Raw genomic sequence first — 57,671 nt, forward strand, 5'->3', positions numbered from 1 at the left:
GTACGGCGTGCACGCCATCTGGACCCTTCTGGTCCGCATCGCCGAGGCGGGCGTGCCCTGCCTCTCCATCATGAACATGCCGCCGCTGGCCTACCTGAAGCGCATCCCCGGCCTGGACAGCACCAAGCTGGAGCGCAGCTTCACCACGCCGCGCGTCTGGGACCGCTTCGATCCGGAGCTCATGACGCTGTGCAGCCCGGACCCGCAGGCCTTTCGCCCGCCCGAGGAGAAGCCCAACGTGCTGCACGTCGGCCTGCCGACCAACTTCAAGGCAGCGGCCTTTGACGATCCCAAGCACAACGCCCTGCTGAAGCAGCTGGAGGCGGACATCGCCGCCGTGCGCCTGGACGGTAAGGACGTGCCGGTGAAGCTGCGCGTCTTCGACTCGCTCTTCGTGCCCCTGGCCAAGTGGTCGATGCTGCTGACCGGCAACTACCGCTGCATCACCGCCGGCGAGCCGCGTCCGATCCGCGAGGCCGTGCACAGCGACCTGGAACTGTCGCGCAGCATCTACGCCCACGTCGATGCCATCGCCCGCAAGCTCGGCGCCGACCCGGCCGACCAAGTGCCCTTCGAGAAATACGCCAAGGCGGCCGAGAACCTGCTGAAGCCGTCCTCGGCCGCCCGCGCGGTGGCCGCCGGCGCGCCGGCCATCGAGCGCGTCGACATGCTGGTGCAGCTGATCGGCAAGTCCCTGGGCATGGAAAATCCCGCCATCGACGCGGTCGTCGCGACCGTCGATGCCAAGCTTTCGGAGAATCAGCGTCTCTCTGCCTGAGCCTGTCCCGGCTCGACACCGGGCAAACTGAAACGGCCGCGGCGACCCCTGGAGGTCTCCGCGGCCGAATTGTTTTCCGGCTTGAGGCCGGAAGTCCTCATCCATCCCTCGGGCAGGGGAGAGGCTTAGAGCGAGCCCTTCAGCGTCTGGCCCGGCTTGAAGCGGACCGACTTGGAGGCCTTGATCTTGATCGGCGCGCCGGTCTGCGGGTTGATGCCCTTGCGCGCCGCGCGCTTGGTGACCATGAAGGTGCCGAAGCCCGGGAGCTGGACCTTCTGGTTCTTCTTCAGCGAGGCGGAGATCGTGCCGAGCATCGCGGTCACGGTGTCGCGCGCCGCGGCGTTGGTGCAGCCGGTGCCGGCCTTGATGACCTCGACCAGCTTCTCGCGGTCGCTGGAGCCGGCCGGGGTGGCGGTGACTTTCACTGCTTTCTTGGCAGCGGGCTTCTTCGCCGCGGACTTCTTCGCGGCTTTTTTCGCGGGCTTTTTGGCCATCTCAAGGGTTCCTTTTGCGGGGTGCCGATGTGTCCGCCTGATACGCCAGGCCCGGCGAAAAGGTCAACGTCTGCCGATTCCCTGGAATAAAGGGCTTGCGGTTTCAGGCCCCTTGCAGCAGCCCGACCACCGCGGCGCGGAAACCCCTAGTTTATAGGGCTTCCGCTGTCGGATGCTTGTTTATCATATTGATTTATAGAGATGATTCTGTCTCAGGAGGCGTGCTCGCGCGGAGCCGGGCTGCTTTGCTTTGGTTGCCTGCTGCGCTTGGCATGCCGCGTCATTTTCCCTACTGCGAGACGGCCACAGTTACGCCGGAATCCACTCTGGAGGCGGAGTTTCGGGACGAATCGGTCACCGCGACTCGAGTCGCGGGAGCCCTTCTGGTGCGCCGAAGAGGAGCAGGAGGGCGAAACTTCAGGATGCTTTCCCCCTTACCAGCCAGTTGACCGTACGGCTCCAGACACCCGTTCCCTTCGTCGTCGTTTGCTGCGGGACCTCAAGCATTAAGAAGTTGCGAAGGCTGTAGAAGCCTTTGCCCTTCTGCCACTCGAGCCTCGCGTAAGCCTCGGCTCCAGCGGCCCAGGTGTCATTGTCCAACAGGGCCTCGATGACCGTCTCACCGTTTCCGACGTCGCAGAAGAAGGTGCGGATCCAGTGCAGGCCCGGGGCCAGGGCTTCTTTCTCCGCAGCGTGCTGGACGACCTCGAAGGCGTTGTTGGGGTACTCGACGTCCGGGTCGCTGGAAACGCGATGCACGAAGGCTCCTATGTAGGCTTTCCATGTTGCCGAGCCGCTTTGCCACTCCTCGACGTCCACCTGCTCCCCATCCAGCCTGTCCCAGAGCACCGCCAGAAGCACATGAAGGGAGCTCATGGAGAAATTGCGCAGGGCATCGTGCAATCCCTCGCTGCCTTCGCCGACGCCGGCAAAGCACTCTTCGATGACGCGCCCGTCCTGCAAGGCGACCTGGATGTCCAAGCGGCCGGTGTCATTGGGGTGGGGATACCAAGCCGCGCGCAGTGCTGGATAACCGTCGCCGCTCCGCAGCCACCCGTCCCGGAGGGTGAGCTCGACACCGTGCGCCTTCAAAAGGTTCTGCAGACCTGTGTCGAGGTCTTCGGGCGTCATTGCAATCCTCATCATCCTGCAGCAGCGGTGCGGTCGAAGGCTTCCTGCACCACTACCACAGGACGATTATAGGGGATTACGTTTCAATCTCGCTAGGGAGGTGTTGGCTTCTTCGCGGCGGAGCCTCAGTCAGTAAAGCTCCAGGTACTCGTCGCGCTCCCAGTCGGTGACGTGGCTGCGGAAGCGGTCGAGCTCGGCCTGCTTCACGGTGGTGAAGAGCTTCACGAAGTCCTCGCCCAGCATCTCCTGCATGGCCTTGTCCTTCTTCAGGGCGGCCAGGGATTCCTCCAGGCTGCCGGCCAGCTTCTTGTGCCGGGGGTCTTCCTCGGAGGGGCCTTCGGAGGGCTTCGGCAGTTCGTCCTTGTCCTGGATGCCCAGCAGGCCGGCGGCGATCACCGCGGCGATGGAGAGGTAGGGGTTGGAGAGGCCGGAGGCGGCCCGCATCTCGATGTGGCAGTTCTCCTCCCCGGCGTCCTTGATGCGCACCATGGCCGTGCGGTCCTCGATGCCCCAGGAGATGTTGGAGGGCGCGAAGGTGTGCGGCTTGAGGCGGTGATAACAGTTGGGCGTCGGGTTGATCAGCGGCTGCATGGCCTTGGCGTGGGCCAGCAGGCCGGCGGCGAACTTGCGGATCAGCGGGTTCATGCCGTCCTTGGCGCCCTTGGTGTAGAAGGCGTTCTTGCCGGTCTTCTTGTCCAGCAGGCTGATGTGCAGGTGGCAGCCGCAGCCGGCCATGTCGGTCGCTGGCTTGGACATGAAGGTCGCTAGGTAGCCGCTGCGGTGGGCCAGCTCCTTGATCGCGTTCTTGAAGGTGAAGGCCTTGTCGGCGCCTTCCAGGCCGACGCCGGGGCCGAAGTTGATCTCGAACTGCGAGGGCGAGTATTCGCAGTTGTGGGTGATCACGTCGATGCCGGCTTCGTGGAGCACGTCCAGCAGGACGTCCAGGAAGGGGACGTACTGGTTACGCACGGCGTTGAAGATGTGGACGCCGCCGAAGAGTGGCTCCTTGGTGTCCGGTTCCAGGAGATAGAACTCGAACTCGTGGCCCATCATCACCTTGTAGCCCGCCTTGTCGGCCAGCTTCAGCATGTTGGCCAGCACGGTGCGCGGGGTGCCGCCGACCGGCACGCCGGGCTCCCAGTAGGCGTCACAGATCACCTTGGCGGTGTCCTCCAGCCAGGGCACGATGCGCAGGGTCGAAGCGTCGGGGATCAGCATCTGGTCGCGATAGCTGACCTCCTCGTGGACGCCGCTGCCGCCGATGACGTTGGAGGCGGTGTCGAGGCCGATAGTGCCGCCGTAGAAGTTCAGGCCCTTGCGCGCGTAGCTCTCGGCCTTGCCCACGGGAATCACCTTGGTGCGGCTGGTCCCGTGCAGATCCGGCAGTTCGAAGCGGACGTAGCGCGCGCCCATCTTCTTCAGCGCCGCCATCATCTCCTTCACCTCATCCCCCGCCATTTTTGCCTCCTTGATGAATCACATGCCGTTTGTTGGTTGGTACCTGCCAACATTATGTTGCAGTTGCCAAGTGGTGCAAGCTACCTTCGCCGGAAAGAGGGTATCGGGCCTCTCGGCAAAAGCCCACCCGGACCCTGGCACCTGGAGGGGGACTTCGATGAGCGCAGGGCGCATGGCGGGCAAACACGCGGTGATCACCGGCGGAGGCGCCGGCATCGGCCGGGAGGCGGCGCTGCTTTTCGCCCGCGAAGGCGCGGCGGTGGCGGTGGCCGACGTTGATGCCGGGACCGCCGAGTCCACGGCCGGCGAGATCGTCGCGGCCGGCGGCACGGCGACCGCCATCACGGTGGACGTGGCCGACCCCGACTCGGTGGCCGCGATGATCGCCGCGGCCGAGGAGCGCCTGGGCGCGGTTGACACCCTGTTCAACAACGCCGGGGTGATGCTGAACGGCGACAACGGGCCGGAGGACACCGCGCAGTCGGTCTGGGACCGCACCATCGCCATCAATCTGACCGGCGTCTTCCACTGCTGCCGCTTCGGCCTGCCGGCATTGCAGCGGGCCGGCGGCGGGGCCATCCTCAACATGTCCTCCCTGGTGGCGGTCATGGGCGCGGCGGTACCGCAGCTGGCCTACACCGCCTCCAAGGGCGGCGTCCTCGCCATGACCCGGGAGATCGCCGTGCAGTACGGCCGCCGCAACATCCGCGCCAACGCCCTGCTGCCGGGGCCGATCGGCACACCGCTGACCGCCCAGCTCTTCGACACCGAGGAGAAGCTGGAGCGCCGCCGTGTCCACATGCCCATGGGGCGTTTCGGCAAAGCGGTCGAGGTGGCGGAGGTCGCGCTCTTCCTCTGCTCGGACGCCGCCAGCTACGTGACGGGCGCCGGCTACCTGGTCGACGGCGGCATTCATGCCGCTTACGTCACGCCCCTGGACGAGGCGGCGGGAGGCGGCCCCCTATGACCGTCCTTCTCGGCGTCGACCTTGGTGCGGGCAGCCTCAAGGCGACCCTGATCGACGACGCGGGCGCGACCCTGGCCGAGGCCGCGGCGCCCATCACCACCGCGAACCCCAAGCCCGGCTGGTCCGAGCAGGATCCGGCGGAATGGTGGCAGGCGCTCTGCACGGTGGTGCCCCAGGTGCTGGAGAAGGCGGGCCTGCCGGCCGCCGACATTGCCGCCGTCGGCATCTCGGCGGGCGCCCACATCGCGGTGCTGGAGGACGCCGAGGGGGAGGTGATCCGCCCGGCCATCATGTGGAACGACCAGCGCAGCACCGCCGAGGCGGCCGAGTTGCACGCGCGCGCCGGCGAGATGATCATCGCCACGGGCCTGAACCGCGCCAACCCGACCTGGAGCCTCTGCCAGCTCGCCTGGCTGCAGAAGCACGAGCCGGAGGCGGTGGCCCGCACCCGGCGCCTCTACATCGCCAAGGACTGGCTGCGCGGCCGCCTGACCGGCGACTGGGCGACCGACTATTCCGACGTCCTGGGCGCGCTGATGTCGGACGTCGAGACCCGCGGCTGGTCGCCGGACATCTGCGGGCTGATCGGCTGGGACATGGCGACCCTGCCGCCGGTCGACGCGCCGGAGGCCATCGCCGGAGAGGTTAGCGAGGCGGCGGCCCGGGCGACGGGCCTGGCCCCCGGCACGCCGGTGGTGATCGGCTCCAACGACACCACGGTGGAGCTCTACGGCGCCGGCGCCATCGAGGCGGGGAAGGGGGCCATCAAGCTGGCCACGGCCGGCGTGGTCTTCCTGGCCTGCGACCGGCCGGAGGTGCACCCGCCGGTCTCCTGCTATCCGCACATCCTGCCGGGGCTCTGGTACATGGCCTCCGGCATCAACGCCTGCGCCACGGCCCACCGCTGGGTGCGCGACACCTTCTTCGCCGATCTGCCCCAGGACACGGCCTTCGCCGAGATGGACCGCCTGGCCGGCGGCATCGCGCCGGGCTCGGACGGCCTGATCTTCCATCCCTACCTGATGGGCGAGCGGGCGCCGCACTGGGACCCCAAGCTGCGCGGCGACTTCATAGGGCTCACCCTGGGCCATACGCGCGCCCACTTTGCGCGGGCCTGCTACGAGGGCATCGCCTTCGCGCTCAACGACGTGCTGCTGGCGGCCAAGGAGCTGTCGGGGGCGACCTTCGGCGACATGCGCCTGCTGGGCGGCGGCGCGCGCAGCGCCACCTGGCGCCAGATCATCGCCGACGTCACCGGGCTGACCATCAAGGTGCCGGCCAACGGCGACGCCTCCTTCGGGGCGGCGCTGGTCGCCGGGGTCGGCGGCGGCGTCTTCGCCACGCCGGAGGAGGCGGTGCGCCGCTGCGCCAAGATTATCGAGGAGAACCGCCCGGACGCCGGCCGCCACGCGGCCTACGGCCGGCTTTTCGGGCTCTACGACGAGGCGCGGCGCGGCCTGACGGGCATCAACCACCGCCTCCACGACGGGAACTGATGGCCCGGCGGGACTGCGCCGGAGAGTTGCAGGCCGGGGCCGCCGCTGCCTCCTAACGAGCCTCGACCGGCGGCATCCGGGCGATTATTGTGCGGGGTCATTTTTCATTCCAGTGAGGGGGCGCCCGCCCCCTCGATCTTTGCGAACCGGAGTTCCATTCCGATGTCAGGTCTTATCACTCTTCAGATGTTGAAGGAAAACGTCGCCAACGGCGCCATCGATACCGTGCTGGTCTGCATGGTCGACATGCAGGGGCGCCTGGTGGGCAAGCGCTTCCAGGCCGAGTTCTTCGTCGATACCGCCGAGGACGAGACCCACGCCTGCAATTACCTGCTGGCCAACGACATCGACATGGAGCCGGTCCCGGGCTACGAGGCCGCCAACTGGGCCCAGGGCTACGGCGACTTCGTCCTCAAGCCCGACCTTTCGACCCTCAGGGTGCTGCCCTGGCTGGAGGGCACGGCCCTGGTGCTCTGCGACGTGCTGGACCATCACCACCACGCGCCCATCCCGCACTCGCCGCGGGCTATCCTGCAGGCCCAGGTCGAGCGCCTGGCGAAGAAGGGCTACAAGCCCTTCCTGGCCTCGGAGCTGGAGTTCTACCTCTTCGACGAGACCTACGAGAGCGCCCACCAGAAGCACTTTCAGGACCTCAAGACCGAGGGCTACTACATCGAGGACTATCACATCTTCCAGACCACCAAGGAGGAGGAGGTGATGCGGGCCATCCGCAAGGGCCTGCAGGGCGCCGGCATCCCGGTGGAGAACTCCAAGGGCGAGTGGGGGCCCGGCCAGGAAGAGATCAACGTGCGCTACGACGCGGCCCTGCCCATGGCCGACAACCACGTGATCCTGAAGAACGCCTGCAAGGAGATCGCCCACCAGAAGGGCAAGGCGCTGACCTTCATGGCCAAGTGGAACTACGAGCTGGCCGGCAACTCCTGCCATATCCACGCCTCGCTGTGGGACAAGGCCGGCAAGAAGCCGCTGTTCTTCGATCCCAAGGCCGACTACACGATGTCCAAGACCATGCGCCAGTTCGTCGCCGGGCAGCTGAAGTACGCCGACGACATCACCTATTTCCTGGCGCCCTACATCAACTCCTACAAGCGTTTCCAGGCCGGCACCTTCGCGCCGACCAAGGCGATCTGGAGCCTGGACAACCGCACCGCGGGTTTCCGTCTCTGCGGCGAGGGCTCCAAGGCGATCCGCATCGAATGCCGGGTCGGCGGCGGCGACCTCAATCCCTATCTCGCCTTCTCTGCGCTCCTGGCGGCGGGCCTGGCGGGCATCGAGGAGAAGCTGGACCTGCCGGAGCCCTATTCCGGCGACGCCTATTCCGGCGGCAAGAAGCTGCGCGATATCCCCAAGACCCTGCGCGAGGCGATCACGGCGCTGGAGAAGTCCAAGATGCTGCGCGCGGCCTTCGGCGACAACGTCATCGACCACTACGTCCACACCGCCAAGTGGGAGCAGCTGGAATACGACCGCCGGGTCACCGACTGGGAGCTGAAGCGCGGTTTCGAGCGCTCCTGAGCCGTTTTCGCGAAGAGGCTGCGGCGAGGTTATAACCTCATCTACTGAGTTGCGCCCTTCATCGCCGCCTGCCATGCTTGCCCCCGACAGGGAGGTAAGACAGTTGCGCATCACCATTCAGGATGTCGCCCGGGAGGCCGGCGTCAGCGTCGCCACCGTGGACCGCGTGCTTAACCGCCGCCCGGGCGTGCGCCCGGCGACGGTGCAGCGCGTCGAGGCGGCGGCCGACAAGCTGGCCTATCAGCCCGACCGCCTGGCCGCGCGCCTGGCGCGGGCGCGCGACTACCGTTTCTGCTTCATCCTGCCCAAGGGCACCAACACCTTCATGCAGAACCTGCAGGCGGAGGTCGAGGCCGCCGCCCAGCGCCTGTCGGTGGAGCGCGTGCGCATCTCCGTCCACCAGGTCGACGTCTTCGACGCCCAGGCCCTGGCCGACGAACTGGAGTCCCTCGGCGACTCCTACGACGGGGTGGCGGTGGTGGCCCTGGACCACCCCCTGGTGCGCGAGGCCCTCAACGGCCTGGTGGAGGCGGGGGTCAAGGTGGTGACCCTGGTCTCCGACGCGCCGGGCTCAAAGCGCGCCCACTACGTCGGCATCGACAACACCGCCGCCGGGCGCACGGCCGCCATGCTGCTGGGGCGCTTCGTCGGACCGCGCTCCCCCGAAAAGGGGCCGGGCAAGGTCGGCCTGATCGCCGGTTCGCTCGCCCTGCGCGACCACGTCGAGCGGCAGTTCGGTTTCGAACAGATCATGGCCCGCGAGTTCCCGCACCTGGAGGTGCTGCCGGTGCGCGAGGGACGCGACGACTATGAGAAGGTCGAGGCGGTTACCCGGGCGCTGCTGGCGGAGACCCCGGACATGGTCGGCATCTACAATGTCGGCGCCGGCAACCGCGGCATCGTCAGGGCGCTGGAGGCCGCGGGCCGGCAGCGGGACATCGTCTTCATCGCCCACGACCTCACGCCCTTTACCCGCAAGCAACTGGTGCGCGGCACCATCGACGCCGTCATCAACCAGGACCCGGGCCACGAGGCGCGCAGCGCCGCGCGGGTGCTGCTCTCGGCCTGCGAGGGCTTCGACTTCGTCGCCGACCAGGAACGGATCCGCATCGATGTCTTTTTGCGTGATAACATTCCTTGAGGTCGGAAAATCGGACTGAATCCCGGTCCGGAGAGCCCCTGAATTGGCCCTGCAGCGCCCGCCAAGGCGCGCGAAGCCCAGCCTGATCCGTCTCTTGTTTGCATTGCAACAAGGTCAGAGTTCTCTGTGATGACAGGATGTTATCACTCGTTATCTAAGAAGCAGGATCGCTTCTGTGGATAACTTCTTGGCGTTTTCATAACGGGATTCTTGTTGTCGCCCCCTGGTGTCTGGGCTAATGTATACCACGAACCAGACGCCCTCGGGCGCACGCCGGTGCAAACCCTTTCTCGAAGCTCTTTAACGCTGAAGGTCGCCATGCTGCCGAGCAAGCTCGAATTCAAGCCGATCGAAAACACCTTCAGCCTGAAGGGGCATATTTACGAGACGCTGCGCGACGGCATCACGTCGATGAACATCTATGCCGACGACGCCGAGCTGAAGCTCGACGAGCGGCAGCTCTCCGAACAGCTCGGCATCAGCCGCACGCCGATCCGCGAGGCCTTGGCGCGTCTGGAGCAGGAAGGCCTGGTCACCGTGATCCCGCGCCGCGGGGTCTTCATCGTGCGCAAGACGCGCAAGGAAATCCTGGAGATGATCACCGTCTGGGCGGCCCTGGAGAGCATGGCCTGCCGCCTGATCACGGAGAAGGCCAGCGACGAGCAGATCGCCTCGCTGCGCGAGATCTTCACCTCCTTCGAGAACGGCCAGATGCAGGCCCACATCGACGAGTATTCCGACCGCAACATCGAATTCCATCAGGCCATCCTGGAGATGAGCGGCTGCGCGCTGCTGAAGGAGACGGCGGATCGCCTGTTCCTGCACATGAAGGGCATTCGCGCGCGCACCATCAACGAGCAGGACCGCGCCAACCGCTCGATCATCGATCACATGCACATCATCGAAGCTTTGGAGGCGCGCGATGCGGAGCTGGCCGAACGGCTGTCTCGCGAGCACACCTTGAATCTGGCGGCGCATATCGAAAAGCACGTCGACTATCTGGACTGAATGAATACCTGGCGGAAGCCGCAGCCAATAGCGGTGCGCCTCGGAGGCAACATGGAACTATGGAGACACGCATGAGCGATCCGGCTCTCGACACGCTCGCTTCTGGCGAAGCCGCCGAACCGCAGGAACTCACAGACGGCTTTCACCTCGTTATCGACGCGCTGAAGCTCAACGACATTGAGACGATCTATAACGTGCCCGGTATCCCGATTACGGATCTGGGCCGCTACATGCAGGCCGAGGGCCTGCGCGTTCTGTCCTTCCGGCACGAACAGCACGCGGGCTATGCCGCCGCCATCGCCGGCTTCCTGACCCAAAAGCCCGGCATCTGTCTGACTGTGTCGGCGCCCGGTTTTCTCAACGGCCTGACGTCGCTGGCCCATGCCACGACCAACTGCTACCCGATGATCCTCATCAGCGGCTCCTCCGAGCGCGAGATCGTCGACCTGCAGCAGGGCGACTATGAGGAGATGGACCAGCTGGCCATCGCCAAGCCGCTGTGCAAGGCGGCCTATCGCATTCTCCACGCCGAGGACATCGGCATCGGCATTGCGCGCGCCATCCGCGCAGCCGTCTCCGGGCGCCCCGGCGGCGTCTACCTCGACCTGCCGGCCAAGCTGCTGGGCCAGGTGATGGACGCCGAGGCCGGGCGCAAGTCCCTGGTCAAGGTGATCGACGCCGCGCCGGCCCAGATCCCGGCGCCGGAAGCCGTCAAGCGGGCGCTGGAGGTGCTGAAGGGCGCCAAGAAGCCGCTGATCATCCTGGGCAAGGGCGCTGCCTACGCCCAGGTCGACGACGACATCCGCGCGCTGGTCGAGAAAAGCGGCATCCCCTACCTGCCGATGAGCATGGCCAAGGGCCTGCTGCCCGACGACCACCCGCAGTCCGCGGGCCCGGCGCGCTCTCTGGTGCTGAAGGAATCCGACGTCGTCATGCTGATCGGCGCACGCCTGAACTGGCTGCTGTCGCACGGCAAGGGCAAGCAGTGGGGCACGGAGCCGAAGAAGTTCGTGCAGATCGACATCGACCCCAGGGAGATGGACAGCAACGTCGAGATCGCGGCCCCGCTGGTCGGCGACATCGGCTCCTGCGTCTCCGCCCTGGTGAAGGGCATGGGTGACAACTGGACCGCCCCGCCGGCCGAGTGGACCAGCGCGGTCAAGGAGAAGAAGGACGGCAATATCGCCAAGATGGCGCCGCGCCTGCGCAACAACAACGTACCGATGGACTTCCACGGCGCGCTGGGCGCCCTGAAGGACGTCATCGCGGAGAACCAGGACGTCATCCTGGTCAACGAGGGCGCCAACACCCTGGACTTCGCGCGTTCCATCATCGACATGTACAAGCCGCGCAAGCGCCTGGACGTCGGCACCTGGGGCGTCATGGGCATCGGCATGGGCCAGGCCGTGGCCGCGGCGGTGGAGACCGGCTGCCCGGTGCTGGCCGTCGAGGGCGACAGCGCCTTCGGCTTCTCGGGCATGGAGATCGAGACGATCTGCCGCTACAACCTGCCGGTCTGTGTCGTCGTCTTCAACAACGGCGGCATCTACCGCGGCACCGACGTCAATCCCTCCGGGAGCTCCGACGTCGCGACCACGGTCTTCGTCAAGGACTCCCGCTACGACAAGATGATGGAGGCCTTCGGCGGCGTCGGTTACTACGCCACCTCGCCGGACGAGCTGAGCCGTGCCGTCAAGGAGGCCCTGGCCTCCGGGAAGCCGTCCCTGGTCAACGCGGTGATCGACGAGAAGGCCGGCACCGAGAGTGGGCGCATCGGCAATCTCAACCCGCAGAGCGTGGTTTCCAAAAAATAATCAGGCTCGGCAGAGCCAGCTATTCAAGATACAGGAGCACAAGATGAAAGCTCTAGAAGGCGTCCGTATTCTCGATTTCACCCACGTCCAGTCCGGCCCGACCTGTACGCAGCTTCTGGCCTGGTTCGGTGCCGACGTGATCAAGGTCGAGCGCCCGGGCGTTGGTGATGCCACACGCGGCCAGCTGCGCGACATCCCCGATGTCGACAGCCTCTATTTCACCATGCTGAACCACAACAAGCGTTCCATCACGCTCAACACCAAGAGCGACAAGGGCAAGGAAGTACTGACCAAGCTGGTGCAGTCCTGCGACGTGCTGGTCGAGAACTTCGCCCCCGGCGCGCTGGATCGCATGGGCTTCGGCTGGGACGACGTGCAGAAGATCAACCCGCGCATGATCTACGCATCGGTCAAGGGCTTCGGCCCCGGCCCCTATGAGGACTGCAAGGTGTACGAGAACGTCGCCCAGTGCACCGGCGGCTCGGCCTCGACTACCGGCTTTCTGGATGGCCCGCCGACCGTGACCGGCGCCCAGATCGGCGACTCCGGCACCGGCCTGCACCTGGCCCTCGGCATCGTGACGGCGCTGTTCCACCGCGAGAAATCCGGCAAGGGCCAGCGCGTCCTGGCGGCCATGCAGGACGGCGTGCTGAACCTCTGCCGGGTTAAGCTGCGCGACCAGCAGCGTCTCGAGCACGGCCCCCTGAAGGAGTACAGCCAGTTCGGTCAGGGCATCGAATTCGGCGATGCGGTGCCGCGCGCCGGCAACGACTCGGGCGGCGGCCAGCCGGGCTGGATCCTGAAGTGCAAGGGCTGGGAGACCGACCCCAACGCCTACGTCTACTTCATCACCCAGGCCGCGGTCTGGGGCAACATCTGCGACCTGATCGGGAAGCCGGAGTGGAAGGAGCAGGAGGGCTACGCCAAGCCGGAGGCCCGCCTCGACAAGATTCCACAGATCTTCGACACCATCGAGGAGTGGACCAAGACCAAGACCAAGTTCGAGGTCATGGAAGCCTGCAATCCGCTCAACATTCCCTGCGGTCCGATCCTCTCCATGAAGGAGCTGGCTGAGGAGCCGAGCCTGCGCGAGACCGGCACCATCGTCGAGGTGGATCACCCGGAACGCGGCAAGTACCTGACCGTGGGCTGCCCGGTGAAGCTGTCCGCCTCGCCGGCCGATGTGCAGCGCTCGCCGCTGCTGGGTGAGCACACCAACGAGATCCTCAAGGACGTTCTCGGCCTCTCCGAAGAGGAGGTGCAGGATACCTGGGCGAGCGGTGCGCTCGGCGATATGCCGGAGCAGGCTGCCGCCGAGTGAATGTTAGGCGTCGCGGCGAGATCAGACGCCGCGACGCGAATCAACGCTCATCAGCAATCAAGACCATTGGTCTAAAGACATACGGGGAATACGGGGATGCGGATAGTCGTCCACGGCCAGCAGGCCTTCGGTAAAGCGGTGCTCGAGAAGCTTCTCGAGCGGGGTGAGAACGTCGTCGGTGTGTTCTGCGCGCCCGACAAGGAGGGGCGGCCGACCGACCCCTTGAAGGAGTTCGCCCTGGAAAAGGGCCTGCCGCTGCACCAGCCGTCGTCATGGAAAACGCCGGAGGCCAAGGAACTGATGGCCTCCTTCGAGCCGGACCTCTGCGTTATGGCCTACGTGACCCTGTTCGTGCCCCAGGACGTCGTCGACCTGCCGACCAAGGGGACCATCCAGTATCACCCCTCGCTGCTGCCGCTGCACCGCGGGCCCAGCTCGATCAACTGGCCGATCATCATGGGATCGAAGCAGACCGGCCTGACCATCTTCGAGCCCGACGAGGGCCTGGACGAGGGTCCGATCATCATGCAGAAGACGGTCGACATCGGCCCCGACGATACCCTCGGCACGCTGTACTTCAACCACCTCTTCCCCATGGGCGTGGACGCCATGTGCGAGTGCGTCGACCTAGTGCGCGAGGGCAAGGTCACGAAGACGCCGCAGGACCACAGCAAGGCGACCTACGAGAGCTGGTGCCGCAAGGCCGACGCCGAGATCGATTGGTCGAAGCCGGTCGACGAGGTCTACAACCTGATTCGCGGCACCAACCCGCAGCCCGGCGCCTGGACCACCTGCAACGGCAACGAGTTGAAGATCTTCGACTGCCGCAAGGTGGAGGGCACCGGCGAGCCGGGCAGCGTGCTGGCCGTCGACGGCGACAGCTTCACCGTCGCGGCGAACGGCGGCGCCATCCGGGTCGAGCGGGTGCGTCCGCACGACGACAAGAAAATTTCCGCCGGCGACTTCGCGGCGAAGGCCGGCCTTGCCGAAGGGGCAAAACTCGGCAGCTAAGCAGGGAGCGCCCCGGTTCGCCGGGGCAGACAGCAATCATCAGAAAACAGGCAGAATAGCGCTATGTCAAAGTCCGACATCGAAATCGCCCGCGAAGCCGATATGAAGCCGATCACCGAGATCGGCGCGAAGCTGAACATGCCGGCGGAGGCCCTGATGCAATACGGGCCGACCAAGGCGAAGGTCAGTTTCGACTACCTGGAGTCCATCAAGAAGAACAAGGACGGCAAGCTGATCCTGGTGACGGCGATCTCCCCGACGCCGGCCGGCGAGGGCAAGACCACCACGACCGTGGGGCTGGGCGACGGCCTGAACCGCATCGGCAAGAAGGCGATGATCTGCCTGCGCGAGCCTTCCTTGGGCCCCTGCTTCGGCATGAAGGGCGGCGCCGCCGGCGGCGGCTATGCCCAGGTGGTGCCAATGGAGGACATCAACCTTCACTTCACCGGCGACTTCCATGCCATTACCTCGGCCCACAACCTGCTCTCGGCTCTGATCGACAACCATATCTACTGGGGCAACGAGCTGGGCATCGACGCGCGCCGCGTTTCCTGGCGCCGGGTGCTGGACATGAACGACCGCGCGCTGCGCGACACCATCACCTCGTTGGGCGGCGTGGCCAACGGCTTCCCGCGGCAGACCGGCTTCGACATCACCGTGGCCTCGGAGATCATGGCGATCTTCTGCCTGGCCGACGGCCTGGCCGACCTGCAGCGGCGCCTGGGCGACATCGTCATCGCCTACACCCGCGACCGCGAGCCGATCTACGCCCGCGACGTGAAGGCCGACGGCCCGATGACGGTGCTGCTGAAGGACGCCTTGATGCCGAACTTCGTGCAGACGCTGGAGAACAATCCCGCCTTCATCCACGGCGGTCCCTTCGCGAACATCGCCCACGGCTGCAACTCGGTCTCCGCCACCAAGACGGCCCTGAAGCTGGCCGACTACGTGGTCACCGAGGCCGGCTTCGGCGCCGACCTGGGCGCGGAAAAGTTCTTCGACATCAAGTGCCGCAAGGCCGGGCTCAATCCGGAGGCTGTCGTTATCGTGGCCACGGTGCGCGCCCTGAAGATGCACGGCGGCGTCGCCAAGGACGCGCTCGGCGATGAGAACGTCGACGCCCTGAAGAAGGGCTGCGCCAACCTGGGCCGCCACATTTCAAACGTGAAGAAGTTCGGCGTGCCGGCGGTGGTCGCCATCAACCGCTTCATCAAGGACAGCGAGGCCGAGCTGGCGGCGATCCAGGAGTTCGCCAAGAGCCAGGGCGTCGAGGCGGTGATCTGCGAGCACTGGGGCAAGGGCTCCGAAGGCACCGAGGAACTGGCCAACAAGGTGGTCGGTCTGATCGACTCCGGTGAGGCCAAGTTCAAGCCGCTCTACGACGACAAGCTGCCGCTCTTCGAGAAGATCGACACGATCTGCAAGGAGATCTACGGCGCCTCCGGGGCGATCGCGGACAAGAAGGTGCGCGATCAGCTCAAGCAGTGGGAAGAGGCGGGCTACGGCGAGTTGCCGGTCTGCATGGCCAAGACCCAGTACAGCTTCTCGACCGATCCGAACCTGCGCGGCGCGCCCAGCGACCATGCCGTGCCGGTGCGCGAGGTGCGCCTCTCGGCGGGCGCCGGCTTCATCGTCGCCATCTGCGGCGAGATCATGACCATGCCCGGGCTGCCGCGGGTGCCTTCGGCCAACAGTATCCGGCTCGACGATGCCGGCATGATCGAGGGCCTCTTCTAGCGGCTCGTTTTACGCCCTCGGCGGCCGGCAAAGGGGTAGGGACAAACCCCGGCCGCCGAAGGGTGCGGTTAGTACCTGCAAGAATAAGCCGAAGCGGGCTTACAGGGAGGAAGCGGGATGACATTGCGTTCGATACTGGTGCCGGTACGCGGCGACGGCAAGGGTGAGGGTGTGCTGGATCATGCCTTGAGCCTGGCCAAGCGCCACAATGCACACCTGGAAGTGCTTCACTGCCGGCCGAAGCCGGAGGACATGATCCCCTACGGCGTGCCTCTTCCCTCCAGCCTGCGCAAGAGCATCGTGGGCTCCGCCAGCAGCCTTGCTGACGAGGAAGAGGGCAAGGTCCGCAAGCTCTTCGACGACTACTGCGCCAGCCACGGCGTTCCAGAGGTCGACAACTTCCCCTGGCCCCAGGACGCGGTTTCGGCCACTTGGCGGGAGGCCACCGGCAAGCAGGCGAACGTGATCGGCCTGCGCGGGCGCCTGGTCGACCTCATTGCGGTGCCGCAGCCCGACTACGAGCAGAACCTCGGCCTCAACACCTTGCAGGCCGCGCTGCTGGAATCCGGTAAGCTGGTGCTCATGTGCCCGGCAAAGCCGGTCTCCGAGGTCGGCGCCAAGGTCGCCATCGCCTGGAACGGCAGCGGCGAAGCCTCGCGCGCCTTGACCGCCGGGTTGCCGATCCTGAAGGAGGCCGATGCGGTGGTGCTGCTGGCGTCTTCGGAGAAGGCCCAGCCGATCTCCGCGGAGGAAGCCAAGATCTATCTGGAATCCCACGGCGTGTCCTGCAGTGTGCAGGATTTCAAGCGCGGCTCCTCCTCGGTGGGGGAGGTCCTGCTTGCCGGCGCCAAGAAGGCCGGCGCCGACTGCCTGCTCATGGGGGCCTACGGCCAGAGCCGGCAGCGCGAACTCATCCTGGGCGGAGTGACGCAGTATGTTGTCGATCACGCTGACCTGCCGATCCTGCTTATGCACTAGGGATCGGGTTGTTCCCGGTTGCGCCCGGCGGTCGCCTTCGGCGGCCGTCGCGGAGGGCAGGTAATGCGGCGCCCGGGTCCACACGTCGATGTGTATCGTCCGGCAGATGGCGTGCCGGCGCCGATGGCTTCTTCTCTATCAACCTCTGGTTTATTTTCCAGACCAAAGCCACCTCTCGCCGGTTTGTCCGAGGGGAGTTATGCTTGGTCGTGGCGCGCTGCCGGCAGCTCGGATAACGCGCATGCGAACAGGGGTAGCCGTCCAGCGGCAACGCTGCCGGCAAGAAGAGCCGAAGTAGGATGCTTAAGTCCCTGTTCAGCTTTAAGAAAAGTAACGGACGAGAATCAGGAAGATTTACGTATCGTGAAATATTGCGCTGCAATAAATCTCTCTAATTTCTCTTTCGGCAATAAGAAGAGTGGACCTGAGGCGCGTCTCACGGTATTTTGTATACCACACACCATGGATGCCCATGACGTGCCTATGGAACGCTAAGAAGAACGAAAAGGATAAGGTTCGAGGTTCAGTTTGTACTGGGTTTTCAACCTTATGGGGAATACCCTGAAAACCTATTCAAAAAAAACCACGGGAGGTAAATCAGCATGACAGTTACCAGAAGAGCTCTGACCGGGTGCGCGCTTGCGCTGGGCCTGAGTGTTGCGGTGTCGGGCGTTGTGACGCCGGCCCAGGCTTGGGAACCGAAAAAGCCTGTCGAGATGATCATCATGGCGGGTACTGGCGGCGGTGCTGACCAGCTTGCGCGTCTGATCCAGGGCATCATCGACCAGAATGACCTGTCTCCGCGACCGTTCATCCCGATCAACAAGCCTGGCGGTTCGGGCGCCGAGGCCCTGCGCTACCTGCAGGACAAGGCTGGTGACGATCACACCGTTCTCGTCACGCTGAACAGCTACTACACCACCCCGATCATCAACAAAGGCCTGGGTGTGGACGTGACGAAGTTCACGCCGATCGGCCTGATGGCGCTGGATACCTTCCAGCTGTGGGTGACTTCCGACTCCGGCATCAACTCGCTGGACGACTGGGTGAAGGCTGTGAAGGCGGCTGACACCTGGAATGTGGGCGGCACCGGCAAGGGCCAGGAGGACTCGATCCTCTTCGCCATGCTGCAGGCCGAGTACGGTATCAACAACATCACCTACATTCCGTTCCCGGGTGGCGGCACTGTCGCCAAGAACCTGATCGGCAAGCACATCGCCTCGACGGTCAACAACCCGTCTGAGCAGATGTCCTTCTACAAGGCGGGGCAGAGCAGGCCGCTGGTGCAGTTCACCGACGAGCGTCTTGCGGCCTTCCCGGACGTGCCGACGGCCAAGGAGTTGGGTCACGACATCGTCTACTTCATGCAGCGTTCCTTCAATGCGCCTCCGGGCATGTCGAAGGAAGCTCAGGAGTTCTACATCAGCCTCTTCGAGAAGGTCTTCAACTCCGACCAGTGGCAGAACTTCTGCACGGACGAAGGTCTGATGTGCGACAACTGGGTGGCTGGTGACGATCTGGCTGAATTCCACAAGAAGCAGCTGGCGCGCCACGAGGCTCTGATCGCGAAGGTCGGTGCCAAGGCCATCACTGGCGAGTAAGCGTAGCTACGGGGAAGGGGGGTGATATCCGGATCACCCCCCGGACCCTCGCAGTGAGTTAAGAGTATGGCGGCATAGGGCCGCGTCCGGACCCAATCTTTTACATTTTTGTTCGTTTTCGTAGCTGCGCGTTTTAAGGAGGCGCCGGTATGAGGGTTCGTACTGCCGAATTGCTGGTGGCGATTGTCCTCGCCATCATGTCCGCTGGGATCATGTGGAAGAGCACGGAGCTCAATGTCGGCTGGGTGCCGAAGAGTGGCCCCGGCGGCGGCGCCTGGCCGTTCTGGCTGGCGACCGGCATGCTCGGGACCAGCATCTGGACGATCATCCGGTGGTTCCGCAGGGTGACGCCGCAGTCGCGCTCGGACGAGCTCTTCATGACGGCGGATACCGTGGCCATCGTCGGCCCGGTGGTGGTCGGCCTGGTGCTGTTGCTGCTGGGCACGTACTTCATCGGCATGTACATCGCGGTCTTTCTGTTCATGATCGCCTTCGTCCGCTATCTGGGCCGTCACTCCTGGCCAATGACCATGTCGCTCGCGATCGGCGCGCCAGTCGTCATGTTCTGTCTGTTCGAGTGGGCGCTGAGCACCCCTTTGCCGAAGGGCGTGTCCGCACTCGAGCCGCTCTACTACCCGCTCTATGACCTCATCTACTGACGTCTGAGACGGACCTATCGGGGGGATGCGCCGGATCACAACTCCGGTTCGCATACACAGGGACTAAATAAGGAAACGCAGGCGGTAATCGGACATGGAAACTATCATCGAACCTCTCATGCTCGGCTTGGTCGAGGCGGTGCAGCCGATCAATCTGGCGATGATGATCGTCGGCTGTATCGTGGGCCTCTTTGTCGGTGCGATGCCGGGCCTGGGCTCCGTGAACGGCGTGGCGATCCTGCTGCCGCTCACTTTCCTGGTGCCGCCCAACGCGGCCATCATCTTCCTGGCCGCGATCTACTACGGCGCCATGTACGGGGGCGCCATCTCGTCGATCACTCTGGGCATACCGGGGGCGTCGACAGCCGTGGCAACGGTCTTCGACGGGAGACCCCTGGCCATGTCGGGCAAGGGGGACCAGGCACTGATGGCGGCGGCGCTCGCCTCCTTTATCGGCGGCACTGTCTCCGTCGTGCTCTTCACCCTGGCCGCTCCGCCGCTCGCCGCTTTCGCCCTGAAATTCGGCCCGCAGGAGGAGTTCGCCCTCATGGTGCTGGCCTTCGCCACCTTCGTCGGTCTGGGCGGCGACGATATCCCGAAAACCCTTTTCTCGATCTTCATCGGCCTGGTCCTGGCGACGGTCGGTTACGACATTATCTCCGGTAAGCCGCGCCTGGTGTTCTTCGACCTCGCCGCCTTTCAGCGCCAGATCAGCTTCCTGGTGCTCGCCATCGGCATCTACGGCATCGGCGAGATCCTCTGGACCATGGAAACGAGCGGCGGCTCGATGCAGGTCAACTACGTAAAGTCGACCTTCCGCTCGATCATCGACAACATAAAGCGGGCCAAGACCTACTTCTTCACCGCGATATGGAGCGGCGTGCTGGGTTACATCGTCGGCATTCTGCCGGCGGCCGGCGCCACCCCTGGCTCGCTGATGGCCTACGGCCTGGCGAAGACCTTCTCCAAGGACCCCGAGTCCTTCGGCAAGGGTAATGTCACCGGCGTCGCGGCGCCGGAATCGGCCAACAACGCAGCTTCCACAGGTTCCATGCTGCCGATGCTGACGCTCGGCATTCCGGGTTCGCCGACCACGGCGATCCTGCTGGGCGGCATGATCATCTGGGGCCTGCGTCCGGGGCCGCTGCTCTTCGTCGAGCATCCGGATTTCGTCTGGGGCCTGATCGGCTCGCTCTACATGGCGAACATCTTCACGGTGATTATCAACGTCGCCTTCATTCCGGTCTTCGTGAAGGTGCTGGTGATGCCCTTCACCATCCTGGCGCCAATCATTTTCGTGCTTTGCCTCGTCGGCGGCTATTCCCCGAATGCGCTGCTGTCGGATGTCTGGCTGATGGTGATCTTCGGCGTCGCCGGCTACATCCTGCGCAAGCTGGACTATCCCGTGGCGCCGGCGGTGCTGGCCATCGTGCTCGGCACCCTGGCGGAACGCTCGCTGCGGCAGTCGCTGCTGTCCTCTCAGGGCGATCCCATGACCTTCGTCGAACGGCCCATCTCCGGCATTATCCTGTTGTGCGCCGTCGGCTTGGTCCTGGTGCCGGTTATCCGGAAGTTCATGCCCAAGAAGGAGGCCGCTACGGCCGGGGCGTCGGAAGGCTGACACGGAAGGGGCGGGCCCGCGGCAGCTCGGGCCCGCCTCCGCCGAAGGCCTTATGGTCCCTGGCTTTGCCGATAGGGTATCCATGGGGCTTGAGCAGCGTCTGAGAGGAGAAAAACGATTGCTGAGGCGTGGTCTCTGGTATACCATATGCCACAGAGCTGAACCTCAGACCCCGTGAGAGAACGCTGTCTTAGTCATTGATTTAGCTTCCAAGGATGATGAGGCGGGCGGATCCATGAACCTCCACGAATACCAAGCCAAGGAACTGCTGCGGCGGCACGGCGTGAACAGCCCCGCCGGGCGGCTGGCGCGCAGCGCCGAGGAGGCGGCTGAGGCCGCCCGCGACATCGGTGGCGACCGCTGGGTCGTCAAGGCGCAGATCCATGCCGGGCTGCGCCAGGATGCCGGCGGGGTGCAGCTTTGCGACACACCAGAGGCCGTGGCCGAAGCCGCGGCGGGCCTGCTGGGGCGCCGCCTCGTAACGCCGCAGACCGGTGCCAAGGGCAAGCTGGTGCGCTCGGTCTACGTGGAGCAGGCCGTCAGCTACGACCGCGAGATCTACCTTGCCACCCTGATCGACCGCTCTGCCGGGCGGGTGGCGATCATCGCTGCGCGCGAGGGCGGCAACGACATCGAGGCGCGCCTCGCCGCGGCGCCGGACGAGATGCTTTCCCTGGTGGTCGACCCGGTCGACGGCGTGCAGGAGTCAGCGGCGGCGGCCCTGGCCGGTCAGCTCGGCCTGGATGGCGCCGCCGCCGATCAAGCGGTGGCCCTGATGAAGGCGCTCAACAAGGCCTTCCAGGACTTCGACGCCAGCCTCATCGAGATCAACCCGCTGGTGGTCACCGCCGAGGGGCAGCTGCTGGCCCTCGACGTGAAGATGGTGCTGGACGACAACGCCCAGTTCCGCCACCCGGACCTGGCCAACCTGCGTGACGAGGAGGAGGTCGACCCGGCCGAGCTCGAGGCGCGGGACTACAACCTCAATTACGTGCGCCTGGAAGGCAATATCGGTGTCATGGGCAACGGCGCCGGCCTGGCCCTGGCGACGGTCGATCTGCTGAAGGAACATGGCGGCGAGCCCGCCGACTTCATGGACATCCGTCCCGAGGCGACGCGCGCCCAGGTGACGCACGGCTTCAAGCTGCTGCTGCGCAATCCGGAGGTGCGCGCCATCCTGGTGAACATCTACGGCGGCGGCATCCTGCGCTGCGACACCGTGGCCGAAGGCATCGCCGCGGCCTGCAAGGAGGAGGGGCTGCGCGTGCCGCTCATCGTCCGCGCCGCCGGCACCAACGGCGAGCTGGCGCGCAAGATCCTCATGTCGCAGGGCATTCCCGTGACCTTTGCCCAGAGCCTCGGGCAGGCGGCCGCCAAGGTGGTGGAAGCCGCCGGCAGGAAGGCGGCGTAATGGCGATCCTCATCGACAGCGACACCAAGGTCATCTGCCAGGGCTTCACCGGCGCCCAGGCGACCTATCACATGGAGCGCGCCATCGCCTACGGCACCAAGGTCGTGGGCGGCGTGGTGCCGGGCAAGGGCGGGCGCGGCCATCTCGGCCTGCCGGTCTTCGACACCGTTGCCGAGGCGCGCGAGGCCACCGGCGCGACCGCCTCGGCGGTCTTCGTACCGCCGCGCAACGCGGCCGATGCCATCATCGAATCGATCGACGCCGGCATGGAGCTGCTGGTCTGCGTGACCGAGCGGATCCCGGTGCTGGACATGGTGCGGGTAAAGCAGCGCCTGGAAAGCTCCAACACCCGCCTGATCGGCCCCAACTCCCAGGGCATCATGATCCCGGGGCGCTGCAAGATCGGCGTCATGCCGGCGCACCTGGAACGTCCGGGCAAGGTCGGCATCGCCTCGCGCTCGGCCTCGCTGACCTCCGAGGTCATCGAGCAGATTTCCACCTATCGCCTGGGCCAGTCGACCTCCATCGGCATCGGCGGCGACCCGGTGCACGGCATGGGCTTCGTCGACTGCCTGAAGCTGTTCTTCGAGGACCCGGATACCGAGTGCGTGGTGCTGCTGGGCGAGATCGGCGGCAGCGACGAGGAGGAGGCCGCGGCCTACCTGAGCGCCAATCCGGCGCCCAAGCCCGTCGTCGCCTATGTCGCCGGCCTGCACGCCCCGACCGAGCGGCGCATGGGCCATGCCGGGACGGTGAACGTCTTCGGCCAGGGCGACGCGGCGGCCAAGATCGACGCCTTGCGTGCAGCCGGTGTCACCATCGCGACCTCGGCGGCGGAAATCGGCCTGACCGTGCGTCAGGCGGCACGGGCCTGAGGGAGGTCGTTCTCCCAGGGCAGCGTGCAAATACGGAAGAAAGAGTCGGTAACGGTGAAGTCAGCAGCGACACCGGTCGGCAGGGTAGGACGGCCTCCTTCGGGGGGACGTATCAGGATCGGAGACTAGTCTATGCCAGAGGGAACGCCGCGCCCGTTTGAGCGGCAGATTCATCCGGGTTCGGGGCGCCGCAAGGCGCCATTCACGCCCAAGGGCCGTCAGCTTGACGCCGAGGCGCTGGACGACGTTCAGGCGCTGCTGGGCGACAAGCCGCGGCGGCCCGATCTGCTGATCGAGCATCTTCACCTCATTCAGGACAACTACGGCCATCTCTCGGCGCGCCACCTGCGGGCGCTGTCGGAGGAGATGAAGCTGCCGATGTCCGCGGTCTACGAGGTGGCGTCCTTCTATGCCCACTTCGATATCGTGCTCGACGGCGAGACGCCGCCGCCGCCGCTGACTATCCGGGTCTGCGATTCCATCACCTGCGAGATGATGGGCGCCCAGGACATTCTGAAGGCGCTGCCCCAGGAAGTCGGCAGCCAGGTCCGTGTCGTGGCCGCCCCCTGCATGGGCCGCTGCGCCTGCGCGCCGGTGGCCGAGGTCGGCCACCGCCATGTCGACAACGCCACGGTGGAGAGCCTGGCGGCGGCCGCCGCGGGCGGTCACCACGCGGTAATCCCGGACTACACCGACTTTGCCGCCTATGGAGGCGGGGGCGGGTACACGCTGCTGCGCGCCTGCCTGGCCGGCAAGCGCACGCCCGAGGAACTGATCACCGCGCTCTCCGACGCCAGCCTGCGCGGCCTCGGCGGTGCCGGTTTCCCGACCGGCAAGAAGTGGGAAATCGTGCGCGGCTATCCCGGCCCACGCCTCATGTCCATCAACGGCGACGAGGGCGAGCCCGGCACCTTCAAGGACCGCCACTACCTGGAGAGCGATCCGCACCGCTTTCTCGAGGGCGCGCTGATCGCCGCCTGGGCGGTGGGCTGCGAGCGCTGCTACATCTACATCCGCGACGAGTATCCGGCGGTCCGCGAGATCCTGAGCAGCGAGATCGCCAAGCTGGAGGCCGCGGGCCTCACCGAGCATTGCCCGCTGGAACTGCGCCGTGGCGCCGGCGCCTATATCTGCGGCGAAGAGTCGGCGATGCTGGAATCCATCGAGGGCAAGCGCGGCCTGCCGCGCCACCGCCCGCCTTACATTGCCGAGGTCGGCCTCTTCGGCAAGCCGACCCTGAACCAGAACGTGGAGACCATGTTCTGGGTGCGCGACATCGTGGAGAAGGGGGCCGAGTGGTTCGCTTCCCACGGCCGCAACGGCGGCAAGGGTCTGCGCTCCTATTCCGTCTCGGGCCGCGTCAAGTCGCCCGGTGTGAAGCTGGCGCCGGCCGGCATCTCGGTCCAGGAACTGATCGACGAGTACTGCGACGGCATGGCCGAGGGGCATGAGTTCCGCGCCTATCTGCCCGGTGGGGCTTCGGGCGGCATCCTGCCGGCCTCCATGGGCGACTTGGCGCTGGAATTCGGCGTGCTCGACAAGTTCGGTTGCTTCGTCGGCTCCCACGCCGTGGTGATTCTCTCCGACAAGGACGACCTGAAAGCCGCGGCGCTCAACCTCATGCGTTTCTTCGAGGACGAATCCTGCGGCCAGTGTACGCCCTGCCGCAACGGGACCGAAAAGGCGGTGCAGTTGATGAGCCGCAAGACCTGGGACGTCTCCCTGCTGGAGGAACTGGCGCAGGTCATGCGCGACGCCTCCATCTGCGGCCTCGGCCAAGCGGCGCCCAATCCCCTGTCCTCGATCCTCAAGTACTTCCCGGAGGAGCTGAAATGACCGCCATGACCTCCGCCCCGAAGAAGGAAGTGGTCCGCTTCACCCTGGACGGCCAGGAAGTCGAGGCCCTGCCCGGCGAGAGCATCTGGGAGGCGGCATCGCGCTACGGCACCAAGATCCCGCACCTCTGCTACTCGCCGGAGCCGGGCTACCGCGCCGACGGCAACTGCCGCGCCTGCATGGTGGAGATCGAGGGCGAGCGCGTGCTGGCCGCCTCCTGCATCCGCGAGCCGCGCGAGGGCATGGTGGTGAAGAGCGCCAGCGAGCGCGCCGAGAAGGCGCGCGGCATGGTTTTCGAACTGCTGGTCGCCGACCAGCCGGAACGCGCCACCTCGCACGACCCGGAGAGCAAGTTCTGGAACTGGGCCAGCGACATCGGCGTCACCGAGAGCCGCTTCCCGGCGCGCGAGACCTGGGCGCCCGACAACAGCCACACCGCCATGGCGGTGAACCTGGACGCCTGCATCAACTGCAACCTCTGTGTGCGCGCCTGCCGCGAAGTCCAGGTCAACGACGTCATCGGCATGGCCTACCGCGGCCACGGCGCCAAGGTGATCTTCGACTTCGACGATCCCATGGGCAGCTCCACCTGCGTGGCCTGCGGCGAGTGTGTGCAGGCCTGCCCGACCGGCGCGCTTATGGAAGCCAACCTGCTGGACGAGAAGGGCACCCGGGTCGAATTCGCGGACCGCTCGGTGGACACCCTCTGCCCCTACTGCGGCGTCGGCTGTCAGACCACGGTGCATGTGAAGGACGACAAGATCCTCTACATCGACGGGCGCGACGGCCCGGCCAACCAGAACCGTCTCTGCGTCAAGGGGCGCTTCGGCTGGGACTACATCTACAACAAGCAGCGCCTCACCAAGCCGATGATCCGGCGCGAGGACGCGCCCAAGCGTTGGGACGACCAGGTCGATCCGCTGAACCCCTGGACTCACTTCCGCGAGGCGACCTGGGAAGAGGCGCTGGACAAGGCGGCGGCGGGCCTGAAGAAGGTCTATGACGAGATGGGCCCCTCCGGCATGGCCGGCTTCGGCTCGGCCAAGGGCTCCAACGAGGAAGCCTATCTCTTCCAGAAGCTGATCCGCACCGCCTTCCACACCAACAACGTGGACCACTGCACGCGGCTGTGCCACGCGTCCTCGGTGGCGGCCTTGATGGAGGGCATCGGCTCAGGCGCGGTGACGGCGCCCTTCGGTGCCGCCAAGGACAGCGACTGCATGATCATCATCGGCGCGCGGCCGGGACAGAACCACCCGGTGGCGGCCACCTTCCTGAAGAACGCGGCCAAGCGCGGCGCCAAGATCATCGTCATGGATCCGCGCGGCCAGCAGATGGACCGCTACGCCTACAAGCACCTGAAGTTCAAGCCGGGCCGGGACGTGGCGCTGCTGAATGCGATGATCCACACGATCATCGAGGAAGGGCTCACCGACGAGCAGTACATCCAGGCGCATACCAGCGGCTATGAAGACCTGAAGGCCATGGTGAAGGACTTCTCGCCCGAGGCCATGGAGAAGGTCTGCGGCATCGATGCCGCCACCATCCGCGACGTGGCGCGGACCTTTGCGCGTTCCGAGCGGTCGATCATTTTCTGGGGCATGGGCATCTCGCAGCACGTGCACGGCACCGACAACGCCCGCTGCCTCATCGCGCTGACCATGATCACCGGTCAGATCGGCCGCCCCGGCACCGGCCTGCATCCGCTGCGCGGCCAGAACAACGTGCAGGGCGCTTCCGACGCCGGGCTTATTCCCATGGTCTATCCCGACTACAAGTCGGTGGAACTGGACGAGGTGCGCGAGCACTACGAGAAGTTCTGGGGCACCAAGCTGGATCCGAAGCGCGGACTGACGGTGGTGGAGATCGTCGATGCCGTCATCGCCGGGCAGATCAAGGGCATGTACATCATGGGTGAGAACCCGGCCATGTCCGACCCGGACCAGCGTCATGCCCGCGAAGCCCTCGCCAAGCTGGATCATCTGGTGGTGCAGGACATTTTCATGACCGAGACCGCCTGGCATGCCGACGTGGTGCTGCCGGCCTCGGCCCACGCGGAAAAGTGGGGCAGCTTCACTAACACCAATCGCGAGGTGCAGATCGCGCGGCCGGTGGCGCCGCCGCCGGGCGAGGCACGCCAGGACTGGGAGCTGATTCAGGAACTCGCCCAGCGCCTCGGCCTGGAGTGGACCTACAGCCATCCCAAGGACGTTTTCACCGAGATGACCGAGGTCATGCCCTCGCTGAACAACATCACCTGGGACCGACTGGTGCGCGAGGATGCGGTGACCTACCCGGTGGACGGCCCTGATGTTCCGGGCAACGAGATTCTCTTCGCCGAGGGTTTCCCGACCGCCGACGGCCGCGCGAAGATCGTGCCGGCCGGCCTGGTGCCGCCGGACGAGCTGCCGGATGACGACTATCCGATGGTGTTGACCACCGGCCGCATGCTGGAGCACTGGCACACCGGCGCCATGACCCGGCGCGCCACGGTGCTCGACGACCTGGAGCCGGAGGCCGTGGCCAGCCTGCATCCGCGCCAGCTGCGCGCGATGGGCCTGGAGCCGGGTGACATGGTGAAGGTGTCGACGCGCCGCGGCGAGATCGCGCTGCACGTTCGCGCCGACAGCGACGTGCCCGAAGAGATGGTCTTCATCCCCTTCTGCTTCAACGAGGCGGCGGCCAACATGCTGACCAACCCGCAGCTCGACCCCTTCGGCAAGATTCCGGAGTTCAAGTTCTGCGCGGCGCGGGTCGACAAAATGGACGTTTCCGCGGCAGCGGAGTAGCGGCGGGACAAGCAAGATCCGCGGAGGGCGGTACAGGTTAAGGTCGCGCCCTGGCCGTCCCTATCGCCTTGTGGTCGCATATCTTCGCGCTGCGCTGGGGCAAAGCTGCGTCAATTGGCGCGGCAGTCCGCCCGGTCAGCCAACCCATCTTGTCGCAAATCCGGCGTGTTGCTTAGACTCCCGAAGATTCGATGGCGGTTGCGGAAAGGCCGCCCGCTGCAAAAGGGAGCCCAGCATGAAGCACCTGATCATCGTTCTCCTTGTCACCGCGCTCGGATTCCAGTCACTGGTTGCCGTGCCGGCTCAGGCGGCAATGATCTCAACCGGCGACGTCGTCGCCGGTGACAGTTCACTGGCCAGCGACCGTGATCGCTTGAATGCCCTGATGCAGCGAGAGGATGTGCGTGCAGAGATCCGCCGCCAGGGCGTCGATCCGGATGAGGCGGCGGCAAGGGTGGCGGCGCTCTCCGACGCCGAGGTAGCGCAGTTGACCTCGCAGATCGACCAGCTTCCCGCGGGTCAGAACGCTATTGGCGTCATCGTCGGCGCCATCGTGCTGATCTTTCTCGTGCTGCTGGTGACCGACCTGCTCTGCCTGACGAGTGTGTTCAACTTCACCCGCTGCGCCAACTGAGTGCGGCGGGGGGCGTTCCCCATGGCGGCCCGGCTGCCGCTTTTCCTTCTGCTGCTCGCGATGGCGGCCTGCACCGCGCCGCAGACGGCGCGGCTTGTGGAGGATCCGGCTGATCTCCCGCGGCAGGTCCTGCTGGAGGAAGCACCTTTCTTCCCCCAGACGGACTACTACTGCGGCCCGGCGGCCCTTGCGATGACGCTGACCTGGTCCGGAGTGGAGCAAGATCCTGACGACCTCGTTTCCCAGGTCTACACACCGGGCCGTGAGGGGACCCTGGCCCCTGATATCGTCGCCGCTGCGCGGCGCCACGGCCGTCTCGCCGTGGAGCTGCGCAACCTGCGTGATCTTCTGACCGAGCTGGCTGCCGGCAACCCGGCGATCGTTTTCCAGAACCTGGCGCTCGACTGGTGGCCGCAGTGGCACTTTGCCGTCGCGGTCGGCTACGATCTCGACCGGCGGGTGCTGATCCTCCATTCGGGAACGACCGAGCGCCTGGTGACGCCGCTGGACGCCTTCGAGCGAACCTGGGCGCGCAGCGGACATTGGGCCCTGTTGACCTTGCCGCCGGATCAGCTGCCGGCCAGCACCGGGGCCGGACCGGTCCTGATTGCCGCGGCCGGCCTGGAACAGGCCCGGCGATATCGGGCTGCGGTCACCGCCTACGAGACGGCGTCCGTCCGCTGGCCGCAGGAGCCGGCAGTCTGGATCGGCAAGGGCAATGCTCTCTTCGCGCTGGAGCAATTCGCACCCGCCGAAGAGGCGTTCCGCGCCGCCCTGCAGCGCGCGCCGCAACACCCGGCGGCCTGGAACAACCTCGCCTATACACTGAGCCGCCAGGGGCGCCGTGACGAAGCGGTCGCTGCCGCCCGCAAGGCGGTGGAGTTCGCTGGAGACGACAACGCGGCCTACCGCGATACGCTGAAGGAGGTTTCCGGTCCCTAGGCCTCTGCAAGCTGCGATGCGAAGACGATGCGGCTGCGGCCGGTCGCCTTGGCTTCGTACATGGCCTGGTCGGCCTGCTTCAGCAGTTCGTCGTGGCCGGCGGCGTCGTCCGGGAAGAGGGCGATGCCGATGCTGGCCGCCACGGTGATCGGCGGTTCGGCTTCCTCGATGGTGATGTTGAGTGCTTCCAAGAGGCGCTCCGCCACGAGGCGAATCCCCTCGATGCTGCTGCCCGGCCTCATGCCGGCGATCACGGCGAACTCGTCGCCGCCCAGGCGCGCCACAAAGTCGCTGTCGCGCAGGCCGGAGGTCAGCCGCAGGGCCACCTTCTTCAGCAGCGCGTCGCCCTCGTCGTGGCCCAGGATGTCGTTCACCGGCTTGAAATTGTCGAGGTCGATGAACAGCAGAGCCTTGCCGGTCCCCGCCTGGCCGGCCACCAGCAGGGCCTGTTCCAGGAATTCCGTGAAGTAGCGCCGGTTGGGCAGGCCGGTCAGCTCGTCGTGCCGGGCCTGGAAGTCGCTCTGCTTGCGGCTTTCCTCGATCTCCTTGTTCTGCACCGACAGCTGCTCCGCCATCTCGACCACCTGACCGGCCTGCTGCTCGACCATGGCCCGCTCCAGGTCGATGTCCTCCAGGTAGCGGGTCAGTTCCTTCTCTTTGTCTTGCAGCGCTTCCTGGGCCCGGGTCGCTTCGGTCACGTCGACATAGGTGGTGACGAAGCCGCCGGAGGCGAGAGGTTCGCCGGTGACTTCCAGGACCGTACCGTCCGGGCGGTGGTGCCGGAAGCTGTGGGCCTCGAACTTGCGCGCGCGGGTCAGGCGCTCTTCGACCTGCGCTTCGGCGTCGCCCTCGCCGTACTCGCCGCGCGCCGCGTTGAAGCGGAAAATCGCTTCCAGGGGCGTGCCGGCCCGGCCCAGCTCGGGGGGCAGGTCGAGCAGGCGCAGGCAGGCCTTGTTGGCTGTCACCAGAAGCAGCTCTGCGTCGAAGATCGAAAAGCCCACGTGCATGGCTTCCAGGGCCTCCTCAACGGAGGCCCGGCAGCCGGTCCGATCGCCGCTGTCGAGTGACTTACCGTCGAACACGCGTGAACCCCTTCGCGTGAAGCCCTGCTGAGCTGCCATGCAGCATTGTTGTTGCCTGCCGGTCCCTGTCTACCGGGGGTGGTCATATTGGCGGATTTTGGTGAATCCACCCTTAATCGATCAGCGGAGGAAGCGTACACGTTATGGGCGATATTTCGCCAATGACTCATCCGACCCTGGTCGCCGCCAGGGTCGCTTCGTCCAGCTCGACGCCGAAGCCGGGAGCCTCGCCGAGCTGCAGCCAGCCGTCTACGTGCCCGAAGGGGTGGGCCAGCAGATAGTCGCGCCGCTCCAGGCCCCATTCCGGCGGGTCGAAGGGAAACTCGATGAAGGCGGTTTCGCCCAGCCCGGCGGTGAGGTGGGTGTTGGCCACCACGCCGAAGCCATTGGACCAGGTGTGCGGCGTGAAGGTGATGCCGAACTCCCGCGCCATGACCGCCACCCGGCGCAGCCCGGTGATGCCGCCGACCAGGGCGCAGTCCGGCTGCACCACGTCGAGGCAGCCCTCGGCGATGAGGTCGCGGAACTCGTAAAGCTCGCGCGTCATCTCGCCCCCGGCGATGCGCAGGTCGACGCTGTCGCGCAGGCGCTTCAGCCCCGCGCGGTCGGCGCGGTGCAGCGGCTCCTCCATCCAGTAGACGTCCAGGCGCTCCAGTTCCCGTGCTACGGCGATGGCGTCCTTCAGCGTCCAGGGAGCCTCGGTGTCCCAGGGCATGCGCCAACCCTGATTGCAGTCCACCATCAGTTCCAGGCGCGTGCCGATGCGCTCGCGCACCGATTCCAGCGCGGCTATGTCGTCGCGCCAGTCACCGCGATGGAAGCGGACCTTCATGGCGCCGAAGCCGGCTTCGGCGAAGCGCTCGGCGGTCTCCGCCATGGCCTTGGGGTCGCGCAGCACACCGGAGGAGGCATAGGCCCGCACCCGGTCGCTGCGCCCGCCCAGCAGGCGCCAGACCGGCTCGCCGGTGATCTTGCCGGTCAGGTCCCAGAGCGCCAGGTCCAGCGGCCAGCAGCGACCGTAGTGGAACTGGATATGGGACAGCACCTCGTAGTGGCGCTCCACGCGGCGGGGATCCTGGCCGATGAAGAGATCCTCGTGTCCCTGCAGGCCGAGCAGCAGGTCGCCCGAGCCGATGCCGACGCGCCCCTCGTTGTCGGTGACCCGCACCACGGTGACGTCGAAGTGCTGGCGCGGGCGGCCGTCCCAACTCGCCACGAAAGGCGGGTCCAGGGGCAGGCGGTGGTGGCTGACGTCGATGCGGGCAATGATCGGCATGGGCGGCTCCGCGCTCTTTCGGCTCTCGGTCGGGCGATTCTAGGCGAGGGCCATAATAGCGCCGGAGAAGCGATCGATGTCGGCTTCCGTCACCTCGCGCGCGCTGGCCAGGCGCATGGGCCGGTTCTCCGCGGCCCGCATCTCGGCGGCCAGGGCTGCGTTGTCGAAGCTTCGGAAGGCCTCGGGCAGGCGGCGCGCGACGCCGCAGCGGGTCATGAGGTCGCTGTACCAGGCGGGCAGCTCTTCCGCGCTCTTCAGGCCGCAGGCCCGCGCCGCGGCGGCAAAAGAGCCCCCATCCGCTTCTTGGGCATCGGCCTCGACCGACCAGGCGAGGGTGGCTTCCAGGCCCAGAGCGGTGGCCAGACCGTGGTGGACCGGGGCCAGCCCGGCCAGGGCGTGGGAGATATTGTGCGCGACGGCGGTGCCGCAGTTGTCGATGCCGATCCCGGCGAAGGCCGAGCCGAGCAGCATGGCGCCGCGCGCTTCCAGGTTCCCGGGCTGCGTCACGGCGGTTTCAAGCGCCCCGGCGACGAGCGCCAGGGCTTTGTGGCAGGTCGGGCTGTTGCCCGGGTTGGCGCGGCGGTTGGTGCAGGCCTCCAGGGCGTGCACAAAGGCGTCGAGCCCGGTCCAGGCAGTGAGCTGCGGCGGCAGGGAGAGCGTCAGTTCCGGGTCCAGGACGACGCGCCGGGGCTTGGTCTCCTGGCCCCAGATCCACAGCTTCTTACCCTTGGGACCGGTGAAGATGTTGGTGGCGGAAAGCTCCGAGCCGGTGCCGGCGGTCGTCGGCAGGCAGATTGCCGGCAGGCCCCCGGCGGGCAGCGGCTGGGCGGCCAGGGCGTAGTGCAGGGCCGCTTCCCCGGCGGGCGCGATGGCGGCCGCTACCTTGCCGATGTCGAGGGCCGAGCCGCCGCCCAGCGCGACGACGGCTCCGGCGCCCAGACGGCGTGCCGCTTCGGCGGCGGCGTCGATCTGCGCCGCTTTGGGTTCGCCGGCGATATCGGCATAGAGCCCGACCGTGGCGCCGCTTGCCTCCAGGTCCTGCACGATCGGCGCGACCACCCCGAGCTCGACCAGGGCCGCGTCGACGACCAGCAGCACCTTGTCGGCGCCGGGCGCGACGGCCTGCACGTCGTCGGCCAGGGCCCGGCTGCGGCCGGGGCCGAAATGGATCTCCGGCACGGCGTTGAGCGAGAAGGGAACGGGGGTAGCGGTCATAACGGGTCCTGCGCCAAGCGTGTCGCTCCGGCATTAGCCCAGGCGGCGGACGGCGGCAAGCCTCTGGGCGACGGGACTTGGCTTTCCGCGCCGGTGGCTCAGACCTCGCCCTGGCGGCTGCGCCGCGCCGCCAGCACCAGGACCAGGGAGCATCCGCCGGCGATCAGGAAGCCGATGGTGAGCGGCACCACCGTCTGATCGTAGAAGCGCCCGATGACAACCGAGAGGACCACCGCGACCAGGCTGGAGATCGAGGCGATCATCGAGGCGCCGAGCCCGGCCACGCGCCCCAGCGACTGCATGGCCATGGCGTTCACGTTGCCGAACAGCAGGCCGTTGCAGAAGAAGATGGCAAAGCAGAGCGTCATGAAAATCGGGAAGGGCGGCACCCCGCCGTGCGACAGCGCCAGGAACAGCAGAAGGGCGGCAAAGCAGATGAGTCCCACCAGGGCGGTGACCGCGAGGCGGTGCATGCCGAAGCGCAGCACCATCTGGCTGTTGGAAAACGACGCGATGCCGATGCCCAGCGCCAGGATCGCGAAGTAGAGGGCGAAGAGCTCCCCGACGCCGTAGAGGTCGACCATGATCGCCTGCACGGTGCTGAGGTAGAGAAGCAGGGCGCCGAAGAGGAAGCCGGCGGCGAAGGTATAGGCCATGACCGGCCCGTGGCGCACGATCAGCAGACCGTTGGCCAGGATCGAGGCCAGGGAAAAGCGGATGCGCCGCTCGGGCGTCAGGGTTTCCGGCTGGCGGAGCTGCATCCACAGGGCGACCACGGCGGCGATGGCCAGGAAGACGTTGAAGATGCCCCGCCAGTCGGCGACGGCAAGCACGGCCTGGCCCAGGGCCGGGGCCAACATGGGCACCAGGATGAAGACCATCATGATGAAGGACAGGATGCGCGCCATGGCGGCGCCCTCGAACTGGTCGCGGATCAGCGCGCGGCTGGCGATCTTCGGGCCGGAGACGCCGATGCCCTGGACGATCCGCCCCAGCAGCATCTGCTCCAGGCTGCCGGCGGTCATGGCGATCACGGTGCCGGCGCCGTAGATGGCGAGGCCCAGCAGGATCGCCTTCTTGCGCCCGATGGCGTCCGACAGCGGCCCGAAGAAGAGCTCTCCGAAGACCATGCCGAAGATGAAGAGGGTGACGATGAGCTGGGTGTCGTTGGGGGTGCCCACGGCCAGTGCCTGCCCCATGTCGCCCAGCGCCGGCAGGATCGCGTCGATGCTGAGCGCGATCAGCGAGGTCGTCAGCGAGAAGAGCGCGACGAATTCGGGCAGGCGCAGGGCGGGCTTGGCGAGGCTGGTATCGGTCATCCGAGAGGGGCTGTGTCGTCCGGCAGTTCGGGAAAGGATGCCGAGACTACTCCCTTGCTGGCCGAAAAGCCCAGTGCCGTTGCCGCAACCCCCTCATGCGGGCGGCCGGGAACCTGTGGTCCCGGCCGCTGCAGATGAAACGGGCCCCGCGGCTCTTCGCCTCCGGGGCCCGTTTTGCTTCGCCGTCCTTACTCGGCCCGCGCAGGCCGGGACGGGGTCGGGTCGACCGGTTCGGCCCGCTTCGGCTTCACGGCCGGGGTGGGGCTGGCGCCGCCGCCCTGCTTGACGCCGCCGACCACGCCGCCGCCGAGGACCGGGTTCACCTGCGGGGTGCAGCGGTGCTTCCACACGGCCGTGTCCATCGGCTGATAGTGGCTCGGCCAGATCTGCTCGTCCGCGTCCTTGCCGCGCACGTAGACCCGCAGGTTATGGACGACTGTTTTGTTGAGGTCGAACTTGGAGACTTTGGGCAACTCGATCTCGAAGTCGTAGAACTGCTTGCCGTTCTTTGAGTCGAAGGCGATCTTCTGGGAGTCGTGGATCGTCTCGCTGCCGTCGTTGATGCGGATGCGGATCTCGCCCTTGCCCTGGCCCATGTAGTTCACCCGGATCGTGCGGGTCGCCGGGCAGGCGCCGGCGTAGAGCGGCAGGTTGGGCTGGAAGGTCATGCTGGTGATCTTGAGCGGTGAGGGACCGGCCTGAAACCCGTTCGGCGTATTGCCGCCGATCTGCGCGTTCAGGACCGGCGTGTCGTTGATCGCCGGATCGCCTTCGTAATGGATGGTAAGCGGCACCATGACGGTCTCCCAAGCGCCGCCCATCGTGTTCTTGTTCGGATTGTTGTAGTGGTACATGCAGGTGGCGCCCAGGCTGATCGGACGGTCGACGGAGAAGCTGTGGTTCTGGCGCAGGAAGGCAACCTTGTCGCCGCCGCCGTTCACGTGATCCTGGAGCTTTTGATTGAAGATCGCCACCGGGTCGAAGCGCAGGTTGGCGGGGCCGTTCTTGACTTTGGCGAGCGGCACCACGAAGGGGTCCTGGTCCACCGAAGTGGTCTCTTTGTGCGCCTTAGCAATAGGGTTGGCCCGGTCCCATCCGGCATGGCTCGGCAGATAGGCCGCTTTGTAGAGCACGTTCAGTTCCCAGATCTGCTCGTGCCCCAGCCCCAAGGTTCCGAAGTACATCTTGGTCCCGCTGAGCAAGAGACGCGATTCAGCGAGTGCCGGCGGCTTCTCGCAGCTGACCCAGCCGCTCATCGAGATGCTGATGTTCGGGTTCGTGGGCTGAATGTCCACCGCGTTGACGTGTTTGTTAGCCGAGACGTTCTTGATGTTGACGGCGCCGCTGATCCCGTCCTGGGACAGCTGAATGCTGTAGACGTGGTCCGAGGTCTGGCCGGCCAGGGCCGGAGCGGTCAGGGCGGCGAAGCCAAGGGCAAGGGCCGAGGCCCCCAGGGTGAAGGTCTTGAAGGAAGGCATGCTGTACTCCCACAAAAAGGCTTAGATCGCGGTCCGGAATAGGGATATCCCCCCGCTTCTGCCCATAAGTCGGCAGGGGGCACCAAAGGGTTCAAAGGAAACTATCGACCGGGAGCGGGCTTGAGAACCCGCGCCGCCGCTTTACGGTCCTGCGCAAATCCCGCCGTTTGCCTGGGAAGGCCGCTTGCCCCAATGAGGCAGAATCTAGGGGTTTCCCCGCAGTTTTCCCGTTAACCTAATCGCAGTGGTAGAGAGGTGTCTTGGGAGCACAAGTGAGCCGACGGCCGACGACGCCTTGTCAGGGGCTGCCGGGCTCCAGGCGGATCAGCCGGCCGTTGCGGCTGTCGGTCAGCAGGTAGAGGTAGCCGTCGCGGCCGCTGCGTACGTCGCGAATGCGCTCACGCAGCCCTGTCAGCAGCTCCTCCTGGCCGGTCACCTCGCCCCCAACCAGTTCCAGCCGCCGCAGGTGGCGGCCGGCCAGCGCGCCGACGAAGAGGTCGCCCTTCCATTGCGGAAAGAGATCGCCGTCATAGAAAGCCATGCCGCTGGGCGCGATGGAGGGCACCCAATAGACCACCGGCTGCTCCATGCCCGGCGCCTCGGTCTTGTCGGAGATGATGGCGCCGGAGTAGTCGATGCCGTAGGTGATGGCCGGCCAGCCGTAGTTGGCGCCGGCCTTCAGGATATTCACCTCGTCGCCGCCGCGCGGTCCGTGCTCGTGCGCCCAGACCTCGCCGCTGGCCGGATTTAAGGCGAGGCCCTGCACGTTGCGGTGACCGTAGCTGAAGATCTCCGGGCGCGTGCCATCGACGCCCAGGAAGGGATTGTCTCCGGGGATCTCGCCGTCGTCTTCCAGGCGAATGATGCTGCCCAGGTGATTGGCGGGGTTCTGTGCCTCCCGCATATAGTTGCGGCGGTCGCCGAGGCTGATGTAAAGCCGGCCGCTGCGGTCGAAGGTCAGGCGAGAACCGTAGTGGGCGCCGCCGGGCGTTTTCGGCTCTGCGCGGAAGATTACTTCCAGCTCGTCTAGTTTGTTGCCGTCGAAGCGGGCACGGGCCACTTCGGTTCCGGCGCCGCCGGGGCCGGCCCCTGCGTAGGACAGGTAAACAAGCCGGTTCTCCGCGAAGTCCGGATGCAGGGCCACATCCAGCAGCCCACCCTGGCCGCGCGCCGCGACCTGCGGCGCCCCGGGGATCGCTTTCGTTTGCAGCTTTCCGTCCTTGAAGAGGCGCAATTGGCCTGTGCGCTCGGTGATCAGGATGCCACCGCCGGGCAGGAAGGCCATGCCCCAGGGATGGTCCAGGCCTCTGGCCAGGGTCACGACACGGAAGGCGGCCTGCTCCGAGGCCTCTACGCGGTCCTGGGCCAAGGCGGGTCCGGCGGGCAAGGCAGCCAGCGCGAGCAACGCGCCGGCGATCGAAGCTGTCATGAAGCCGTTCGAAAGCGAGAAGAGGGCCCTGGTCACAAGCGTTGCTCCCGGCAGTGCTGACTGTGGCTAAACTTGGCGCTGCGGGCGGCGGGGTCAATGCGTGCCTGACGGCTGTTCCGGGAGTCTTCCGAAAAGAGGCTTGGCAAGGCGGGGCAGAATCAGGTACAAAGCGCCGTTTCATCAACAAGGTTGATTTATTATCCGCCGAATCGGTGTAGCCTTGGAAGCATCCTCAGGTAGGCTGACGCCGGTCGGTGCCGGCCGCCAAAACCTACGTACACCAATAACTTACCGGACAGACGCCCTTGACCGCACAGACCATTCCCGTCGATCCCTTCGAGCTGGTCGTCTTCGGCGGCACCGGCGACCTGGCGTTCCGCAAACTGCTGCCGGCGCTGTTCCACCGCGACCAGGCCGGGCAGATCGTCGGGCCCAGCCGCATCATCGCCGTCTCCCGCCGCCAGATGTCGGACGCCGAGTACAAGACCAAGACCCGCGAGGCGATCGAGCGCTTCGTGGCCCCGGAGGACCGGGATGAAAGCCAGGTCGACCACTTCGTCGACCGGGTCAGCTACGTCGCCGTCGACGGGGCCGGCGAGGATGGCTGGGAGGACCTCAAGGCGCGGCTCGGTAACGCCGACGCCTTCATCCGGGTCTTCTACCTGGCGGTCAATCCGGAACTCTTCGGGCCGATCTGTCAGGGCATCGCGCGCAACGGCCTCAACAGCCGGGAATCCCGCGTGGTGATCGAAAAGCCCATCGGCAAGGACTTCAAGACCGCCCAGGCTGTCAACGAAGCGGTGGGCGCCGTCTTCGACGAGCACCAGATCTACCGCATCGACCACTACCTGGGTAAGGAGACGGTGCAGAACCTCATGGCGCTGCGCTTCGCCAACGCCCTCTTCGAGCCGCTGTGGAACAACGCCCATATCGACCATGTGCAGATCACCGTGGCCGAGGACATCGGCGTCGAGGGGCGTGCGGCCTACTACGACACCGCGGGCGCCCTGCGCGACATGGTGCAGAACCACATCCTGCAGCTGCTCTGCCTGGTCGCCATGGAGCCGCCGACCCATATGGACGCCGACGCGGTGCGCGATGAGAAGCTGAAGGTGCTGAAGGCCCTGACGCCGATCGACGGGCAGAGCGTCGAGCGCCTGACGGTACGCGGGCAATATGCTGCCGGGGCTTCGGCCGGCGGTGCAGTAAAGGCCTATTCGGAGGAGATCGGCAACGGCTCCCTGACCGAGACCTTCGTCTCCCTGAAGGCGGAGATCGCCAACTGGCGCTGGGCCGGCGTGCCCTTCTACCTGCGCACCGGTAAGCGCCTGGCCAGCCGGGTCTCGGAGATCGTCGTCGCCTTCCACGAGATTCCCCATTCCATCTTCGGCAGCGACGCCGGGAGCGTGGCGGCCAATCACCTGGTGATCCGCCTGCAGCCCGACGAGGGCGTGAAGCTGTGGATCATGATCAAGGACCCGGGCCCGGGCGGCATGCGCCTGAAGCACGTGCCCCTGGACATGTCCTTCGCCCAGGCCTTCGGGGGACGCAATCCGGACGCCTACGAGCGCTTGCTGATGGACGTGGTGCGCGGCAACCCGACCCTCTTCATGCGCCGCGACGAGGTCGACGCCGCCTGGCACTGGATCGACCCCATCCTGGAGACCTGGAAGAGCAAGGGCGATGCGCCCAAGCCCTATACCTCGGGAACTTGGGGGCCCAGCGCTTCGGTGGCCCTGATCGAACGCGACGGGCGCACCTGGTACGAGGACGTGGCCTGATGGGGCCGCAGGGCCCTCAGGTGACCATGTCGCGTCACGACTTTGAGACGCCGCAGGACCTGGCCGCGGCTCTGGCGGAAGCGGTGGCCGACAATCTGCGGGCGGGCCTTGCGGCGCGCGGCGCGGCCTGCCTGGCGCTCTCCGGCGGCCGCACGCCCGAGCTCTTCTTTGCCGCCCTGTCGCGGCAGGAGCTTGACTGGTCGAAGGTGTCGGTGACGCTGGTGGACGAGCGCTGGGTGCCGCTTGACAGCCCGCGCTCCAACGAGGCGCTGCTGCGACGTGGCTTGCTGCAGGGACCTGCGGCGGCGGCCGAGGTGGTCAGCCTTGTCACCGCGGACCCCGGCCCGGAAGAGGGGCTGCGCGAGGTCTCGGACCGCATCGCGGCCTTGCCCTTGCCTTTTGATGCCGTAGTTCTTGGTATGGGGAGCGATGGGCACACGGCCTCCTTCTTTCCCGGCGGCGACCGCCTGGCCGAGGCGATCGACCCGGCCGGGAGCGCCCTGGTGCTGCCGCAGCGCGCGCCGGGCGCGGGAGAGCCGCGGATCACCCTGACTTTGCCCCTCATCGTGGCGGCCCGCAGCGTCTATCTTCACATCGAGGGGGCGGAGAAGGCGGCGGTGCTGAAGACCGCGTTGCAGGACGGCCCGGTGGCGGACATGCCGCTGCGCGCCGTACTGCGCTCGCCCGGGCTGCCGCTGGACATCTACTGGTGCCCCTGAGGCACCGATAGCCACCGAAGGAGCAAGGAGACAGTCGATGACCCTGCATGACCGTGTGGCCGAAGTGACCGATCGCCTGAAGGCACGCAGCCGCGACAGCCGCCAGGCCTACCTGGAGCGGATCCGCGGGGCCGGGGAGAGCGGTCCGCGGCGAACGACGCTTTCCTGCGGCAACCTGGCCCACGGCTTTGCCGCCTGCGGCCTGTCCGACAAGACGGCGCTGAAGGGCGACGTGGTGCCGAACCTCGCCATTATCACCGCCTACAACGATATGCTCTCGGCCCACCAGCCCTTCGAGCGTTTCCCGGAGCTGATCAAGCAGGCGGCGCGCGACGCCGGCGGCGTGGCGCAGGTCGCCGGCGGCGTGCCGGCAATGTGCGACGGAGTCACGCAAGGCCAGCCTGGCATGGAGCTGTCGCTCTTCTCGCGCGACGTCATCGCCTTGGCCGCCGCCGTGGGCCTGTCCCACAACATGTTCGATGCCGCTGTCTTCCTGGGCGTCTGCGACAAGATCGTGCCGGGCCTGGTGATCGCGGCGCTCTCCTTCGGGCATCTGCCCGCGGTCTTCGTGCCGGCGGGCCCCATGCCCTCGGGCATGCCCAACGACGAGAAGGCGCGCATCCGCCAGCTCTATGCCGAGGGCAAGATCGGCCGCGACGAGCTGCTGGAGGCGGAGTCCAAGTCCTACCACGGACCCGGCACCTGCACCTTCTACGGCACCGCCAACTCCAACCAGATGCTGATGGAGATCATGGGCCTGCACCTGCCGGGGTCTTCCTTCGTCAATCCCAACACGCCGCTGCGCGACGCCCTGACGGCGGAGGCGGCCAAGCGGGCGCTGGCCATTACCGCGCTGGGCAACGCCTACACGCCGGTCGGCGAGATGATCGACGAGCGCGCGGTGGTCAACGGCGTGGTCGGCCTGCACGCCACCGGCGGCTCCACCAACCACACCCTGCACCTGGTGGCCATGGCCGCGGCGGCGGGCATCAAGCTCACTTGGGACGATATCGCCGATCTGTCGGACGTGGTGCCGCTGCTGTGCCGCATCTATCCCAACGGCCTGGCCGACGTGAACCACTTCCATGCCGCCGGCGGCATGGGCTTCCTGATCGCCGAACTGCTCGACGGCGGCCTGCTGCACGGCGACGTCACCACGGTCTGGGGGCAGGGGCTGGAATCCTACCGCCAGGAACCGACGCTGACCCACGACGGCTCCGTGGTCTGGGAGCCGGCGGCCGCCCGGAGCCACGATGAAGAGGTCCTGGCGCCGCTGGGGCAGGCCTTCTCGGCCAACGGCGGCCTCAAGATGCTGGACGGCAACCTGGGCCGCGCGGTCATCAAGGTTTCGGCGGTGAAGCCGGAACGCCACGTCATCGAGGCGCCGGCGGTGATCTTCCAATCCCAGGACGATCTCATGGCCGCTTTCAAGGCGGGCGAGTTGGAGAAGGATTTCGTCGCCGTGGTGCGCTTTCAGGGGCCGCAGGCCATCGGCATGCCGGAGTTGCACAAGCTGACGCCGCCGCTGGGCGTGCTGCAGGACCGCGGCTTCAAGGTGGCGCTGGTGACCGATGGCCGCATGTCCGGTGCCTCTGGTAAGGTGCCGGCGGCCATCCACGTGACGCCGGAGGCCGCGGCGGGCGGGCCCATCGCCAAGCTGCGCGAGGGCGACATGCTGCGCCTCGACGCCGTGGCCGGGATCTTGACGGCCCTGGTCCCGGAGGCAGACTGGGCGGCGCGCGAGGCGGTCCAGGCGGATCTCTCGGCCAGCCATGCTGGCCTTGGGCGCGAACTTTTTGCATCCTTCAGGGCGGCGGCAGGGCCCGCCGACCAGGGGGCGCACGTTTTCGGAGGGGGTTTGTGACAGAACGGCAAAAGGGGATCGCAGCGGTCCTCAAGCTGGCGCCGGTGGTGCCGGTCCTGGTGATCGACGAGGTGGCGACCGCGGTTCCCTTGGCGCGGGCCCTGGTGGCCGGAGGTCTGAAGGCCATCGAGGTGACCTTCCGCACGCCGGCGGCGCTGGAATCGATCCGCGCCATCGCCGGCGAGGTGGAGGACGCGGTGGTCGGGGCCGGGACGGTGCTGACGGCCAAGCAGGTGGCTCAGGCGGCTGACGCCGGCTGCCGCTTCATGGTCTCGCCCGGCGCTTCCCTGGATCTGCTGGCGGCGGTGAAGGATTGCCCGGTACCGCTGCTGCCCGGCGCGGCCACGGCCTCGGAGGCCATGACCTTGTTGGAGCAGGGCTATGCCTTCCAGAAGTTCTTTCCGGCCGAGCCCGCGGGCGGCGTCGCCTACCTGAAGGCGCTGTCCTCGCCGCTGGCCGGCATCACCTTCTGCCCGACCGGCGGCATCTCGCGCGCCAGCGCCGGCAGCTATCTGGCGCTGCCTAACGTGGTCTGCGTCGGCGGCTCCTGGGTGGCGCCGGGCGACAAGGTCGCTGCCGGGGCCTGGGACGAGATCGAGGCCCTGGCCCGCGACGCGGCCGGACTGACAGCCTGAGGACCGAGACCATCATGACGGCAGCCGTTGAGAAAGCCTTCGAGGACCTGCGGGCCCATCACTGGGAGATGAAGGGCCTGCGGCTGCGCGATCTCTTCGCCGAGGATCCGGAGCGTTTCACGCATTTCTCGCTGCAGCTCGACGACCTGCTGCTGGACTACTCCAAGAACCTCGTCCTGCCGGAGACCATGGAGAAGCTGCTGACCCTGGCGCGGGCCGCCGACGTTGAGGGCGGCCGCGAGGCCATGTTCGGCGGTGAGCGGATCAACAGCACCGAGGGGCGGGCGGTCCTCCACACGGCGCTGCGCAACCGTTCGCAGCGCCCGGTACTGGTCGACGGCCACGACGTCATGGGCGACGTGCGCGAGGTGCTGGCGGCGATGGGCGGTTTTGCCGATGCGGTCCGCGACGGCGCCATCGGCGGCGCCACGGGGGAGAGCTTCACCGATGTGGTGAACATCGGCATAGGCGGCTCCGATCTCGGGCCCGCCATGGTGACCCGCGCGCTGTCACCCTACGGGCGGCCGGAGCTGCGCTGCCACTTCGTCTCCAACGTCGACGGGGCGCACCTCAGCGATACCCTGCAGGGCCTGGACCCGCGCCGAACGCTGTTCCTCGTCGCGTCCAAGACCTTCACGACCCAGGAGACCATGACCAACGCGCGCTCGGCGCGGGCCTGGCTGGTCAAGGCTCTGGGCGAGGCGGCGGTGAGCGATCACTTCGCCGCCATCTCCACGAACCTGGAAGCGGTCGCCGGCTTCGGCATCTCCGAATCCCGCATCTTCGGCTTCTGGGACTGGGTCGGCGGGCGCTACTCGGTGTGGTCGGCCATCGGCCTGCCGGTGATGATCGCCATCGGGCCCGCGCGTTTCGGTGAGTTTCTGAAAGGTGCCTTCGAGATCGACGAGCACTTCCGCTCGGCCCCTCTGGCCGCCAACTTGCCGGTGGTGCTGGCGTTGCTCGGCGTCTGGTACCGCAATGTCTGGGGCTTCGGCTCCCATGCCGTGTTGCCCTACGACCAGCGGCTGGAGCGCTTCACCGCCTACCTGCAGCAGCTCGACATGGAGTCCAACGGCAAGGGGGTGACCCTGACCGGCCATCCGGTGACCGAGGCGACCGGCCCCGTGGTCTGGGGCGAGCCGGGCACCAACGGCCAGCACGCCTTCTATCAGCTTTTGCACCAGGGTAGCGACGTTGTCCCTTGCGACTTCCTGGTCGCCGCCGAACCGCAGGAGGACCTGGGCGATCACCACGCGCTCTTGGTCTCCAACTGCCTGGCGCAGTCCGAGGCGCTGATGCGCGGCAAGACCGCCGAGGAGGCGCGGGAGGAATTGGCGGCCGCCGGCCTGAACGAGCGCCGCATCGAGGCGCTGCTGCCGCACAAGGTTTTCCCCGGCAACCGGCCTTCCAACACGCTGATCTACCGCAAGCTCTGCCCGCGCACCCTGGGCCGCCTCATCGCACTCTACGAGCACAAGGTCTTCGTGCAGGGACGCATCTGGGGCATCAACTCCTTCGACCAATGGGGCGTCGAACTGGGCAAGCAACTGGCCGGAGAGCTGCTGCCGATGGTCAAAGGGGAGTCGGAGGCTGAAGGCCGCGACAGTTCGACCGTCGGCCTGCTGAAGGCGCTGGCGAAGTTCCGCGCCGACTAACCTGTTTCGGAAGTAATGGCGTAGACGTCGTCGGGCGGGACGGCCAGTTCCAGGAAGACCTCGATGCTCATGGCCAGGACCATGAGGGCCAGCAGGACGCGCAGCTGTTCGGTGCGCAGGCGCGCGCCGACACGCGCGCCGATCTGGGCGCCGACCGTACCGCCGATCAGCAGCAGCAATGCCAGCAGGGCATCGACCGTCTGATTGGTGACGGCCTGCAGTACCGTGACATTGGCGGCGACGAAGATGATCTGGAACAGCGAGGTGCCGACCACCACGGTCGAGGGCATGCCGATCAGGTAGATCATCGCCGGCACCATGACGAAGCCGCCGCCTACGCCCATGATGGCCGAGAGGAAGCCGACGAGGAAGCCGACCCCGGCCGGCACCAGCGCCGAGATGTAGAGCTTCGAGCGCCGGAAGCGCATCTTATAGGGCAGGTGGTGGATCCAGGTATGGCGGTGGGCGCCGCGCGTTGCCACCGCGCCGCCCTTGCCCCGGCGGTAGAACATCTTCAGGGCGTCGACCAGCATCAGGGTTCCGAGGGCGCCTAGCAGCACGACGTAGCAGAGCTGAATGGTCAGCTCGATCTGGCCCAGCGTCCGCAGCAGGCGGAACACCCAGACCCCCATCGTCGAGCCGGCGAAGCCGCCCAGCAGCAGGATCATGCCCATCTTCAGATCGACGTTGCGCCGCGCCCAGTGCGCCATGCAGCCGGAGACGCTGGCGCCGACAACCTGGTTGGCCGCCGAGGCGACGGCGATCGGCGGCGGGATGCCGATCTGCATGAGAAGAGGGGTGAGCAGGAAGCCACCACCGACGCCGAACATGCCCGAGATCAGCCCGACCCCCGCTCCGAGGCCAAGAATGAGAAAGAGGTTCTCGGAGATGCCGGCGATGGGGAGGTAAATTTCCATGCGGCGGGCTTAGAGCCTTCCCTCTTAAGACGAGGTTACTGCTGTTCCCGCAACGCCTCTCATTTGCCGGAGGGGCAGGAAGCGCCAGGGCGATGAATTGGATCAGATCGGGCCGAAAACCGCATTACCTGCAGCGCGGCGGGACCGTCTCTCCCTTCTAGTCGAACCACAGACGCCTGTCGACCGTGGAAGGCCGGGAGGAGGGCGGTTAAAACGCGGCGGCGCCGCCGTCGGCGGGAATGATGGCGCCGTTGATGAGGCTGGCCTCGTCGGAGGCGAGAAAAAGCGCCAGCTCCGCCACCTCCAGGGGCTGGCCCGGCGGAACGCGCCACTGCGGGTCGATCTCGTCGGTCATCCCCTGGGCGCGGGTGCGGTCGGTCAGCACCGGGCCCGGCGCGATGGCATTGACGCGGATGCCCAGCGGCCCGCATTGCAGGGCCATGGCCTGGGTCAGCGCGATGATGCCGCCCTTGGCGGCAGAGCAAGCGTCGGCGCCCCGGGTCCCTTTCAGCGCGCGGATCGAGGTGGTGTTGATCACCGCGCCGCCGCCGGCCTCCTGGATGTAGGGCACCGCGATGCGGCTGGCCAGGAAGGTGCCGTAGAGGTCCACCGAGACCGTGCGCCAGAATTCCTCCAGCGGAATGTCGAGGAAGCTGCCATCGCGCGCCGTGGCGCCGCCGGCGTTGTTGTAGAGCACGTCGAGGCCGCCGAAGGTGCCGGCCACCTCGTCGATGGCGTCCTCCACGTCTTCCGGTTCGCTGACGTCGGCCTGCAGGAACAGGACCTCGCCGCCCTCGGCCTCGGCCGCCGCCGCGGCGCGTTCCCCCGCCTCGCGGTCGGTGTCGAGGATCGCCACCTGCGCGCCTTCGCGCACAAAGAGCATGGCCGCGGCGGCACCGATGCCGTTCCCGCCGCCGGTGATGATCGCGCGCTTGCCGTGCAGCCGTGCCATGTTCTCCCCCGAATTGAGCCTTCAGCCGCGCCCCTCGATGCTGCGCAGGGCGGGGGCGGTTTCCTCCGGCCAGACGATGCTCGCCGCCAGCCAGGGTAGGGTGGCGTAGAGTTCCGGCAGGCGGCGGCGCAGGATGTCGCGGATGGCGGCGGCCAGCACTTCCGGCGCCGCGCCCAGGTCGCCGCGCCGCGCGACCAGAGAGACGGGGCGCGAGAAGCGGCCACGTCGCAGCGGTTCGATCCGCAGGCGCTCCAGACGGCCGGCTTCCTGCAGCAGGCAGAGCGGCGTCGTCATGCTCCAGCCCATGCCGCCGGCCACCGCTGAGAACTGGCTGATGGCGGTGTCGAATTCGGCGTCGATGGGCACGTTGAGGCGCAGGCGGTTTAGCTGTCCTTCGATCTGGCGGCCGATGGCCGAGCGCAGCGAGTAGCGCACGAAGGGCATGCCGGTCAGCGCCTCCAAGGGCTCGCTGGGGCCGTCGTAGTTCGCGGGAAAGACCAGCACGAAGGGCTCGGTCAGGATGGGATGGCTCTCCAGGCCCTCGACGCCGTCCAGCTCGTCGGTGGTGGTGACCACCGCGTCCACCGTGTGGTTCATCAGCAGGGCATGGTTGTCGGGCGAGATGCCGGCCCAGATGCGCCAGCGCTTGGCGAGGCCGCGCTGCTCGGCGACCAGCTGCGGGCCGACCGAGTTGGCGATGCTCTCGGCCATGGCCAGGGTCAGGCTGGAAAGCTGCTTCAGTTCGCGATCGCGCAGGTCGCGGTAGAGGTCGCCGGCCTCGGCCAGCATGGCCCGGCCGCGTTCGTAGAGGGTGGTGCCGGCGGCGGTCAGCGCCAGGGGGCGGACCGAACGGTCGAAGAGGGCGCTGCCGAGGGCCTCTTCCAGGTTGCTGACGATCTGCGAGACGCTGGACTGGGTGAGTCCCAGCTGCTTGGCGGCCGATGTCATGCCGCCGGCCTCCGCCACCATGACGAAGACGCGGATTGACTTCAGGTCGAAGCCCTGCGGCAAGTCCATCGAACAATCGGCCCCTTCTGATGAGGCCGTGGGAACGGCCTCAGGCGCTGCCGGGCGGGTCGACGCGGTAACCGGTCTCGGCCGCCGCCTCGGTCAGCCAGTCCCAGAACGATAGCGCGAAGCCCCGGTAGACATAAAGGTCGAAGCTGTCCCCCCCAAGCTTGTCGGCCGAGAGCCGACGGACGACAACGCCGACCTCGTGGACCGCGGATTGCGCCACCTTCATCGGTGGGAAGGCCTGCGGGTGCAGGTCGAGAGCGAGGCCCTTGGCCAGGACCCAGGCGGCTTTCGGCCCGCTCACCCGGATCGCGATGCGGGCATGCGAGAGGTCGGCGACGGCGCCGAGCGCCGGCGGGATCTGTTCGCCCAGGCGGGCGGCGAGGCGCGGATCGCCGCTTTCGACCAGCCAGCGTCCTGGGCTGAGGGCCAGGATGGCGCCACCGGCGTCGCCGCTGGAGCCGGCAGGGCCTTGCGGCGGGGCGCAGCCGATGAGGGAGGCGAGGATGCCCTCCACCTGCTCGGCGGTCTCCGGCCAGGCGGCCACCTGGACCAGGGAAACCAGCTTGCGCTCCGTGAGCGTGACGGCCGCGTCGCCGGCGGGAACGCGGGCCTCGCTGTGGCCGCGCAAGGGCGAGACGGCCGGGGAGATTGCCTCAGACATGCATGCGGCTCCCTTCGGGATCGAAGAAGTGAGAAGAGACCACCTCTACGTCCACGTCGATGTTCTTCAGCGGGTAGGTCGCGACCAGCTTCTCGCCGACGCGCTCCGGCCCGTCCTCCAGCAGGCCGAGGGCGATGTACTTCTCCAGGGCCGGGCTGTAGGTGGTGGAGGTGATGTGCCCCAGGCTGCGCGGCGGAGAAGAGGTGTCGTTGGCGGCGACCAGGTGCGCGCCGGCGCGGATCTTGCCGCCGTCGGCGGAGACAAAGCCGACCAGCTTCAGGCGCGCCGGATCGGTCAGGCCCTCGCGCTTCAGCATCGAAGAACCGATGTAGTGCTTCTTGCGCGAGGTCATGCCGGCGAGGCCCAGGTCCTCGGCCGTGGTGCGGCCGTCCAGCTCCGGTCCGGCCACGTGACCCTTCTCGATGCGCAGGGTGCCCAGCGCCTCGACGCCGTAAGGGATCATGCCGAAGGGCTTGCCGGCCTCCAGGATACGGCTCCAGACCGCCTCGCCGTGATGGGCGCCGCAGTAGACCTCGTAGGCCAGTTCGCCGGAGAAGGAGAGCCGCGCCACCAGCACCGGCAGACCATTCAAGTGTCCCTTGCGCACGCCCATGAAGGGCAGGGCCTCGTTCGACATGTCGAGGTCGTCGAGGACGCTGGCCAGCACCTCCCGGCTCTTGGGGCCGGAGACCGCCATGCCCGCCCACTGCTCGGTGACCGAGGTGACCGCGACCTTCAGCTCCGGCCAGACCGCCGCCAGCAGGAATTCGAGCTGGGAGAGGACCGGCGCGGCATTGGCCGTGGTGGTGGTCATAAGGAACTGGGTTTCGCTGAGCCGCCAGGTGGTGCCGTCGTCCCAGAGGAAGCCGTCCTCGCGCAGCATCAGGCCATAGCGCGCCTTGCCCTCCGGCAGCTTCAGGAAGCCGTTGGAATAAACGCGGTTCAGGAACTCGGCGGCGTCCAGTCCCTGCACGTCGATCTTGCCCAGGGTCGAGACATCGACCATGCCGACGCTCGCGCGCACCTGGCGCGCCTCGCGGCTGTAGGCCTGCTCCACCGTTTCGCTGCCCTGGGCGTAGATGCGCGGGCGCAGCCACAGGCCGGCGGCCTGCATCTCGGCGCCGTTTTCCACGTGCCAGTCGTGCATTGCCGTGCGCCGGGTCGGGCGGAAGTGGCTGCCGCGCGCCTGGCCGGCCAGGGCCCCGAGGGAGACCGGCGTGTAGGGCGGGCGGAAGCGGGTGGTGCCGACCTCGGGGATTGAGAGCTTGCGCTCCCGTGCCATCAGAGCCAGGCCGGTGACGTTGGAGGTCTTGCCCTGGTCGGTGGCCATGCCCAGCGTGGTGTAGCGCTTCAAATGCTCGACCGAGCGGAAGCCCTCGCGGTGGGCGAGGCTGATGTCCGAGGCTGTCACGTCGTGCTGCAGGTCAACGAAGGCCTTGCCCTTGCCGTGCGGCGGGCGCGCGTCCCACACCGGCAAGGGCACGTCCGCCAATGGTTCAGTCTTGGCGCCGGGCAGGGACACCGGGTTAGGCGAGAGTCCGCAGGCCCGCGCCGCCTCCGCCCCGGCCTGCGCGCCCTCGGCGAAGCAGGCGGCGCTGTCGAGCGTGCCCTGGCAGGCCCCGGCGGCACGCCAGGGCTGCGAGGCCTCGCCGGGCAGGAAGGCGGTCAGGCTGTCGTCCCAGCGCGCCGGGCCGCCGGCCTGGCTCGCCAGGTGGATGGTCGGGGTCCAGCCGCCGCTGACCAGCAGGCAGTCGGCGCTGATCTGGCGCTGGGCGCCGTCGCGCGCGCCCTGGACGGGATCGAAAGCCGCGACTTCGATGCCGCTGAGCCGCTGGCCGCCGAGAGCACGGGTGACCACCTGACCCAACAGCAGTTCCGCGCCGCTGGCCGCGGCGATGGCCTGCGCCTCGGCGCCGATCTCCCGGCGGGCGTCGACGATGGCGCTCACGGCCACGCCCGCAGTGGTCAGCGCCGCAACGCTGCGGTAGGCGCCGTCGTTGTTGGCGAAGACGGCGACCCGGCGGCCCGGCGCGACGCCGTGGCGCTCGACATAGAGGCGGCCGGCGTCGGCCAGCATAACGCCCGGCTTGTCGTTGTCGCCGAAAATGATGGGCCGCTCGATGGCGCCCGTGGCCAGCACCACCTGTTTCGCGCGGATCGTCCAGTGGCGCTCGCGCGGCTGGCCTTCCGCCGGCGCCGCGACGTGGTCGGCAACCCGCTCGACGGCGCCCAGGGTGTTGTCGTCGTAGTAGCCGTAGACCGTGGTGCGTGCCAGCAAGGTGACGTTGTCGAGCGCGGCAAGTCCCGCAAGGTTTTCCTGAGCGCTGGCCGAGCCACGCAGATTGCCGCCGAGCGCGCTCTGCTCGTCGGCGAGGATGACGCGCGCGCCGCTGGAGGCCGCGGCGGTGGCGGCCATCAGCCCTGCCGGGCCGGCGCCGACCACCAGCACGTCGCAGAAAGCGTTCATTTCCTCGTAGCGGTCCGGGTCGGGCAGCAGCGTGCCGGCGCCCAGGCCCGCCGCCTTGCGGATGAAATACTCGTAGAGCATCCAGGCCTTGCGCGTCGGGCCCATGAATGTCTTGTAGTAGAAGCCCGCCGAGAACAGCGGCCCGGCGAGCTGGTTCATCGCCATGACGTCGAAGGCCAGCGAGGGCCAGCGGTTCTGGCTGCTGGCCTCCAGGCCGTCGTAGAGCTCCACCACTGTCGCCCGCGTGTTGGGCTCGGCGCGGGCGCCGCTGCGCAGCGTCACCAGCGCGTTGGGTTCCTCAACGCCGGCCGAAAAGAGGCCGCGCGGGCGGTGGTACTTGAAGCTGCGCCCGAAGAGGTCGACGCCGTTGGCGAGCAAGGCCGAGGCCAGGGTGTCGCCGGCATAACCTTGGTAGCGCTTGCCGTCGAAGGCGAAGCTCAGCGGCCTGGCGCGGTCGATCTGCCCGCCCGAAGAAAGCCGATAGCCGCTCATGCCACGTCCCGCCCTTGCTTCGGCGCGGCGGCGGCCCAGGGCCCGACGACCTCGGCGCCCTCGATCTTGTGGGTCACCGTGTCGCGCGCCACCTTCAGCCACAGGCGGCAGCCCTGGCCGTGGTGCCAGTACTCGACGTGACGGCCGCGTGGGTTGTCGCGGTGGAAGACGTAGTCGCACCAGTCCTCGGCCGTCGCGCTATCCGGATTCGGGCGCTCCTTCGTCGCGTCGCCGCCGTAGGTGAACTCGGCCACGTCGCGCGGGCCGCAGTGGGGGCAGGGGATCAGCATTCTTGCGGCTTCCTTAGTGCAGTTCGGGGCGCGGCCCGGCGCCGCGCTCGTCGATCACGCGACCCTGGCAGAAGCGCTCCAGGGTGAAGGCGGCGTTCAGTTCGTGCGGCGCGTCGTTGGCGATGGTCGAGGCGAAGCACCAGCCCGAGGCCGGGGTCGCCTTGAAGCCGCCGTAGCACCAGCCGGCGTTGATGTAGAGGCCGTCGATCGGCCCCTTGCAGATGATCGGGCTGCCGTCCATCGACATGTCCATGATGCCGCCCCAGGAGCGCAGCAGGCGCAGCCGCGCCAGGTTGGGGAAGAGGGTCACGGCGGCGGCGGCCACGTGCTTCACGATCGGCAAGTTGCCGCGCTGGGCGTAGGAGTTGTAGCCGTCGATGTCGCCGCCGAAGACCAGGCTGCCCTTGTCCGACTGGGAGATGTAGAGGTGCCCGGCGCCGAAGGTGACGACGCCGTCGATCAGCGGCTTCAGCGCTTCGGTGACGAAGGCCTGCAGCACGTGGCTTTCGATGGGGATGTTGTTCAGCCCTGCCTTCTGCAGCACCACCGAGGAGTTGCCGGCCACGGCGACGCCCACCTTGCCGGCGCGGATGGCGCCGCGGGAGGTCTCGACGCCCACGATGGCGCCGCCCTCACGGATAAAGCCGGTGACCTCGCAGTTCTCGATGAGGTCGACGCCCTGGCGGTCGGCACCGTAGGCGAAGCCCCAGGCCACGGCGTCGTGGCGCGCGGTGCCGGCGCGCGGCTGCAGCAGGCCGCCGGCCACGGGAAAGCGGGTGTTCTGGGACATATCGATGCCGGGCGCGTATTTCGCCACCTGGTCGCGGTCCAGCAGCTCGGCGTCGATGCCGTGCAGGCGCATGGCGTTGCCGCGCCGTGCGTAGGCGTCGAGCTGGCTCGGCGTGTGGGCCAGGTTCAGCACCCCGCGCTGGGAGAACATGACGTTGTAGTTCAGGTCCTGGGACAGGCCCTCCCAGAGCTTCATGGAGTGTTCGTAGAAATAGGCGTTGGCCGGCAGCATGTAGTTGGAGCGCACGATGGTGGTGTTGCGCCCGATGTTGCCGCCGCCCAGCCAGCCCTTTTCCAGGACGGCCACGTTGGTGATGCCGTGGTTCCTGGCCAGATAGTAGGCGGTGGCCAGGCCGTGCCCGCCGCCGCCGATGATGATCACATCATAGGCCGGTTTGGGCTCCGGCGAGCGCCACACGCGCTCCCACTTCCTGTTGCCGCTCAAGGCGTTGCCGAGCAGCGAAAAGACCGAATAACGCGCCATGCTCAAGGGTTCCCGGGAACTGAGATGGGGCCATTAGGGCGCGACTTTGCGCCCGGGTCCAGCGCCGGGCGGCAGTATCGGATTATTCAATCCGCGGGATCGGCAGGGGTGATGGTGAGGCTAGCGGCCCAGGTCCTGCTCCGGGCCGATCGGCCGGGGCTGCTCGCGGACCCGCTGTTCGAAACCGCTCGCCGCGAAGGAGATCCGGCCGTTGTCGCAGTCGATCTCGTAGTCCCGGAGGGTGACCTGCCCGTTGGCGGAGGGGCGCGGATCGCCGCGCTTCAGTTCCATGATGAAGAGCTGCATGTAATTCTTGAAGTCGATCCCGGCCTTGAAATCCGACACGTTCCGGAAAACCAGTTCGCAGGGCGAGACCCAGAACCGGAAGCTGTTCTCCGGCAGCTTTTCCCAGCGAAAGATATAGTCGATATCCAGCTTTAGCCGGTGTTCGTTGTCCGGAAACCGCACAGAGTAGATGCGGCAGTCGTGCCAGCCCATCTGCTCGAAGTCCGCATCGGTCCAAAGCTCTTTGACTTCCATGCCTGCCGCCTCGGGATCCTGGGGCCGCGATGTGCTTCGGCTCACTCTATCCACAAAGCGACCTGCGATCCTCTGATTTTCCTCTCCATCGGGTCTGCCGATGCAGGGTTATCGTTCTCGCCGATTGTGCGCCCAAGGCCCCGGAAAGGTCTTAGTCTCTGCGGGAAATCAGCCTCTTGGAGCAGTTACATGGCCTTTCCCGACAGCAGCCGCTACGTGATCATCGGCGCCGGCATCCACGGTCTCTCGACCGCGCTGCACCTGGCGCAGGCGCTGGAGGCGCGCGGCCAGGGCGGCGGCAAGGACGTCCTGGTCATCGACAAGGGCGGCATCGCCGCCGGGGCCAGCGGCATCGCCTGCGGGGTGGTGCGCAACAACTACTTCCAGCCGGCCATGCGCGAGCTCATGGCCCATTCGGTCCAAGTCTGGGAGAGCGACCCCAAGGCCTACAGCTATCATCCCGTCGGCTACATGCAGATCAGCCCGGAGGTGATGCACGAGGACGTCGCCTCGATCTACCAGCAGCAGCAGGCCATCGGTTACGAGTCGGTCTTCGTCGAGGGCGCGGCGGACTCCGAGCGCTACATGAAAGGCCTCTTCGACGACTGGCAGGCCAAGGGCATCACCTCGGTCCTGCACGAGAAGAAGGGCGGCTACGCCAACAACACCGCGGCGCTCTACGGGCTCGCCGACAAGGCCGAGGCGCTGGGCGTGCGCGTCCTGACCGGCGTCACCGTCACCGGCTTCGAGTTCGGCCACAACTCGGAGGCCGTGGCCGCCGTCGAGACCGACAAGGGGCGCATCGCCTGCGACCAGCTGGTCATCGGCACGGGCCCCTGGGTGCGCGACTTCTGGGACATGCTGGAGCTGCCCAAGAGCGTGACCATCAAAGGCAAGGACGGCAGCGAACATCCGGACGTGCCGATGTGGCGCTACTGGCAGCTGGAGGAGGGGGTGCTGGGCGTCGAGCCGGGTTATCTCACCACCAATGACGGCGCCATGCCGCCGGTGATGCACGTGGACACCGACGCACCACTCATGAGCGACGTCGACGGCTCACTCATCACCGACCAGCTCTGGGGCATCTACTACAAGCCGGATTTCCACTTCAACGGCGTGCAGGGCGGCGCTTCGCCCTACGAGGTCACCACGCCGGTCGACGATGTCGCCATCGACCCCTACGGGCCGTCCTCGCCGGAGTTCGTCGCCTCGCCGGAATTCGTGCACATGTGGTGCTCGGCGCTGGCCCACTGCCACAAGCGCTTCGAGGGCAAGATCGGCCTCTACAAGAAGGAGCCCTCGGGCGGCATCGGCTGCTTCACGCCGGACTCCTTCCCGGTCTTCGACCGCTTCCGCGAGAATGCCTACGTCATCGCGGACTCCAACCACGGCTACAAGATGATCGGCGTCGGCAAGCTGGTGGCCGAGGAGATGCTGAACGGCACGCCCGAGCTGCTGAAGCCCTTCCGCTTCTCGCGCTACGCCGAAGGCGATCTCCACCCGGTCTCCCACAGCCCCTTTCCCTGGAGCTGATGCGGAAAAGGCGGAGGTTCAGGGAATATCGGTGACGGGTAGGAAGTAGACGTCCGGCTGCCGCATCTTTGCCGGCGTGTCGCTATGTTCCCATTCGCAGACCGTCATGCCCAGGAGGCTGGTTGCTTCTTTTCCGGAATCGCCGCTCAGTGGCAGTATCAGGCGGCCGCCGTGGCCGGTCCGGTCGGCGCCGTAGTAAACCATTCCCTTCATGGAAATGACGCACTGCTGCTCGATGGCACGCCGCCAGGCACGCTCTACGATCACCAGGCGCTCGGGCTTCACGAAATCGCGCAGATTGAGGCCCTTGAGATTCGCGCGTCCGAAGACACGCGCGATTTCGTTGCCGGCCAGGCGGTAAACGAAGCCCTCGCCAGGGATATAATCGACCAGGAAAATACGCGACAGCGCCCAGCTGATGTCGATCGGATCGATGTCGTTTTTCTTTGGAATCGGCGCGCCATGGCGCTTTGCACACCAATAATCGAACAACCGCCGGAGTTGGGGCTGCTCAACGAGGTCCGACACCTTGGTCGTCTGGTGCCCAGAGTCGTCAGCGGATGGATCTTGATCGGACACTTGGCTCCTCCCTGAAGACCCGATGCCGAGTGGGAGCCGGAAACAATAGGCAACTGCCGGCGCCGGGATCAAGGCGCAAGCCATCGCCGTGTCACCGCGACCGGGGGCTTTCGCGTTGGAAGGTTCAGCTTCTCGGGAATTCCGGATAGGATCGCCACCGTTCAACGGCGGAGGATGCGAAATGCTCGCAGTGACGGTCGTTTTCAATATCAAGCCCGAAGCGGTGACCGAGTTCCGTCGGGTGGTTCTTCAGCAAGCGAAGAATTCTCTGGAGAAGGAAGAGTCCTGCCGGCGCTTCGACGTTTGTTTCGACGACGCGCGCCCGGCCATGGCGTTTCTTTACGAACTCTATGACGACCGGGCCGCTTTCGATCTTCACCTGGCGAGCGATCATTTTAAGAATTTCGACGCCGAGTCCGGTCCCCTGGTGGAAAGCCGGGTGATCGAGACCTGGCAGCTGCAGCCAGCGACCTGACCGGGTCAGCTGCGGGGGCCGCGGGCCGGGCGGAACTGGTAGAGCCAGGTCTCGCTGAGCGGTTCTTTTCCCAGCGCGAGGTACATCCGCAGTTCCACCGGCTCTTCGCCCTCCACCGCGAGATCGAAGACGGCACGCCAGGCCTTGGTGCCGGGGACCGGCTCGGCGAAGACGCGGGAGACCTCACCGCGCGAGGCGGTGACCACAGGCTCCGGTTCGCTCTTGCCGTTCAGGCCCGGCAAGCGTCCGCCTTCGAAGTCCACCACGAACTTGGTCAGCCCGGGCGGACGCGGCTTGCCGGGCTGGCCGCCGCGGCCCAGGCGCGTGGCCGTCACCCGGGCGAAGTCGCGGGCCGGGTAGGGCTCCTCGGCCAACCAGTGCAGGCGGTAGGTCAGGTGGCGGCTGTCGCCCGCCTTGGCCGCCGCCTGCGCCACCCAGCAGGCGACGATGTTGTCGTGGATCTCGTCGTCGGTGGGGATTTCCAGCAGTTGCACACTGCCGGGCCCCCAGTCGCCCAGGGGCTCGACCCAGAGGCTGGAGCGGCGCTCGTAGTGGACGCCGTCCAGGTAGTGGTCGAAGTCGCGGTCCCGCTGCAGCAGGCCGAAGCCGCGCGGATTGTCGTCGAAGAAGGAGGAGAGGGTAACCTGCTCCGGATTGTTGAGCGACCGCCAGAGGCGTTCGCCGCCGCCGGTCCACAGCGCGAGGCCGTCGGAGTCATGGATCTCCGGGCGCCAGTCCATGCGGGCGGGACGGTCGCCCTCCGAATAGAAGTACATGGAGGTCAAGGGCGCGAGACCGAGGCGGGCCACGTCGCGGCGCAGGAAGAGGTGTTTTTCCACCTCCATGATCACCCCGGCGCCGCGGGTGAGGGAGAAGCGGTAGGCGCCGGCGAGGCTGGGGCCGTCCAGCAGGGCATAGACCGCCACCGGGTCCCCCGCCTTTTCGGCGGGGGCGATGTAGAACTCGGTGAAATCGGGGAACTCCTCGGGCCCCGAGAGCGTTGGGTTCACCACGACGCCGCGCGCCGAAAGGCCGTATTGCTCCAGCTCGCCGATGGCGCGGAAATAGGAGGCGCCGAGGAAGGCGATCCAGTCGTGGCTGCGCCACCAGTCTTGGGACTTTCCGGCGTCGCGCCCGATCGACTCCTGCAGGCGAAAGCCGGCGAAGCCGGAATCCTCGGGCAGGCGGCGGGCGATGGAGTCTGCCGGCATCTCGAAGTAATCAGGCGAATAGAGGATTTCCCGCGCCTCCATGCCGCCCGGGCCGCTCGCCAGCGCATGCATCTTCACCGACTTGCCGAAAAAGCGGCCCAGGTGGAAGAAGGTCGCCGGGTAGGCGCTCTTTGGCCCGCCAGACTCGGGACCATAGAGCGCCCGGTCCGGATCGAAGCGGATCTTGCCGTGGGCCTCGTAGTCGATCTGCTCCACGACTTGCGGCGCTGGGCGGTAGGGCGGCTGGTAGGCTCTGCCGGCGGTTTCCCTCGCCCGCTGCGTCAGCGCCTCGAAGCTGAAGGGCCGGGCCGGGCCGAAGTGGAGACCGCCGCCTTGCGCCCAGCTTTCCAGTGGCCCCAGGAGGGCCGGACCGGCGGCGCCTACGGCGGCTCCCAGAGAGGCAAGTTCCAGCAGCCTGCGTCTGGAAAACGGTCTCGGCATAAGATGGTCTCGCGATGCTGTTGGTCCGGATTTCGGGGGAAGGGGCTGGCAGGACCCTGGGCCCAGAAACTAGGCGACGGCGCCGCACCCCGGCCAAGGGCAATTTCCGGGCAAAGGACGGTGGCAAGCCGGCAGCTACGGACGCCGTCGCAAGAATGACGTGGTGGCGCGGGATTTCTTCCATTTCCCTCTGTCGGACAGGCCCCGGTCCCTTATCCTCTACGCGCCACGGATGGTCGCTGGCGGGCCTGAAAAGCGGGGGCCAGCCGACTATTTCTGAACCTGGCAGGTCCTGTGACGGGTAGATAGGAACAGGCGTTAAAACAAGGAAGTACTTATGAAATCCCATGCTCAGGTCGTGGTCATCGGCGGTGGCGTCGTCGGCTGCAGCGTCCTCTACCACCTGACCAAGGCCGGCTGGCGCGACGTCGTGCTGCTGGAGCGCAGCGAGCTGACCTCGGGCTCCACCTGGCATGCCGCCGGGGGCATGCACACCCTCAACAGCGATCCCAACGTCGCCAAGCTGCAGAGCTACACCATCAACCTGTACAAGGAGATCGAGGCGATCTCCGGCCAGTCCTGCAGCGCGCATATGCCCGGCGGCCTGATGCTGGCCGACACGCCGGACTGGCTGGACTTCCTGAAGGTGACCCAGGGCAAGGCGCGGGTGCTGGGCCTGGAGACCGAGCTCATCTCGATGGAGGAAGCGAAGGAGCGCCATCCGCTGATCAACGAGAAGCGCTTTCTCGGCGCTCTTTACGATCCGATGGAAGGCCATGTCGATCCTTCCGGCGTCACCCACGCCTACGCCAAGTCGGCGCGCATCGGCGGCGCCGAGATCGAGCGCTTCACCCGCGTCGTCGACCTGCAGCCGCTGACCAACGGAGGCTGGGAGGTCGTTACCGACAAGGGCGGGATCAAGGCCGAGCACGTGGTGAACTGCGGCGGCCTCTGGGCGCGCGAGGTCGGCCGCATGGTCGGCCTGGAACTGCCGGTTCTGGCCATGGAACACCACTATCTCGTCACCGACGAGATGCCGGAGGTGAGCGGACGCGCCCAGGAGCTGCCGCACTGCATCGACTTCGGCGCCGAGATCTACATGCGCCAGGAGCGTGGCGGCCTCGTCATGGGC

The 57,671-nt window shown here is 66.8% G+C and carries 47 protein-coding genes (2 of these 47 only partly in view); 28 read left to right on the forward strand and 19 right to left on the reverse strand.

The features are described from left to right. A protein-coding gene (locus tag H7X47_RS12760) for a ketopantoate reductase family protein (RefSeq protein ID WP_193369061.1) crosses the window boundary here: on the forward strand, positions 1 to 778 show its 3' portion. 275 nt of this gene lie to the left of the window's left edge; the window shows 778 of its 1,053 coding nt (coding positions 276–1,053); its start codon lies off the left edge, out of view; its stop codon occupies positions 776 to 778. Positions 779 to 903: 125 nt separating this feature from the next. Here H7X47_RS12760 and H7X47_RS12765 read toward each other — a convergent pair whose 3' ends face one another. The 3 genes from H7X47_RS12765 to H7X47_RS12775 form a co-directional block, all read right to left on the reverse strand. Next, on the reverse strand, positions 904 to 1,272 hold the full coding sequence (locus H7X47_RS12765) for an HU family DNA-binding protein (protein WP_193369062.1): 369 nt from the start codon (positions 1,270 to 1,272) through the stop codon (positions 904 to 906). Between the two features lie 417 nt (positions 1,273 to 1,689). Continuing rightward, positions 1,690 to 2,403 (reverse strand): DUF6348 family protein, encoded by a 714-nt coding sequence (locus H7X47_RS12770; RefSeq protein WP_193369063.1) that lies wholly within the window; start codon positions 2,401 to 2,403, stop codon positions 1,690 to 1,692. Between the two features lie 129 nt (positions 2,404 to 2,532). Then, entirely contained in the window at positions 2,533 to 3,861 is a 1,329-nt protein-coding gene (locus H7X47_RS12775) for a glutamine synthetase family protein (RefSeq protein WP_193369064.1), read from the reverse strand. Between the two features lie 172 nt (positions 3,862 to 4,033). Here H7X47_RS12775 and H7X47_RS12780 point away from each other — a divergent pair, with 172 nt between their 5' ends. From H7X47_RS12780 to H7X47_RS12870, 19 genes are all read left to right on the forward strand, one after another. Continuing rightward, positions 4,034 to 4,828 (forward strand): SDR family oxidoreductase, encoded by a 795-nt coding sequence (locus H7X47_RS12780; RefSeq protein ID WP_227010442.1) that lies wholly within the window; start codon positions 4,034 to 4,036, stop codon positions 4,826 to 4,828. Further along, positions 4,825 to 6,324, forward strand: coding sequence for a xylulokinase (gene xylB / locus H7X47_RS12785; RefSeq protein WP_193369066.1), 1,500 nt, complete (start codon positions 4,825 to 4,827; stop codon positions 6,322 to 6,324). The genes H7X47_RS12780 and xylB overlap by 4 nt, the downstream gene beginning before the upstream one ends. Positions 6,325 to 6,486: 162 nt before the next feature. Further along, the gene (locus tag H7X47_RS12790) at positions 6,487 to 7,860 is read left to right on the forward strand and encodes a glutamine synthetase family protein (RefSeq protein WP_193369067.1); all 1,374 of its coding nucleotides are present in this window, start codon (positions 6,487 to 6,489) and stop codon (positions 7,858 to 7,860) included. A gap of 103 nt (positions 7,861 to 7,963) precedes the next feature. Next, positions 7,964 to 9,001, forward strand: a complete 1,038-nt coding sequence (locus H7X47_RS12795; protein ID WP_322096482.1) for a LacI family DNA-binding transcriptional regulator — start codon at positions 7,964 to 7,966, stop codon at positions 8,999 to 9,001. Positions 9,002 to 9,319: 318 nt separating this feature from the next. After that, on the forward strand, positions 9,320 to 10,009 hold the full coding sequence (locus tag H7X47_RS12800; RefSeq protein ID WP_193369069.1) for a GntR family transcriptional regulator: 690 nt from the start codon (positions 9,320 to 9,322) through the stop codon (positions 10,007 to 10,009). A gap of 71 nt (positions 10,010 to 10,080) precedes the next feature. Continuing rightward, positions 10,081 to 11,823 (forward strand): oxalyl-CoA decarboxylase, encoded by a 1,743-nt coding sequence (gene oxc / locus H7X47_RS12805; RefSeq protein WP_193369070.1) that lies wholly within the window; start codon positions 10,081 to 10,083, stop codon positions 11,821 to 11,823. Positions 11,824 to 11,866: 43 nt separating this feature from the next. Beyond that, on the forward strand, positions 11,867 to 13,144 hold the full coding sequence (gene frc, locus H7X47_RS12810; protein ID WP_193369071.1) for a formyl-CoA transferase: 1,278 nt from the start codon (positions 11,867 to 11,869) through the stop codon (positions 13,142 to 13,144). 96 nt (positions 13,145 to 13,240) lie between these two features. After that, positions 13,241 to 14,155 (forward strand): methionyl-tRNA formyltransferase, encoded by a 915-nt coding sequence (locus H7X47_RS12815; protein WP_193369072.1) that lies wholly within the window; start codon positions 13,241 to 13,243, stop codon positions 14,153 to 14,155. Between the two features lie 63 nt (positions 14,156 to 14,218). Beyond that, on the forward strand, positions 14,219 to 15,892 hold the full coding sequence (locus H7X47_RS12820; RefSeq protein ID WP_193369073.1) for a formate--tetrahydrofolate ligase: 1,674 nt from the start codon (positions 14,219 to 14,221) through the stop codon (positions 15,890 to 15,892). Between the two features lie 117 nt (positions 15,893 to 16,009). Further along, positions 16,010 to 16,870 carry a universal stress protein gene (locus tag H7X47_RS12825; protein ID WP_193369074.1) on the forward strand — a complete coding sequence of 287 codons (861 nt, stop codon included), beginning with the start codon at positions 16,010 to 16,012 and terminating at the stop codon, positions 16,868 to 16,870. A 602-nt stretch (positions 16,871 to 17,472) separates the two neighbouring features. Beyond that, the gene (locus H7X47_RS12830; RefSeq protein ID WP_193369075.1) at positions 17,473 to 18,471 is read left to right on the forward strand and encodes a Bug family tripartite tricarboxylate transporter substrate binding protein; all 999 of its coding nucleotides are present in this window, start codon (positions 17,473 to 17,475) and stop codon (positions 18,469 to 18,471) included. 149 nt (positions 18,472 to 18,620) lie between these two features. Next, a complete protein-coding gene (locus tag H7X47_RS12835; RefSeq protein ID WP_193369076.1) occupies positions 18,621 to 19,130 on the forward strand; it encodes a tripartite tricarboxylate transporter TctB family protein in 510 nt (169 codons plus the stop codon). Between the two features lie 94 nt (positions 19,131 to 19,224). Continuing rightward, positions 19,225 to 20,751 (forward strand): tripartite tricarboxylate transporter permease, encoded by a 1,527-nt coding sequence (locus H7X47_RS12840; protein ID WP_193369077.1) that lies wholly within the window; start codon positions 19,225 to 19,227, stop codon positions 20,749 to 20,751. Between the two features lie 235 nt (positions 20,752 to 20,986). Further along, the gene (gene sucC, locus H7X47_RS12845; protein ID WP_193369078.1) at positions 20,987 to 22,162 is read left to right on the forward strand and encodes an ADP-forming succinate--CoA ligase subunit beta; all 1,176 of its coding nucleotides are present in this window, start codon (positions 20,987 to 20,989) and stop codon (positions 22,160 to 22,162) included. After that, positions 22,162 to 23,037: a succinate--CoA ligase subunit alpha gene (gene sucD / locus H7X47_RS12850; RefSeq protein WP_193369079.1), complete on the forward strand. Its 876-nt coding sequence runs from the start codon at positions 22,162 to 22,164 to the stop codon at positions 23,035 to 23,037. Before sucC ends, sucD begins: the two co-directional genes overlap by 1 nt. A gap of 132 nt (positions 23,038 to 23,169) precedes the next feature. Further along, a complete protein-coding gene (locus H7X47_RS12855; RefSeq protein WP_193369080.1) occupies positions 23,170 to 24,873 on the forward strand; it encodes an NAD(P)H-dependent oxidoreductase subunit E in 1,704 nt (567 codons plus the stop codon). Continuing rightward, on the forward strand, positions 24,870 to 27,662 hold the full coding sequence (fdhF, locus tag H7X47_RS12860) for a formate dehydrogenase subunit alpha (protein ID WP_227010443.1): 2,793 nt from the start codon (positions 24,870 to 24,872) through the stop codon (positions 27,660 to 27,662). The genes H7X47_RS12855 and fdhF overlap by 4 nt, the downstream gene beginning before the upstream one ends. Positions 27,663 to 27,897: 235 nt before the next feature. Continuing rightward, complete coding sequence (locus tag H7X47_RS12865) at positions 27,898 to 28,296, forward strand: PA2779 family protein (protein WP_193369081.1); 399 nt, start codon at positions 27,898 to 27,900, stop codon at positions 28,294 to 28,296. A gap of 21 nt (positions 28,297 to 28,317) precedes the next feature. Continuing rightward, entirely contained in the window at positions 28,318 to 29,238 is a 921-nt protein-coding gene (locus tag H7X47_RS12870; RefSeq protein WP_193369082.1) for a PA2778 family cysteine peptidase, read from the forward strand. Here the strand turns inward: H7X47_RS12870 and H7X47_RS12875 are convergent. From H7X47_RS12875 to H7X47_RS12900, 6 genes are all read right to left on the reverse strand, one after another. Then, positions 29,235 to 30,320, reverse strand: a complete 1,086-nt coding sequence (locus H7X47_RS12875) for a diguanylate cyclase domain-containing protein (RefSeq protein ID WP_193369085.1) — start codon at positions 30,318 to 30,320, stop codon at positions 29,235 to 29,237. The two genes, H7X47_RS12870 and H7X47_RS12875, sit on opposite strands and share 4 nt — an antisense overlap. Before the next feature lie 166 nt (positions 30,321 to 30,486). After that, on the reverse strand, positions 30,487 to 31,596 hold the full coding sequence (locus H7X47_RS12880) for a mandelate racemase/muconate lactonizing enzyme family protein (RefSeq protein ID WP_193369087.1): 1,110 nt from the start codon (positions 31,594 to 31,596) through the stop codon (positions 30,487 to 30,489). A 39-nt stretch (positions 31,597 to 31,635) separates the two neighbouring features. Continuing rightward, positions 31,636 to 32,811, reverse strand: coding sequence for an iron-containing alcohol dehydrogenase (locus tag H7X47_RS12885; RefSeq protein ID WP_193369088.1), 1,176 nt, complete (start codon positions 32,809 to 32,811; stop codon positions 31,636 to 31,638). Positions 32,812 to 32,909: 98 nt separating this feature from the next. Then, a complete protein-coding gene (locus tag H7X47_RS12890; RefSeq protein WP_193369089.1) occupies positions 32,910 to 34,130 on the reverse strand; it encodes a multidrug effflux MFS transporter in 1,221 nt (406 codons plus the stop codon). 188 nt (positions 34,131 to 34,318) lie between these two features. Further along, positions 34,319 to 35,608, reverse strand: coding sequence for a hypothetical protein (locus H7X47_RS12895; protein ID WP_193369090.1), 1,290 nt, complete (start codon positions 35,606 to 35,608; stop codon positions 34,319 to 34,321). A gap of 298 nt (positions 35,609 to 35,906) precedes the next feature. Continuing rightward, a complete protein-coding gene (locus H7X47_RS12900) occupies positions 35,907 to 37,073 on the reverse strand; it encodes a PQQ-dependent sugar dehydrogenase (protein ID WP_319633599.1) in 1,167 nt (388 codons plus the stop codon). Between the two features lie 269 nt (positions 37,074 to 37,342). Between H7X47_RS12900 and zwf the strand changes: the two genes are divergently transcribed. Genes zwf through pgi form a run of 5 tightly spaced genes read left to right on the forward strand, consistent with a single transcriptional unit; the run spans position 37,343 to position 43,691 of the window. Beyond that, on the forward strand, positions 37,343 to 38,818 hold the full coding sequence (gene zwf / locus H7X47_RS12905) for a glucose-6-phosphate dehydrogenase (RefSeq protein WP_193369092.1): 1,476 nt from the start codon (positions 37,343 to 37,345) through the stop codon (positions 38,816 to 38,818). Continuing rightward, complete coding sequence (gene pgl, locus H7X47_RS12910) at positions 38,818 to 39,537, forward strand: 6-phosphogluconolactonase (protein WP_227010445.1); 720 nt, start codon at positions 38,818 to 38,820, stop codon at positions 39,535 to 39,537. Before zwf ends, pgl begins: the two co-directional genes overlap by 1 nt. 37 nt (positions 39,538 to 39,574) lie before the next feature. Then, positions 39,575 to 41,401 (forward strand): phosphogluconate dehydratase, encoded by a 1,827-nt coding sequence (gene edd / locus H7X47_RS12915; RefSeq protein ID WP_193369093.1) that lies wholly within the window; start codon positions 39,575 to 39,577, stop codon positions 41,399 to 41,401. Continuing rightward, positions 41,398 to 42,036: a bifunctional 4-hydroxy-2-oxoglutarate aldolase/2-dehydro-3-deoxy-phosphogluconate aldolase gene (eda, locus tag H7X47_RS12920; protein WP_193369095.1), complete on the forward strand. Its 639-nt coding sequence runs from the start codon at positions 41,398 to 41,400 to the stop codon at positions 42,034 to 42,036. Before edd ends, eda begins: the two co-directional genes overlap by 4 nt. Before the next feature lie 14 nt (positions 42,037 to 42,050). Further along, positions 42,051 to 43,691 (forward strand): glucose-6-phosphate isomerase, encoded by a 1,641-nt coding sequence (gene pgi / locus H7X47_RS12925; protein WP_193369096.1) that lies wholly within the window; start codon positions 42,051 to 42,053, stop codon positions 43,689 to 43,691. On the opposite strand, the gene H7X47_RS12930 is transcribed toward pgi, so the two are convergent. The 8 genes from H7X47_RS12930 to H7X47_RS12965 form a co-directional block, all read right to left on the reverse strand. Further along, positions 43,688 to 44,608, reverse strand: coding sequence for a sulfite exporter TauE/SafE family protein (locus H7X47_RS12930; protein ID WP_193369097.1), 921 nt, complete (start codon positions 44,606 to 44,608; stop codon positions 43,688 to 43,690). The two genes, pgi and H7X47_RS12930, sit on opposite strands and share 4 nt — an antisense overlap. 208 nt (positions 44,609 to 44,816) lie before the next feature. Beyond that, positions 44,817 to 45,560 (reverse strand): SDR family oxidoreductase, encoded by a 744-nt coding sequence (locus tag H7X47_RS12935; protein ID WP_193369098.1) that lies wholly within the window; start codon positions 45,558 to 45,560, stop codon positions 44,817 to 44,819. Between the two features lie 21 nt (positions 45,561 to 45,581). Further along, positions 45,582 to 46,577 (reverse strand): LysR family transcriptional regulator, encoded by a 996-nt coding sequence (locus H7X47_RS12940; RefSeq protein ID WP_193369099.1) that lies wholly within the window; start codon positions 46,575 to 46,577, stop codon positions 45,582 to 45,584. Positions 46,578 to 46,617: 40 nt separating this feature from the next. Then, entirely contained in the window at positions 46,618 to 47,238 is a 621-nt protein-coding gene (locus H7X47_RS12945) for a sarcosine oxidase subunit gamma (protein WP_193369100.1), read from the reverse strand. After that, positions 47,231 to 50,197: a sarcosine oxidase subunit alpha family protein gene (locus tag H7X47_RS12950; protein ID WP_193369101.1), complete on the reverse strand. Its 2,967-nt coding sequence runs from the start codon at positions 50,195 to 50,197 to the stop codon at positions 47,231 to 47,233. The genes H7X47_RS12945 and H7X47_RS12950 overlap by 8 nt, the downstream gene beginning before the upstream one ends. Continuing rightward, positions 50,194 to 50,487: a sarcosine oxidase subunit delta gene (locus tag H7X47_RS12955; protein WP_193369102.1), complete on the reverse strand. Its 294-nt coding sequence runs from the start codon at positions 50,485 to 50,487 to the stop codon at positions 50,194 to 50,196. Before H7X47_RS12955 ends, H7X47_RS12950 begins: the two co-directional genes overlap by 4 nt. Before the next feature lie 13 nt (positions 50,488 to 50,500). Then, the gene (locus H7X47_RS12960) at positions 50,501 to 51,760 is read right to left on the reverse strand and encodes a sarcosine oxidase subunit beta family protein (RefSeq protein WP_193369103.1); all 1,260 of its coding nucleotides are present in this window, start codon (positions 51,758 to 51,760) and stop codon (positions 50,501 to 50,503) included. A gap of 120 nt (positions 51,761 to 51,880) precedes the next feature. Beyond that, positions 51,881 to 52,300 (reverse strand): hypothetical protein, encoded by a 420-nt coding sequence (locus tag H7X47_RS12965; RefSeq protein WP_193369104.1) that lies wholly within the window; start codon positions 52,298 to 52,300, stop codon positions 51,881 to 51,883. A 189-nt stretch (positions 52,301 to 52,489) separates the two neighbouring features. Between H7X47_RS12965 and H7X47_RS12970 the strand changes: the two genes are divergently transcribed. Further along, positions 52,490 to 53,833: an NAD(P)/FAD-dependent oxidoreductase gene (locus H7X47_RS12970; RefSeq protein WP_193369105.1), complete on the forward strand. Its 1,344-nt coding sequence runs from the start codon at positions 52,490 to 52,492 to the stop codon at positions 53,831 to 53,833. An 18-nt stretch (positions 53,834 to 53,851) separates the two neighbouring features. Here the strand turns inward: H7X47_RS12970 and H7X47_RS12975 are convergent, their stop codons facing one another. Continuing rightward, on the reverse strand, positions 53,852 to 54,412 hold the full coding sequence (locus H7X47_RS12975) for a PAS domain-containing protein (protein ID WP_193369106.1): 561 nt from the start codon (positions 54,410 to 54,412) through the stop codon (positions 53,852 to 53,854). A gap of 181 nt (positions 54,413 to 54,593) precedes the next feature. Here H7X47_RS12975 and H7X47_RS12980 point away from each other — a divergent pair, with 181 nt between their 5' ends. Then, the gene (locus tag H7X47_RS12980) at positions 54,594 to 54,887 is read left to right on the forward strand and encodes a putative quinol monooxygenase (protein ID WP_193369108.1); all 294 of its coding nucleotides are present in this window, start codon (positions 54,594 to 54,596) and stop codon (positions 54,885 to 54,887) included. Positions 54,888 to 54,892: 5 nt separating this feature from the next. On the opposite strand, the gene H7X47_RS12985 is transcribed toward H7X47_RS12980, so the two are convergent. Continuing rightward, a complete protein-coding gene (locus H7X47_RS12985; protein WP_193369110.1) occupies positions 54,893 to 56,539 on the reverse strand; it encodes an OpgD/OpgG family glucan biosynthesis protein in 1,647 nt (548 codons plus the stop codon). Between the two features lie 337 nt (positions 56,540 to 56,876). Between H7X47_RS12985 and H7X47_RS12990 the strand changes: the two genes are divergently transcribed. Continuing rightward, positions 56,877 to 57,671: the 5' portion of a GcvT family protein gene (locus tag H7X47_RS12990; RefSeq protein WP_193369111.1), read on the forward strand. 1,623 nt of this gene lie beyond the right edge of the window; the window shows 795 of its 2,418 coding nt (coding positions 1–795); it begins with the start codon at positions 56,877 to 56,879; its stop codon lies off the right edge, out of view.

The organism is Pelagibius marinus, from assembly GCF_014925385.1.
GTDB classification, from domain to species: domain Bacteria; phylum Pseudomonadota; class Alphaproteobacteria; order Kiloniellales; family Kiloniellaceae; genus Pelagibius; species Pelagibius marinus.

Excerpts from the sequence above, each read along its gene's own strand:
- H7X47_RS12935 (WP_193369098.1), bottom strand. The coding sequence starts at position 45,560 with ATGGCACGGCTGCACGGCAAGCGCGCGATCATCACCGGCGGCGGGAAC.
- frc (WP_193369071.1), top strand. The coding sequence starts at position 11,867 with ATGAAAGCTCTAGAAGGCGTCCGTATTCTCGATTTCACCCACGTCCAG.
- H7X47_RS12945 (WP_193369100.1), bottom strand. The coding sequence starts at position 47,238 with ATGTCTGAGGCAATCTCCCCGGCCGTCTCGCCCTTGCGCGGCCACAGC.
- H7X47_RS12865 (WP_193369081.1), top strand. The coding sequence starts at position 27,898 with ATGAAGCACCTGATCATCGTTCTCCTTGTCACCGCGCTCGGATTCCAG.
- pgi (WP_193369096.1), top strand. The coding sequence starts at position 42,051 with ATGACGGCAGCCGTTGAGAAAGCCTTCGAGGACCTGCGGGCCCATCAC.
- H7X47_RS12835 (WP_193369076.1), top strand. The coding sequence starts at position 18,621 with ATGAGGGTTCGTACTGCCGAATTGCTGGTGGCGATTGTCCTCGCCATC.
- H7X47_RS12985 (WP_193369110.1), bottom strand. The coding sequence starts at position 56,539 with ATGCCGAGACCGTTTTCCAGACGCAGGCTGCTGGAACTTGCCTCTCTG.
- H7X47_RS12790 (WP_193369067.1), top strand. The coding sequence starts at position 6,487 with ATGTCAGGTCTTATCACTCTTCAGATGTTGAAGGAAAACGTCGCCAAC.
- H7X47_RS12970 (WP_193369105.1), top strand. The coding sequence starts at position 52,490 with ATGGCCTTTCCCGACAGCAGCCGCTACGTGATCATCGGCGCCGGCATC.
- H7X47_RS12840 (WP_193369077.1), top strand. The coding sequence starts at position 19,225 with ATGGAAACTATCATCGAACCTCTCATGCTCGGCTTGGTCGAGGCGGTG.
- H7X47_RS12890 (WP_193369089.1), bottom strand. The coding sequence starts at position 34,130 with ATGACCGATACCAGCCTCGCCAAGCCCGCCCTGCGCCTGCCCGAATTC.
- H7X47_RS12955 (WP_193369102.1), bottom strand. The coding sequence starts at position 50,487 with ATGCTGATCCCCTGCCCCCACTGCGGCCCGCGCGACGTGGCCGAGTTC.
- xylB (WP_193369066.1), top strand. The coding sequence starts at position 4,825 with ATGACCGTCCTTCTCGGCGTCGACCTTGGTGCGGGCAGCCTCAAGGCG.
- sucD (WP_193369079.1), top strand. The coding sequence starts at position 22,162 with ATGGCGATCCTCATCGACAGCGACACCAAGGTCATCTGCCAGGGCTTC.
- H7X47_RS12930 (WP_193369097.1), bottom strand. The coding sequence starts at position 44,608 with ATGGAAATTTACCTCCCCATCGCCGGCATCTCCGAGAACCTCTTTCTC.
- H7X47_RS12780 (WP_227010442.1), top strand. The coding sequence starts at position 4,034 with ATGGCGGGCAAACACGCGGTGATCACCGGCGGAGGCGCCGGCATCGGC.
- H7X47_RS12895 (WP_193369090.1), bottom strand. The coding sequence starts at position 35,608 with ATGCCTTCCTTCAAGACCTTCACCCTGGGGGCCTCGGCCCTTGCCCTT.
- H7X47_RS12965 (WP_193369104.1), bottom strand. The coding sequence starts at position 52,300 with ATGGAAGTCAAAGAGCTTTGGACCGATGCGGACTTCGAGCAGATGGGC.
- pgl (WP_227010445.1), top strand. The coding sequence starts at position 38,818 with ATGGGGCCGCAGGGCCCTCAGGTGACCATGTCGCGTCACGACTTTGAG.
- H7X47_RS12825 (WP_193369074.1), top strand. The coding sequence starts at position 16,010 with ATGACATTGCGTTCGATACTGGTGCCGGTACGCGGCGACGGCAAGGGT.
- H7X47_RS12940 (WP_193369099.1), bottom strand. The coding sequence starts at position 46,577 with ATGGACTTGCCGCAGGGCTTCGACCTGAAGTCAATCCGCGTCTTCGTC.
- H7X47_RS12980 (WP_193369108.1), top strand. The coding sequence starts at position 54,594 with ATGCTCGCAGTGACGGTCGTTTTCAATATCAAGCCCGAAGCGGTGACC.
- edd (WP_193369093.1), top strand. The coding sequence starts at position 39,575 with ATGACCCTGCATGACCGTGTGGCCGAAGTGACCGATCGCCTGAAGGCA.
- H7X47_RS12880 (WP_193369087.1), bottom strand. The coding sequence starts at position 31,596 with ATGCCGATCATTGCCCGCATCGACGTCAGCCACCACCGCCTGCCCCTG.
- H7X47_RS12855 (WP_193369080.1), top strand. The coding sequence starts at position 23,170 with ATGCCAGAGGGAACGCCGCGCCCGTTTGAGCGGCAGATTCATCCGGGT.
- H7X47_RS12770 (WP_193369063.1), bottom strand. The coding sequence starts at position 2,403 with ATGACGCCCGAAGACCTCGACACAGGTCTGCAGAACCTTTTGAAGGCG.
- H7X47_RS12820 (WP_193369073.1), top strand. The coding sequence starts at position 14,219 with ATGTCAAAGTCCGACATCGAAATCGCCCGCGAAGCCGATATGAAGCCG.
- H7X47_RS12800 (WP_193369069.1), top strand. The coding sequence starts at position 9,320 with ATGCTGCCGAGCAAGCTCGAATTCAAGCCGATCGAAAACACCTTCAGC.
- H7X47_RS12765 (WP_193369062.1), bottom strand. The coding sequence starts at position 1,272 with ATGGCCAAAAAGCCCGCGAAAAAAGCCGCGAAGAAGTCCGCGGCGAAG.
- H7X47_RS12815 (WP_193369072.1), top strand. The coding sequence starts at position 13,241 with ATGCGGATAGTCGTCCACGGCCAGCAGGCCTTCGGTAAAGCGGTGCTC.
- H7X47_RS12960 (WP_193369103.1), bottom strand. The coding sequence starts at position 51,760 with ATGGCGCGTTATTCGGTCTTTTCGCTGCTCGGCAACGCCTTGAGCGGC.
- fdhF (WP_227010443.1), top strand. The coding sequence starts at position 24,870 with ATGACCGCCATGACCTCCGCCCCGAAGAAGGAAGTGGTCCGCTTCACC.
- oxc (WP_193369070.1), top strand. The coding sequence starts at position 10,081 with ATGAGCGATCCGGCTCTCGACACGCTCGCTTCTGGCGAAGCCGCCGAA.
- H7X47_RS12775 (WP_193369064.1), bottom strand. The coding sequence starts at position 3,861 with ATGGCGGGGGATGAGGTGAAGGAGATGATGGCGGCGCTGAAGAAGATG.
- sucC (WP_193369078.1), top strand. The coding sequence starts at position 20,987 with ATGAACCTCCACGAATACCAAGCCAAGGAACTGCTGCGGCGGCACGGC.
- H7X47_RS12870 (WP_193369082.1), top strand. The coding sequence starts at position 28,318 with ATGGCGGCCCGGCTGCCGCTTTTCCTTCTGCTGCTCGCGATGGCGGCC.
- H7X47_RS12950 (WP_193369101.1), bottom strand. The coding sequence starts at position 50,197 with ATGAGCGGCTATCGGCTTTCTTCGGGCGGGCAGATCGACCGCGCCAGG.
- H7X47_RS12885 (WP_193369088.1), bottom strand. The coding sequence starts at position 32,811 with ATGACCGCTACCCCCGTTCCCTTCTCGCTCAACGCCGTGCCGGAGATC.
- H7X47_RS12830 (WP_193369075.1), top strand. The coding sequence starts at position 17,473 with ATGACAGTTACCAGAAGAGCTCTGACCGGGTGCGCGCTTGCGCTGGGC.